The 57,671-nt window shown below is 41.3% G+C and carries 45 protein-coding genes (1 of these 45 running past the window's edge); 36 read left to right on the top strand and 9 right to left on the bottom strand.

Features of this window, described 5'->3' with window-relative positions; genetic code table 11:
- A protein-coding gene (gene hxpB, locus L2735_RS17090) for a hexitol phosphatase HxpB (RefSeq protein ID WP_248985857.1) crosses the window boundary here: on the bottom strand, positions 1-488 show its 5' portion. Its footprint begins 172 nt before the window's first position; the window shows 488 of its 660 coding nt (coding positions 1-488); the start codon lies at positions 486-488; its stop codon lies beyond the left edge, outside the window.
- A gap of 455 nt (positions 489-943) precedes the next feature.
- On the opposite strand from hxpB, the gene acnB reads away from it, so the two are divergent.
- Together acnB and L2735_RS17080 are read left to right on the top strand one after the other, a co-directional pair.
- On the top strand, positions 944-3,541 hold the full coding sequence (gene acnB, locus L2735_RS17085) for a bifunctional aconitate hydratase 2/2-methylisocitrate dehydratase (protein ID WP_248985856.1): 2,598 nt from the start codon (positions 944-946) through the stop codon (positions 3,539-3,541).
- Positions 3,542-4,272: 731 nt separating this feature from the next.
- Complete coding sequence (locus tag L2735_RS17080; protein WP_248985855.1) at positions 4,273-4,941, top strand: hypothetical protein; 669 nt, start codon at positions 4,273-4,275, stop codon at positions 4,939-4,941.
- A 452-nt stretch (positions 4,942-5,393) separates the two neighbouring features.
- Here L2735_RS17080 and ggt read toward each other — a convergent pair whose 3' ends face one another.
- The 7 genes from ggt to priA form a co-directional block, all read right to left on the bottom strand.
- Positions 5,394-7,151: a gamma-glutamyltransferase gene (gene ggt / locus L2735_RS17075; RefSeq protein WP_248985854.1), complete on the bottom strand. Its 1,758-nt coding sequence runs from the start codon at positions 7,149-7,151 to the stop codon at positions 5,394-5,396.
- Positions 7,152-7,401: 250 nt separating this feature from the next.
- Entirely contained in the window at positions 7,402-7,782 is a 381-nt protein-coding gene (locus tag L2735_RS17070; protein ID WP_283104686.1) for a gamma-butyrobetaine hydroxylase family protein, read from the bottom strand.
- Between the two features lie 195 nt (positions 7,783-7,977).
- The gene (gene hslU / locus L2735_RS17065) at positions 7,978-9,303 is read right to left on the bottom strand and encodes an ATP-dependent protease ATPase subunit HslU (RefSeq protein WP_248985853.1); all 1,326 of its coding nucleotides are present in this window, start codon (positions 9,301-9,303) and stop codon (positions 7,978-7,980) included.
- A 21-nt stretch (positions 9,304-9,324) separates the two neighbouring features.
- Complete coding sequence (gene hslV, locus L2735_RS17060) at positions 9,325-9,849, bottom strand: ATP-dependent protease subunit HslV (protein WP_102527422.1); 525 nt, start codon at positions 9,847-9,849, stop codon at positions 9,325-9,327.
- A gap of 166 nt (positions 9,850-10,015) precedes the next feature.
- Positions 10,016-10,594, bottom strand: a complete 579-nt coding sequence (locus tag L2735_RS17055) for an SPOR domain-containing protein (protein ID WP_248985852.1) — start codon at positions 10,592-10,594, stop codon at positions 10,016-10,018.
- A gap of 1 nt (position 10,595) precedes the next feature.
- Positions 10,596-12,341 carry an arginine--tRNA ligase gene (argS, locus tag L2735_RS17050; RefSeq protein WP_248985851.1) on the bottom strand — a complete coding sequence of 582 codons (1,746 nt, stop codon included), beginning with the start codon at positions 12,339-12,341 and terminating at the stop codon, positions 10,596-10,598.
- 154 nt (positions 12,342-12,495) lie between these two features.
- Positions 12,496-14,691: a primosomal protein N' gene (gene priA / locus L2735_RS17045; protein WP_248985850.1), complete on the bottom strand. Its 2,196-nt coding sequence runs from the start codon at positions 14,689-14,691 to the stop codon at positions 12,496-12,498.
- 77 nt (positions 14,692-14,768) lie between these two features.
- On the opposite strand from priA, the gene L2735_RS17040 reads away from it, so the two are divergent.
- The 34 genes from L2735_RS17040 (at position 14,769) to L2735_RS16875 (ending at position 56,805) form a co-directional block, all read left to right on the top strand.
- A complete protein-coding gene (locus tag L2735_RS17040; protein WP_248985849.1) occupies positions 14,769-15,599 on the top strand; it encodes a FimV/HubP family polar landmark protein in 831 nt (276 codons plus the stop codon).
- A gap of 125 nt (positions 15,600-15,724) precedes the next feature.
- Positions 15,725-15,937 carry a 50S ribosomal protein L31 gene (rpmE, locus tag L2735_RS17035; protein WP_248985848.1) on the top strand — a complete coding sequence of 71 codons (213 nt, stop codon included), beginning with the start codon at positions 15,725-15,727 and terminating at the stop codon, positions 15,935-15,937.
- A 430-nt stretch (positions 15,938-16,367) separates the two neighbouring features.
- Positions 16,368-17,615, top strand: a complete 1,248-nt coding sequence (locus L2735_RS17030) for a malic enzyme-like NAD(P)-binding protein (RefSeq protein WP_248985847.1) — start codon at positions 16,368-16,370, stop codon at positions 17,613-17,615.
- Between the two features lie 201 nt (positions 17,616-17,816).
- The gene (gene csrD / locus L2735_RS17025; protein WP_248985846.1) at positions 17,817-19,703 is read left to right on the top strand and encodes an RNase E specificity factor CsrD; all 1,887 of its coding nucleotides are present in this window, start codon (positions 17,817-17,819) and stop codon (positions 19,701-19,703) included.
- A gap of 408 nt (positions 19,704-20,111) precedes the next feature.
- Complete coding sequence (locus tag L2735_RS17020; protein WP_248985845.1) at positions 20,112-21,041, top strand: biogenesis protein MshI; 930 nt, start codon at positions 20,112-20,114, stop codon at positions 21,039-21,041.
- Positions 21,038-21,640: a fimbrial assembly protein gene (locus tag L2735_RS17015; RefSeq protein ID WP_248985844.1), complete on the top strand. Its 603-nt coding sequence runs from the start codon at positions 21,038-21,040 to the stop codon at positions 21,638-21,640. Before L2735_RS17020 ends, L2735_RS17015 begins: the two co-directional genes overlap by 4 nt.
- The gene (locus tag L2735_RS17010) at positions 21,637-22,287 is read left to right on the top strand and encodes an MSHA biogenesis protein MshJ (RefSeq protein ID WP_248985843.1); all 651 of its coding nucleotides are present in this window, start codon (positions 21,637-21,639) and stop codon (positions 22,285-22,287) included. Before L2735_RS17015 ends, L2735_RS17010 begins: the two co-directional genes overlap by 4 nt.
- Positions 22,274-22,609 (top strand): MSHA biogenesis protein MshK, encoded by a 336-nt coding sequence (locus L2735_RS17005; protein ID WP_428848328.1) that lies wholly within the window; start codon positions 22,274-22,276, stop codon positions 22,607-22,609. Before L2735_RS17010 ends, L2735_RS17005 begins: the two co-directional genes overlap by 14 nt.
- Positions 22,610-22,622: 13 nt before the next feature.
- Positions 22,623-24,299, top strand: coding sequence for a pilus (MSHA type) biogenesis protein MshL (mshL, locus tag L2735_RS17000; protein WP_248985842.1), 1,677 nt, complete (start codon positions 22,623-22,625; stop codon positions 24,297-24,299).
- 23 nt (positions 24,300-24,322) lie between these two features.
- Positions 24,323-25,267 carry an ExeA family protein gene (locus L2735_RS16995; RefSeq protein ID WP_248985841.1) on the top strand — a complete coding sequence of 315 codons (945 nt, stop codon included), beginning with the start codon at positions 24,323-24,325 and terminating at the stop codon, positions 25,265-25,267.
- The gene (locus L2735_RS16990) at positions 25,264-26,778 is read left to right on the top strand and encodes a tetratricopeptide repeat protein (protein ID WP_248985840.1); all 1,515 of its coding nucleotides are present in this window, start codon (positions 25,264-25,266) and stop codon (positions 26,776-26,778) included. Before L2735_RS16995 ends, L2735_RS16990 begins: the two co-directional genes overlap by 4 nt.
- Positions 26,775-28,523, top strand: a complete 1,749-nt coding sequence (locus L2735_RS16985) for a GspE/PulE family protein (protein ID WP_248985839.1) — start codon at positions 26,775-26,777, stop codon at positions 28,521-28,523. Before L2735_RS16990 ends, L2735_RS16985 begins: the two co-directional genes overlap by 4 nt.
- Before the next feature lie 2 nt (positions 28,524-28,525).
- Positions 28,526-29,740: a type II secretion system F family protein gene (locus L2735_RS16980; protein WP_248985838.1), complete on the top strand. Its 1,215-nt coding sequence runs from the start codon at positions 28,526-28,528 to the stop codon at positions 29,738-29,740.
- A gap of 109 nt (positions 29,741-29,849) precedes the next feature.
- Positions 29,850-30,374, top strand: a complete 525-nt coding sequence (locus L2735_RS16975) for an MSHA biogenesis protein MshF (protein WP_248985837.1) — start codon at positions 29,850-29,852, stop codon at positions 30,372-30,374.
- 136 nt (positions 30,375-30,510) lie between these two features.
- The gene (locus L2735_RS16970) at positions 30,511-31,116 is read left to right on the top strand and encodes a prepilin-type N-terminal cleavage/methylation domain-containing protein (protein ID WP_248985836.1); all 606 of its coding nucleotides are present in this window, start codon (positions 30,511-30,513) and stop codon (positions 31,114-31,116) included.
- A 157-nt stretch (positions 31,117-31,273) separates the two neighbouring features.
- On the top strand, positions 31,274-31,780 hold the full coding sequence (locus L2735_RS16965; protein WP_248985835.1) for a type II secretion system protein: 507 nt from the start codon (positions 31,274-31,276) through the stop codon (positions 31,778-31,780).
- 198 nt (positions 31,781-31,978) lie between these two features.
- Entirely contained in the window at positions 31,979-32,476 is a 498-nt protein-coding gene (locus tag L2735_RS16960; RefSeq protein WP_248985834.1) for a prepilin-type N-terminal cleavage/methylation domain-containing protein, read from the top strand.
- A 189-nt stretch (positions 32,477-32,665) separates the two neighbouring features.
- Entirely contained in the window at positions 32,666-33,163 is a 498-nt protein-coding gene (locus L2735_RS16955; RefSeq protein WP_248985833.1) for a type II secretion system protein, read from the top strand.
- Complete coding sequence (locus L2735_RS16950) at positions 33,153-33,716, top strand: type IV pilus modification PilV family protein (RefSeq protein ID WP_248985832.1); 564 nt, start codon at positions 33,153-33,155, stop codon at positions 33,714-33,716. Before L2735_RS16955 ends, L2735_RS16950 begins: the two co-directional genes overlap by 11 nt.
- Positions 33,716-34,561, top strand: coding sequence for a PilW family protein (locus L2735_RS16945; protein WP_248985831.1), 846 nt, complete (start codon positions 33,716-33,718; stop codon positions 34,559-34,561). The genes L2735_RS16950 and L2735_RS16945 overlap by 1 nt, the downstream gene beginning before the upstream one ends.
- Entirely contained in the window at positions 34,551-35,027 is a 477-nt protein-coding gene (locus tag L2735_RS16940) for an MSHA biogenesis protein MshP (protein WP_248985830.1), read from the top strand. The genes L2735_RS16945 and L2735_RS16940 overlap by 11 nt, the downstream gene beginning before the upstream one ends.
- Positions 35,028-35,031: 4 nt before the next feature.
- Entirely contained in the window at positions 35,032-39,666 is a 4,635-nt protein-coding gene (locus L2735_RS16935; protein ID WP_248985829.1) for a DUF6701 domain-containing protein, read from the top strand.
- A 549-nt stretch (positions 39,667-40,215) separates the two neighbouring features.
- Positions 40,216-41,265, top strand: a complete 1,050-nt coding sequence (locus tag L2735_RS16930) for a rod shape-determining protein (protein WP_055022908.1) — start codon at positions 40,216-40,218, stop codon at positions 41,263-41,265.
- Positions 41,266-41,327: 62 nt separating this feature from the next.
- Positions 41,328-42,233, top strand: a complete 906-nt coding sequence (mreC, locus tag L2735_RS16925; RefSeq protein WP_248985828.1) for a rod shape-determining protein MreC — start codon at positions 41,328-41,330, stop codon at positions 42,231-42,233.
- Positions 42,230-42,718, top strand: a complete 489-nt coding sequence (gene mreD, locus L2735_RS16920; RefSeq protein ID WP_248985827.1) for a rod shape-determining protein MreD — start codon at positions 42,230-42,232, stop codon at positions 42,716-42,718. Before mreC ends, mreD begins: the two co-directional genes overlap by 4 nt.
- Before the next feature lie 2 nt (positions 42,719-42,720).
- On the top strand, positions 42,721-43,314 hold the full coding sequence (locus L2735_RS16915; RefSeq protein ID WP_248985826.1) for a Maf family protein: 594 nt from the start codon (positions 42,721-42,723) through the stop codon (positions 43,312-43,314).
- Positions 43,315-43,411: 97 nt separating this feature from the next.
- Positions 43,412-44,902 carry a ribonuclease G gene (rng, locus tag L2735_RS16910; protein ID WP_248985825.1) on the top strand — a complete coding sequence of 497 codons (1,491 nt, stop codon included), beginning with the start codon at positions 43,412-43,414 and terminating at the stop codon, positions 44,900-44,902.
- Positions 44,902-49,365 (top strand): YhdP family protein, encoded by a 4,464-nt coding sequence (locus tag L2735_RS16905; RefSeq protein WP_248985824.1) that lies wholly within the window; start codon positions 44,902-44,904, stop codon positions 49,363-49,365. The genes rng and L2735_RS16905 overlap by 1 nt, the downstream gene beginning before the upstream one ends.
- Positions 49,289-50,125: a carbon-nitrogen hydrolase family protein gene (locus L2735_RS16900; RefSeq protein WP_248985823.1), complete on the top strand. Its 837-nt coding sequence runs from the start codon at positions 49,289-49,291 to the stop codon at positions 50,123-50,125. Before L2735_RS16905 ends, L2735_RS16900 begins: the two co-directional genes overlap by 77 nt.
- 133 nt (positions 50,126-50,258) lie before the next feature.
- Positions 50,259-51,707: a metalloprotease TldD gene (gene tldD / locus L2735_RS16895; protein ID WP_248985822.1), complete on the top strand. Its 1,449-nt coding sequence runs from the start codon at positions 50,259-50,261 to the stop codon at positions 51,705-51,707.
- A gap of 162 nt (positions 51,708-51,869) precedes the next feature.
- Entirely contained in the window at positions 51,870-53,372 is a 1,503-nt protein-coding gene (locus tag L2735_RS16890; RefSeq protein ID WP_248985821.1) for a TolC family protein, read from the top strand.
- Positions 53,362-54,336 carry an HlyD family secretion protein gene (locus tag L2735_RS16885; protein WP_248985820.1) on the top strand — a complete coding sequence of 325 codons (975 nt, stop codon included), beginning with the start codon at positions 53,362-53,364 and terminating at the stop codon, positions 54,334-54,336. Before L2735_RS16890 ends, L2735_RS16885 begins: the two co-directional genes overlap by 11 nt.
- Before the next feature lie 106 nt (positions 54,337-54,442).
- Complete coding sequence (locus L2735_RS16880; protein ID WP_248985819.1) at positions 54,443-55,663, top strand: ABC transporter permease; 1,221 nt, start codon at positions 54,443-54,445, stop codon at positions 55,661-55,663.
- Positions 55,660-56,805: an ABC transporter permease gene (locus tag L2735_RS16875; protein ID WP_248985818.1), complete on the top strand. Its 1,146-nt coding sequence runs from the start codon at positions 55,660-55,662 to the stop codon at positions 56,803-56,805. Before L2735_RS16880 ends, L2735_RS16875 begins: the two co-directional genes overlap by 4 nt.
- A 133-nt stretch (positions 56,806-56,938) precedes the next feature.
- Here L2735_RS16875 and L2735_RS16870 read toward each other — a convergent pair whose 3' ends face one another.
- Positions 56,939-57,439, bottom strand: coding sequence for a hypothetical protein (locus tag L2735_RS16870; RefSeq protein ID WP_248985817.1), 501 nt, complete (start codon positions 57,437-57,439; stop codon positions 56,939-56,941).
- Positions 57,440-57,671: the final 232 nt, after the last annotated feature.

Here is a 57,671-nt window from a genome sequence, read left to right as displayed (position 1 = left end):
GGTTGAACTCCAAGGGCATTGGCACAATTAAGGTACACTTCAGGGTGTGGTTTTCCGTATTTAAGATCTTCAGCAGACTCTATCGCCATAAAGTAGTCTTTAATACCGAGTTTACCCATTACTGCGGCAATTAAATCCGATGATGACGAGGTTGCTAAACCTATTTTAAGCTGCCGTTGCTGGCAAAGGTTCAGTGCATCAATCACCCCACGCATCGGTTGGCCTTCAGTTTCAATAAAGGTCACCACTTTATCAATAATCTGTTGAGCGACTTGTTGGTTATCATAATTTTGCCAAGGATGACGCTGATACCAATAGCTCACTAACACATCAATTCTTAAGCCAGTTGTGATCTCTGCATCCTCAATTGTTATCGGAACACCTAATTGATTGAGTACTTCCACTTCTGCTCGCTGCCAAGCGGGTTCAGTGTCGATGATAATGCCATCCATATCAAAAATGACCGCTTCTAATGCTGTAGAACTCATGGTGACCTCTTTCTAAGTGAATTGTTAGTAGTGAATAACTAGTCGGAAAACCTGAATAAGTACGCTTTGTGATGACATGAAGTGATACTTGTTCAAAGACTATGCAGAATCAGCAAAAAAAAAGCAAAAATTTATCAAATTTTGTTAATAAATTTTTATACTTAATTCAAATAAATGATATAACGTAAGATGCTGAATTTATTTAACTAAAATGCAGTTTAAAACTATTGTCTAATTTTATTTATTTAAAGCAGCAGTTAAATTGCACTTCGAGCGCAAATTTAGTACCGATTTCGTCTCCAATGGAGTGTGATCTAATTCATACTTTTGCAAACCTGTAGTATACTACGGGTCGGATTTCAAGCCCGAACCTGTGGAATGGTCATTTTTTATAAATTAATATGAAATGACGTTCAGTTTCGCTGTTAGGCGCAAAAACAAAGAGGAATGTTGCCGTGCTAGAAGCATATCGTAAACACGTCGCAGAACGTGCTGCAGAGGGTGTTGTCCCTAAGCCATTAGATGCACAACAAGTGGCTGAATTAGTGAAGTTAGTTGAGACTCCGCCTGCTGGTGAAGAGGCCGTAATTCTTGACTTATTAGAGAATCGTATTCCCCCAGGTGTTGATGAAGCTGCGTACGTAAAAGCGGCATTCTTAGATGCAGTAGCCAAAGGCGCTGTATCGTCACCAATCCTTTCAACTGAGCGTGCTACTGAACTACTTGGTACTATGCAAGGTGGTTACAACATTGAGCCGCTTATCGCTCAATTGGATAATGATGCACTTGCGCCAATCGCAGTGAAGGCATTATCAAATACCTTATTAATGTTTGACGCATACCACGATGTGGTCGAAAAAATGCAAGCAGGCAACGACTTTGCTAAGCAAATCGTTAACTCTTGGGCTGAGGCTGAGTGGTTCTTAAACCGTCCTAAGCTTGACGAAAAAGTCACATTAACCGTATTTAAAGTATCAGGCGAAACAAACACAGATGATTTGTCTCCTGCTCCTGATGCTTGGTCTCGTCCAGATATCCCATTACACGCGTTAGCTATGCTGAAAAACGCACGTGAAGGCATCGTGCCTGATGTGGCTGGCACTGTTGGCCCAATTAACGAAATCGAAGCACTAAAAGCTAAAGGCAATCCATTAGTTTACGTGGGTGACGTTGTTGGTACAGGTTCTTCACGTAAATCAGCGACTAACTCAGTGTTATGGTTCATGGGTGATGATATCCCTTATGTACCAAACAAGCGTGCTGGTGGTTTCTGTTTAGGTGGCAAAATTGCGCCTATCTTCTTCAACACCATGGAAGATGCTGGCGCATTGCCAATCGAGCTAGACGTTAGCAACATGGAAATGGGCGATGTTATCGACATTTACCCATACGAAGGCGTTGTTAAGCGTGGTGGCACTGATGAAGTCATCTCTACTTTCGAACTTAAAACAGAAGTACTGCTTGATGAAGTTCGTGCTGGTGGCCGTATTCCATTAATCATTGGCCGTGGTCTTACAGACCGTGCGCGTGAAACATTGGGCCTCGCGGTTTCAGATGTATTTGTGCGTCCACAAGACGTTGCTGCATCTAACAAAGGTTATACGCTTGCACAAAAAATGGTCGGTAAAGCATGTGGCGTAACAGGTGTTCGTCCTGGCCAGTATTGTGAGCCTAAGATGACCTCTGTTGGCTCGCAAGATACTACCGGTCCTATGACCCGTGATGAACTTAAAGATTTAGCATGTTTAGGCTTCAGCGCTGACTTGACTATGCAGTCTTTCTGTCACACTGCTGCATATCCAAAACCGATTGATGTGAACACGCATCAAACATTGCCAGATTTCATCATGAATCGTGGTGGTGTTGCACTTCGTCCAGGTGACGGGGTAATTCACTCTTGGTTAAACCGTATGCTACTACCTGATACTGTTGGTACTGGTGGTGATTCACATACGCGTTTCCCAATTGGTATTTCATTCCCTGCAGGTTCTGGTTTAGTGGCATTCGCTGCAGCAACAGGTGTTATGCCTCTTGATATGCCAGAGTCAATTTTGGTTCGCTTTAAAGGTGAAATGCAACCAGGTATCACGTTACGTGACCTTGTTCATTCAATTCCATTAAAAGCAATTGAAATGGGTCTGTTAACGGTTGAGAAGAAAGGCAAAATCAATGCATTCTCAGGCCGTGTATTAGAAATTGAAGGTCTTGAGCAACTTAAAGTTGAGCAAGCATTCGAATTATCTGATGCTTCAGCTGAGCGTAGTGCTGCAGGTTGTACTATTAAGCTTGATAAAGAGCCTATCATCGAATATTTAACATCAAACATCGTGATGTTGAAGTGGATGATCTCTGAAGGCTATGGCGATCGTCGTACCATTGAACGTCGTATTAAAGGCATGGAAGAGTGGATTGCTAACCCAGATCTTATGGATGCTGATAGCGATGCAGAATATGCTGAAGTTATCGAAATCGATTTAGCTGACATTAAAGAGCCAATTCTTTGTGCACCGAACGATCCAGATGATGCGGTATTACTATCATCAGTGGTTGATACTAAAATTGACGAAGTCTTCGTTGGTTCTTGTATGACTAACATCGGCCACTTCCGTGCAACCGGTAAGATGCTAGATAAATTCGCCAAGACTTTACCTACACGTTTGTGGATTGCACCACCAACTAAGATGGATAGAGATCAGCTAACTGAAGAAGGCTACTATGCCATTTTCGGTCGTGTGGGTGCGCGTATTGAGATCCCAGGTTGTTCACTGTGTATGGGTAACCAAGCACGTGTGGCTGAAAACTCAACAGTTGTTTCAACATCAACACGTAACTTCCCGAACCGTTTAGGTACTGGTGCTAACGTATACTTAGCTTCTGCTGAGTTAGCGGCTGTTGCTGCACTGTTAGGTCGACTGCCGTCTCCAGCTGAGTACCAAGAATATGCGAAAGAGTTAGATGCAACAGCAGCTGACACTTACCGTTACTTGAACTTTGATGAGATTGAGTCTTACACGAAGAAAGCTGACAGCGTGATTTTCCAAGCTGCAGTATAATCTTTTAAAAAGATGACTGATGTTTAAAAGCGTAAACTGAAAAATGCCAGCTATTTAGCTGGCATTTTTGTATCTGCTGCTTAATAGGCATATTTAATTGTCAATAATGTAATAGCAGTCAGTATAAGAATATGATCATTCTTACTGGTTAAAATCGCTTATAACTTCGTTAGAAATTTTGTAAGTAGAGCAACTAGCTGCAATTCCTGCCTTGTTCTAAGCGATTTTTCCTACGCAATATCTGATCACTTATTTATCCCGATTGGTATTAATAGTCATTAAAGTAATTCCAATCAGCATTAGAATATGATCATTTTTACTGATTTAAATCGCTTATAGCTTAGTTATAAATTTTGTAGGTAGAGCAACTAGCTAGCTGTCATTCCTGCCTTGTTCTAAGCGATTTTTCCAACGCAATATATGATCACTTATTTATCCCGCTTGGTATAAAAGAATAAATATCCATTTGTTGATGAAATAAACAACAAACTCTAGTCCTTTTAACTGAGCAAGGGGAAGTTACACCTGTTATATGCCTAATGTAGAAGTGTGAGTTTGAATACAAATTCATTACCTAGTCAATGTTTTAGCAAGCATAATTTAACATTAAATCAGTTTATTTGTAGAAGATTAGAGAAGGGAAATTACATACTTTCAATGGTATAGAATAATAATATAATATTTTAAGGATGAATATTTTTATGAAATAAAAAAGTAAAATAGAGAGTTATATGCCATTAAATCAATATTATATTCACAATATGAGTTTATTTTTTCGTACTGTGATGTTAAATCCAACTAATGCCTCATTATCACCTGCCATTAATGAAAGAAAAGCGACCGAGAGCTTAGCTGTTAATGCGTTGATAGCCACATACCTTGGACTATTCACGTTATTTATGTGGGTAGAGCAATTCAGAATGCCCTACGTTGACATGGATATGGTTGAGTTATATTGGGAAATGTTCAAGGCAGCGCCATTTTCAGAAGCTGAAACAAGTATGAGAGAGGTGTTTTTTCGTGAAATAGAGAGGGTTTATATTTGGCAATGGGCGGTTTTTATTTTACTGCCAGTGTTCACGTCAGGTATATTCTTATTTGCCCGCTCTAAACTTAAAAGACTGCCTATGCATGAAGCCGCTGATGGTGGAAAACTGACCACCTTAGGCCGAGTTTTGTCCTTGTTTATTCAAAGTAGTTCCCATCTATTTATGTTGTTTGTTATTGGCTATAGCTTTTTTGCGACTTCAGCTTTTTCACAGTGGTTAATAGATGGTGCAAAAGGCAGTTTTGATTTCAACACACTCAGTTTATTCTTTCCGATTGGCGCTTTAGTGTTGGTATGGCAATTTATTCGTCCTTTTGCCACTTTTTATGTGATCACTATTCATAAGAAGTAGTAATCGTATATTGTGCTAATGTATTCCTTTCGGAAAGTGTACTCAAATATTGAGCTGACTTGAGAGCCACTGTTAATGTATAACCCTGTCATCACGCAAGGTTATATACCCAAACAACTTGAAGATACGTGTTTCAGAGCTTCACCGTGTTTTCAATACTAGGCGCGTTAATGCGGTAATGTAGGTACCTTATAAATTAGCGCAACAACGTAGTGGGAACACGGTGAAACTCCCTGAGGGCAAGTTTTACACGCGTTTATGCTGCGTTATTGATTTTGAAAAGGGAATAACCATTACCCGCAATCAATGCCTTTCCTAAACGCGTGTAAATTCTTGCTGAAATCGAGCATCTTCAGGTTGTTTGGGTATACATTAATTCGATTGGCATTAGTTCAGTGTCAATTTATCGATTGTAATGTTCCAAACCTATCGCTTCGATACCTAAAAAATCGTTACTTCCCCATTGAACTTGATGCTCGTCGGCGATCGCTTGCGCCTATAACTTGGTTATCTTTAATCTCAATAGCATTTAAGCCACTTACCATTGGCAGTACATGAACTGGGTAACCATAGTCGATAAATTCAGGTACGAGCATTTCTGCAAAGGTCTTCTTTTCAACCAGCAAACCTGTCGAGTTTTGTGATTTTGTACGGTCTATTTTTGTGCCATATTGGATGTTAGGTAAATCGATGGCGTCTTGGGCTGGTAAATCCCAGTCTAGGATCCCCACTAATGTTTTTAAAACATAACCTGGAATTTGACCGCTACCCGGTGAGCCAATCACTAGACGAAGCTGAGCTTGGCTATCTAGCACCATTAACGGTGTTGTGGCTGAACGTGGTCTTTTTCCTGGTGCTATCGCATTTTGAGCAGATTTACCGTCAACCATAGGCGTATGAGTAAAATTATCCATTTGTGCGTTAAGAATTAACCCGTCTACCATGACGCCTGAACCCATTCCTGTTCCTACTGTGCTGGTCATGGCGATGGCATTGCCTTGACTGTCGACAATGGAAATATGGCCAGTATCGCGGCCCTCTAATGAAGAGTCACTCGGTGGAACATGAGCCATTAGTTTTCCTGCAGATGGTTGCTCAACCATCACACCTGTTTCAGGAATAAGTTTTCTGCGCTTGTCGATATAGCTCTTATTAAGCAGTTGCTGGCTGGGAACATCAACATAGTCAGGGTCTCCCGCATAGGCAACACGATCAGCTTGAGTAATACGCATTGCCTCGGTCATTAATCGCCACGGCTCTGCATCAGTGGATTTCATTTTTGACAGTTGATACGGAGCAAGCAATTCAAGCGATTGCGCCACCATAGTGCCGCCTGAAGAGGGATAACCAAATGACACTATCTGATTGCCATGATATTGAGTTTTCACAATATCACGCTGCTTTATTTGATAGTTGTTGAAGTCAGCCATTGACAGCTTTGGCTGATTATCATCAAGTCGTTGATTGACCGTTTGCACAATTCGCTCACCTAACTCGCCTTGATATAAGTAATCGTCACCTTGTTTAGCTATTTGCTTTAAGGTTTGAGCCAGTGCAGGATTCTTCATTAAACTGCCTGTTGGTTTAATGATACCAGCGTCCCAATATAGTGCTTTTATCTCAGGGTCTCGTTGTAAACGAGTTTGCTCTCTTACAACAATATCATGGGTATAGCTGTTCATTGCATAGCCGTGGATCGCTAACTCAATTGCAGGCTGTATCAATTGGTTCCAAGGGAGCTGACCGTGCTGTTGGTGTACTTGGTAAAGTAACTTGAGTGTTCCTGGAATTGCCACTGAGCGTGGGCCTAAGACTTTATTGTTATCGATAGCGCCGTTTTTTGACATAAACATATCGGCAGTGGCGCTGGCTGGTGCGGTTTCTCGCCCATCAAAAGCATGAAACTGTTTTGCTTGGTTATTAAAATACAATGCAAATGTGCCTCCACCTATACCTGTCATATCAGGTTCCACCACTGTCATGACCATTTGCATAGCGACCATAGCATCAATGGCATTACCTTTTTGTTCAAGGACTTGGTAACCCGCATTGGAGACATATGGATTGGTGGCGCTAACCATAAAGGATTTACCAGTAGTGGTTGGCTGAATAGGTAACGAATTTGCTTTTACAATAGTAGTAAAAAAGCAGAATAAACTGACAATAAATAATGATAAACGCATAGTCTGACTTGTGTTTAAATGGTTCATTATTATTCCATAGTGATTTAATGAATGCTGTGTAAATTTAAGTTTGGTTCAGTAATTATACAGCCTCTATAATAAGTCGTTATGGTGATGTTATTGCGGGTTCTAATCATGCTATCAGGTCGTAATTTCGACGCGCGGAGGTTGTTTATGGCAATGCTTTTTTGAGTAGCTGAGGTGGTATTTGAGCCTTAAATCTATTATTGATAGCAATAATTGATAGAAATAAGGCTTATCGGTAGAGTGTTAATGCTTAAGAGTACTTGATATTCATATCAATCAAAGGCTCACGCGAGCCTTTTTCAGCACGTAAGCGGGCTAAATAACGTTCCCAAATTTCAACTTGATGCGCGCCAAATTCATGTAATAATTTCCAAGAGAACAGGCCTGTATCATGGCCGTCATCAAAAATGATTTTTACTGCATAGTTACCTACTGGCTCAATCGCTTTAATGTTCACTGCTTTTTTGTGGGTCACTAAGATTGGATTGCCATGGCGCTGCACTTCTGCTGATGGAGAGTTAACGCGCAGCATTTCACAGGTAATATTAAACACGTCACCGTTATCGAATGTCACTTCAAGTAACTTAGATTTACGCTTTAATTTAAGGTTAGTCACATTGGGTGAACTCATAACGATTACTCTCTTATAGTGATACTTTATCTGAAAATTAGCTTTAATTGGTTAGTGATAGAACAATAAAAAAGGTGGTCACTCTGGGAGCTAACCACCTTTTAAAGTAGTCATCCTATATTAGCTAATGTTAACTAAAAACAAGATGACTAAGTTAGTGATAAGTCACAATTGACGGATATCACTGCTTGCTGCTTATAAAATAAAGCGGCTTAAGTCTTCATCTTCAACTAGTGTGTCTAAATGATCTGTTACGTAAGCTTCGTCAATCACAAATGTGCTGCCTGACTTTTCAGAAGCATCATATGAAATTTCTTCCATGAGCTTTTCCATCACAGTATGTAGACGACGTGCACCGATGTTTTCTGTGGTCTCGTTGACCTGCCAAGCGGCATGGGCAATTTTTTCGATACCTGATTCAGCAAACTCAACTTTAACACCTTCAGTCCCCATTAAGGCAACGTATTGCTCTGTTAATGACGCATGAGGCTCAGTTAAGATGCGTTTAAAGTCATCAGCACTTAATGCGCTTAGCTCTACACGAATTGGCAAACGACCTTGAAGCTCAGGGATTAAATCAGACGGCTTAGACATTTGGAATGCGCCAGATGCAATAAACAAAATATGGTCAGTTTTAACCATGCCGTGCTTGGTTGTGACAGTGCAACCTTCAATTAATGGCAGCAAATCACGTTGAACACCTTCACGAGATACATCAGGGCCAGAGCTTTCGCCGCGCTTACAGATTTTGTCAATTTCATCTAAGAACACAATACCATTTTGTTCGACCAAATCGATGGCTTGTTCTTTTAGATCTTCTTGATTAACTAACTTTGCCGCTTCTTCTTCAATTAACAGCTTGAAAGCTTCTTTAATCTTAACCTTCTTACGGTTCTCTTTGGTTTGACCCAAGTTTTGGAACATGCTTTGAAGTTGGTTAGTCATTTCTTCCATGCCTGGAGGGGCCATGATTTCAGCGCTAACTTGAGGTGCTGCTAAATCGATATCGATTTCTTTGTCATCTAGCTGACCTTCACGTAGCTTTTTACGGAAGATTTGACGAGTATTTGAATCGTCTTTTTGCTCAGTATTCCAGTCGTCTTTTGGCTTAGGCAATAACACATCAAGGATACGTTCTTCAGCCATTTCTTCAGCGCGATGACGACCTTTCTTCATTTGCTGTTCACGAGTCATTTTGATAGCAGAGTCAGTTAAATCACGAATGATTTGTTCAACCTCTTTTCCGACATAACCGACTTCGGTGAACTTAGTCGCTTCAACTTTAATGAATGGCGCATTAGCAAGCTTGGCTAAACGGCGGGCAATTTCAGTTTTACCGACACCTGTTGGGCCAATCATCAAAATATTCTTAGGGGTCACTTCTTGGCGAAAAGACGGCTCAAGTTGCATACGACGCCAGCGGTTACGCAGAGCAACAGCGACAGAACGTTTAGCATTTTTTTGACCAATGATGTGCGAGTCCAATTCATGGACAATCTCGCGTGGGGTCATTTCAGACATAAATAATTCCTTACGTTCTAATTAGTAGTCGATTTGCTCAACCGTTTTATGTTGGTTGGTGTATACGCAAATATCACCGGCGATGGTTAGCGATTTTTCAGCTATTTCACGAGCGCTTAAATCAGTATTTTGTAATAGGGCCAGTGCTGAAGCATGGGCAAAGTTGCCGCCCGAACCAATAGCAATCAAGTCATGCTCTGGCTGAACCACATCACCGTTACCAGTAATGATTAATGATTCTTTGGTGTCAGCAACAATCAGCATGGCTTCAAGGTTGCGCAGCATTTTGTCAGTACGCCAATCTTTAGCAAGTTCAACGGCTGATTTTAGTAAGTGGCCTTGGTGCATTTCGAGCTTGGTTTCAAAACGCTCAAAAAGAGTAAATGCATCGGCAGTGCCGCCAGCAAATCCGGCGATCACTTTATTTTGGTATAAGCGACGCACTTTACGTGCATTGCCTTTCATGACGGTATTGCCGAGGGAAACTTGGCCATCACCTGCGATGACAACTTGATTATTACGGCGAACAGAAACGATAGTAGTCACGGTATATCCTCTTAACGACGGCAGCAGTGAAAAAGGAGTTTGCTGCTGGTTGATACATCAGATATGGGGATGCTAATTGGGAATTCAAGGGACAAAAAAGGCGCTTACCTTGGTAAGCGCCTTTTTAAAGCAAACATTGCCTAATTAGCCATTATCTAAATAAAGTTTAATCTTGCCACAGCCAGATTTGGCAACCATTGATACCATTACGTTGCAGCTTATGACGGGTTCGCTCAGCATCGCGTTTCGATTCAAACGGGCCTAAAATCACTTTATGCCATGTACCACTCGAGCCTTTAGTGGCACGTACTTGTGCTTCAAGTCCTTGGAAAGCAATCATGGCTTTCATTTCGTTTGCTTGGTCTTCTTTTCTAAAAGAAGCACATTGCATTTGATAAGGGCCGCGAGACTTTAACGCGTCTTCAGGGACATCAATATCAATGCTTTTGTTTTCAAGCTCATCCAAATATGTCCATTCTTCCGTTGGCTTAGGCGGCAGCGCATTTGGATCTTTATTAACAGGCTGAGCTTTAGGCTTTTCAAGGGTTTCTACTGCAGGCGTTGATTGCTCAACGGCGTCATCAGAGCTTCCACTGATAAACCATAAAAAGTAACCAAATCCTGCAACAAGCAGAATAATCACAAACGTCGACAAGTAGCGATTAGCAGGCTTGGGTTGCGCCTTTTTACCTCTTGTCGGACGTTTTTTAGGACTAGGCTTTTTATTAGCGTAATCTCGGCTCATATTACATACGCTCTAAAGTTTCGATACCTAACAGCGATAAACCTGTTTTTAAGGTCTTGGCAGTGAGGTGCGATAATAATAAGCGACTTTGTTTTTGCTCTTCTGTTTCGGCAGCAAGTACTGGGCAAGCTTCATAAAAGCTTGAGAATTCACTGGCTAGCTCATAAACATAAGTACACATTACGTGTGGTAAGCCTTTTTCTGTCATGCGCGTTAGCACTTCACCAAACTGGGCAAGCTTAGTGCCCAGTTCTTTTTCTTTGTCGTGCTCAAGTACAATTTTTGCTTGGCTTAGATCAACGTCTTCAGCACGTTTGAAAATACCTGCAATACGCGTGTAGGCGTATAATAAATAAGGCGCGGTATTGCCTTCAAAACTCAACATTTGCTCGAAGCTAAAGATGTAATCGCTGCTACGGTTTTTTGATAAGTCAGCGTATTTCACTGAACTGATACTGACCACACGTGCAATTTCTAACAAGGTTGCTTCATCCATGTCAGGATTTTTGCTACGTACCAGTTCGATTGCGCGGGTATTAGCTTCATCAAGTAAGTCGACTAATTTAACCACACCGCCACTACGAGTCTTAAATGGACGGCCATCGGCGCCATTCATTGTGCCAAAACCTGTGTGCTCAAGAGACATTTCTTCACGCACAAAGCCTGCTGTTTTCGCTAGGCTGAACACTTGTTGAAAATGCAGCGCTTGACGTAAATCGACAAAATATAAAACGCGATCGGCTTTTAATACGTTTGAACGGTAACGCATTGCAGCTAAGTCAGATGTGGCATATAGGTAGCCGCCATCTGCCTTTTGGATAATAACCGGTAATGGTTCGCCTTCTTTAGTGCGGAATTCTTCTTGGAATACCACTTTAGCGCCATTACTTTCACTCAATAGGCCTTTAGCATCTAAATCTTTAACGACTTGCGCTAAGTCGTCGTTGTATGCACTTTCACCGTGAACATCTGCACGGGTTAAACTCACACCTAAGCGCTGATAAACATCATGACAGTGTTGTAGCGAGATATCGTTAAATTCTTGCCATAATTTATTGCAGTACTCATCACCTGATTGCAGTGAAACCACTAAGTTACGTGAACGTGTAGCAAACTCTTCTGATTCGTCGAAGCGAACTTTCGCTGCGCGATAGAAGGTTTCTAAATCTGATAATTCAAGTTCAGCTTGCTCGCCATTGGCAGCGCGTAGCTCTTCCATGTAAGCCAGTAACATGCCGAATTGGGTGCCCCAGTCGCCAACATGGTTTTGACGAATAACGTCATGGCCTAAAAACTCAAGTGCGCGGACGACACTGTCACCAATAATGGTTGAACGTAAATGACCTACGTGCATTTCTTTGGCAAGGTTTGGTGAAGAGTAATCCACCACGATGGTTTGCTTAGCCGGTAAAGTCACGCCTAAGGTATCGTCGTTTAGGGCATCTTGTAATTGATTTGCTAGGGCGTTTTCATCAATAAAGAAGTTAATAAAGCCTGGTCCTGCGATTTCGACTTTAGCAACATGGCTAGAAGCAGGTAGGTTATCAATGATCAGCTGAGCAATATCACGCGGATTCTTTTTAGCCACTTTAGTCAGCATCATTGCCAAGTTAGTCGCAAGATCACCATGACTTTTATCTTTAGTTCGCTCTACTTGAATGCGAGCCTGAAAATCAGCTGGGACAATGCCTTGTTGCTTAAAAGAGTCGACGGTTTGTTCTAGTAAAGATGCAATATGTGATTTCATGGGCGTTTATTAGCACTGACTTAAAGTAAAAGAATGGGGTAACCGACTATTTTAGCCGCTATTGGTATGCAAATGCTATCTCGATTAAGTAATAAATCGAGATTTTTTTGATTTGAAATAAATAGCAGCATAATGAATTTATGCTGCAACAAGATTACATCAGATCTTGCGGATCTCTATCGATGCTCCATCGGCAACGCTTGCTTTCATTTAGTGCTTCAATTTGCGGTAAAATTTGCTCAAATTCTTGTTGTAAGCGTTGACGATTTTTGGCTTGAAATATCAACTGACGTCGGTATTTACCTGCTTTACGATCTAAGGGCGCAGGCATTGGTCCAATAACCTCAAAGTCTTTATCTTGAGGTAAAAGGTTAGCCACTTGCTGTAAGAAGTTGTCTGCATCTTCAGCTAAATGTGCATCTGCTCTTATTAGCACCATATGCCATGCTGGCGGAAGTAAGGCTTGTTGACGTTCCTCTAGTTGAGCTCTGGCGAACTTGCCATAACCGTTTTTCAGCAGATCATGCAGTATAGGATTTTCGCTTTGGTGAGTTTGCAGCAAGACTTTACCGGGCTTGTCGGCGCGGCCAGCACGACCTGACACTTGAGTGTAAAGCTGAGCAAAGCGTTCTGGCGCTCTAAAGTCTGCGCTAAACAATGCACCATCTACATCCATTAAGCCGACCAAGGTGACATCAGGAAAATGATGCCCTTTGGCAAGCATTTGGGTGCCCACTAAAATTTTATACTCACCTTTTAAAATGCTATTGAGCTGTTTTTCCAGCGAGCCTTTTTTACGCGTCGTGTCACGATCGATTCTGACCACAGGGTATTGAGGGAACTCTTGCTCAAGGGCTTGAGCAAGTTGCTCTGTGCCAGTGCCATGTCCCATCAACATAGTACTGCCACATGAGTGACATTGATGGGGGATAGCATATTGATTGCCGCAATGGTGACAACAGATTTCGTTTAAGCCTTGATGAACGGTAAAAAAGGCATCACAGCGATCACATTCATGTAAATGGCCACATTCATGGCATAAAAGGGCTGGGGAAAATCCACGACGGTTAAGAAAAAGTAGTACCTGATTACCTGCATCAAGGTGCATACGCATTTCATTTATCATTGACGCTGACATGCCAGACTTTAGCGGCTGTGAGCGAATATCAATAATGCCTTGTTTGACTTTTTCAGCGGCGCCAGCACGTTCTGCGAGTTCTAAATGAGTGTAGCGTCCTGAAATGGCATTTTGTAGGGTTTCAAGAGAGGGTGTTGCCGAGCCTAAAATAACTTGCACTTTTTCTAAATTTCCACGCATTACCGCCAAATCACGGGCGTGATAGCGAACACCTTCTTGTTGTTTAAAGCTGCTGTCATGTTCTTCATCTAAAATAATCAGCCCAGGATAGGCCATTGGCGTAAATAAAGCTGAGCGGGTGCCGATAATAATGGCAGCTTCACCGCATCTCGCTTGTCGCCAGGCTTCAAGGCGCTGATTGTCGGTGAGCGCGGAATGAATAACAGCTATATTGACGTCAAAGCGACGCTTAAAACGGTTAATCGTCTGCGGAGTCAGACCAATCTCAGGCACGAGAATAAGCGCCTGTTTACCTTGCTTTAATATCGTTTCTAAAATCGACAAATAAACTTCAGTTTTTCCTGAGCCAGTGATACCTTCAAGTAAGCTGCAATGAAAGCCTTGTTGTTGATTTAACACTGAAACTGCCACCGCTTGTTGCTTATTGAGCTTTAACGGTGTTTCAGTCATGTTAAGCTGGTCACGCCAACTTAAGTCCGTGTCATTGATGACTTGCTGGCGTTCAATCCAGCCTTTATCTTCTAAGGCTTTTAGCGCGACTTTGCTAAGTTCTTGAGTGGTAAAGTCGTCTTGACTGATTGATGATTGTTGTAATAATTCGAACAGCTTTTTTTGCGCTGGAGCACGTTTAAGTACACTGATGTCGACTTGTTTTCCCGCATCATTAAGAGCGAAAAAAGTGACAGTTTGAGGTTGTGCGCTTAATCCTTTACGTAGCGCTACAGGCAAGGCCTGACTGAGCATTTGGCCTTGGCTAGCAAAGTAATAGCGTGCTGCCCATAAGGTGAGTTTATAAAGGGCCTCTGGCAATAAAGGTTTGCTATCTAGCAGTTCTGAAAATGGTTTTATTTTATCGGCTGGAACGTCGCATTCTTGTTTAATGGCGGTGATTAAGCCTACAAGTTGTTGTCTACCAAAAGGTACTTTTACCCGAAGTCCAAGCTGTATTTGTGATACGTTGGATTCAGGAACTTGGTAACTAAAGGTTTGCCGCATAGGAACGGGTAGAGCAACCTCAACAAACACAGGCATAATTCATCATCATTAACAATTGAGAGGGTCTAGTTTACTAGAGCCAGAACATAAAGAAATAGGATAAGAGAAAATTGATGTCAAAAGGAATATTCAATAAAGCTGTATTGGCACTATCACTTTTTTTATTTTCATTTGTGGCTCAAGCTGCACTGAGCCATATCAGTATTAACAGTCGTCAGTTTGAAGTAGGGCAACACCCCCAAATTAAGCTGAATATCGTGGCCGGTAAAAACGACTTTTCTCGAATTAGCTTCCACCTTCGCCAAACTAATGGTTCGAAAGAAATCATGGAAGAATTGATGGTTCAGCCCATCAGTGGCTATATGTTATTTGCGATTGGTGTTGATAATGTAACCGATCCAAACGCTAAATTAATTGTCAGTGAGTATAAAGGTAATAGTTGGCACCAGTATGCAGTGTTGCCCGTATTTGATTCCCCTTTTATTAAAATTACCAACAAAACCGAAGTTAGAATCGATACCCGTAATCAGCCTAAAAAAGTGGCACCTGAGCCATATAAAGGTAAAGCACTTGCCCAATCAGAATCTGCTATAAAAGTAAAAAATAATACTTCTGAGGGGTCTAGCGTATCAAGTTTCAGTTCAGAAAGAACAGCGTCATCTACGCCTATTGTGAGTGATGACTGCGTTATCGAACGAAGCGCCACAGAGACCTTATGGCGTATTGCTTCCCGCTACTATAAACAATGGGATACCAATGTTTATGGCGCTATGTTGGCGATTTATGATGCTAATCCTAAGGCTTTTTCAAAGCAGAAAATTCATCTAATTAGGCAGGATGTGACCTTAAGTTGTCCATCACAAACACAGTTAAATCAATACGTAAGCAAAGCTGAAGATAAATTAACTTTTGAAGTGTTACAGCAACAGCACAGAGCAAATTAATTTTCACTTGTTTGAGGTGGACAGATACTGTACTATTGCGCGCCTTAACGCTATTGTTATGAACGCATGTGGTGCTCAACTTCGGGTTGGGAGAGCGACATGGCCTGCTATTGAAGGTAATCCAAATGAAAACAGGTATCCACCCAGACTACGCTGAAATTACTGCAACTTGTACTTGTGGTAACGTAATTAAAGTAAACTCTACTGTAGGTAAAAACTTACATTTAGACGTATGTGGTGCATGTCACCCGTTCTACACTGGTACTCAAAAAGTTGTTGACACCGGTGGTCGTATCGACAAATTCAACAAGCGCTTTGGTGCACTTGGTAAGAAGTAATTGCTACTGCAATTATTTTAAGAAAAAGACGCCTTCGGCGTCTTTTTTTGTTTTAGGTCTAAATTCCCTCAAAAAAATTTATTTTTTTAGTTATAAATTATGTAGTGCCGCTTAGGTTAATAATATTGTTATTTAGGCAAACTATTTGTAAGTTTATGAAGCAAATTCCGCTTTTTTATGTCAAATCTTGTTATTTTTCTACATTTTTAAGTCTTTGATTCTTATTATGATGATTTATTTAAGCTGGATAAACTGTAACTTGATCAAATTTCAGGGATTAAAGATAACTTTTGTTAAATTTTCATTTATACTGCCTGCCAAAGCGCATAACAGCTCATTCTGACCTTAGTTCAGCGATCTGAATTCTTGTGTGTTTTAACTGAATTTAACTTTATTTCGCCGTATAAATTGCCTCATTCAGGAATATAAAATGTCTGATTTCCGCCAGCAAGCTCTCGATTACCATGAATTTCCAATTGCAGGAAAAACTGCAGTTAGCCTAACTAAACCAGCTCAAACGAGTCATGATTTGTCGCTGGCTTATAGTCCTGGTGTTGCTGAGCCGGTAAGAGAAATTGCGGCGAACCCAGATGACGCTTATCGTTATACTAACAAAGGTAATACTGTTGCAGTTATCTCAAACGGTACTGCTATTTTAGGTTTGGGTAACTTAGGCCCATTGGCATCAAAACCTGTTATGGAAGGTAAGGCGTTATTGTTTAAGCGCTTTGCAAATATCGATTCAACAGACATTGAAGTAAAGCACAGAACCACTGCAGATTTTATTAATACGGTTGAATCAATAGCTGATACTTTTGGTGGGATTAACCTTGAAGATATCAAGGCTCCAGAGTGTTTTGAAATTGAGCGTGAATTGATTGCTCGTTGTAATGTACCGGTATTTCACGATGATCAACACGGTACTGCCATTGTAACAACTGCTGGCATGATCAACGCCTTAGAAATTCAAGGTAAGAAAATCGAAGATGCTGTCTTTGTTTGCCTTGGCGCAGGCGCAGCTGCTATCGCTTGTATGACCATGATGGTGAAATGTGGCGCGCAACGCGAAAATGTATACATGTTAGATAGACAAGGTGTTATTCATACTCGTCGTGAAGACATTAATGAATATAAAGCTTTGTTTGCCAATAATACTGATAAGCGCACATTACAAGATGTGATTAAAGATGCGGATGCATTTTTAGGTTTATCAGGGGCTGACTTATTAACAGCTGAAGATATTGCATTAATGGCGCCAAACCCTGTTATTTTTGCTTGTTCAAATCCAGATCCTGAAATTAAGCCTGAACTTGCTCACGCAACGCGAAGCGATTTGATTATGGGCACAGGCCGTAGTGATTACCCGAACCAAGTGAACAATGTACTTTGTTTTCCATTTATCTTTAGAGGTGCATTAGATGTCCGCGCTTCTGAAATTAATGATGAAATGAAAATTGCAGCGGTTAAAGCACTTGCGGCTATTGCCAAAGAGCCTGTACCTGCAGAAGTATTAGCTGCATACCCTGACGTTAAATCTATGAGTTTTGGTGCCGAATATGTGCTGCCTAAGCCTATGGACCCACGCTTATTGAAAAATATCGCTAGCGCGGTATCTCAAGCAGCTATCGATTCTGGTGTCGCGGTACTAAAGACGGTACCAAAAGAATATAATCTATAAGCATTTTTTTAGCTTTATTAGTGAGATATTGTTGAATGAAAGGGCGTAAGCCCTTTTTTTGTATCTAATATAAAGTCAGAGTCGATATGGTTTGCGTTTTGTTGACTGCTCCTGAATAATCAAATTTAGTTGAGTAGGCGTTATAGCTAGTTAAATGTATGATCTTTTAAAATTGAGTCGCGCAGTAGCAGGACGCTGATAATGAAAATAACCAAGATTTTGACTAAAAAATTGACCAGTTTTTGGTTGTTATCGCTGACCGCGGTCGGGGCGATTTTTTTGATCGGCGCTTTGGTTAGTTTTATTCAACTGACATATAAGTTTCAGCAGCAAAAAGTGACCCAGCTAGAGTCTATGCTGGTGGAGCATTACCAATCAGATAGCCATTGGGATTTACATGCTTGGTTGCCCCCCATCTTAATAGCGTATAATGCCAACGCGTTTAAATTAACTCAAGGTGATGAGATATTATTTGAATATTACTCTCCGACACCACAAAAAAGCTCTACGATATACAAGCATACAATTGACCCTAACTCCGACATTGCGCTCGAACTTAAACTGCCTCAGCCTTATTTACTCCACCAAATAGGCTGGTATGAATACCTGATTCTATTGGTATCTTTAGGCGCTTTAGGCTTATTTGTGCGTTATGGTCTGAGATGGTTTACCCATGAGTTGGATGGTATAGAACAAATTGCGCTGCGCAGTAGACTCGTTCTTGAAGGTGAGCATGCACAAGCGTTAAGCTCCCCAGGAACGGGGCGCCCCCGACTGATTAATCGAGCCATAACAAGGTTATTAGAGCAATTACAAGATGCTCAAAAAGAACGTGGACGTTTCGATCAGTTTATCCGCTCAAAAACCTTTTTAGATCCCAGCACTCGGATCGGCAACCGCATTTTCTTTGAGAATAGACTTGAAGCGCTCACTCACCATAACAGTATGATTGCCCACGGTGCTGCGATGTTGATTAATTTTGATGACTTAGACTTATTGCAACAGCAAGAGGGTGATGAGGTCATTAATGAGCAATTAAATGACTTAGTACAAGCCATCAGTAAGCTATTACTGGACTTTGAAGATGCCGTTTTTGCGCGTTATGATTTTAATCAGTTCGCGATTATTGTGCCGCAAGTATCGTTAGCTGAAGCGGATAGTTTAGCCAACAAACTGCTTAAATTAGGTATTAGCCAGCTACAAAATCAATCAGACACTCAAGATAATTATGTGCACCTTGGCGCCGCCTTTTATAAAGCGGGTGATATGCAAGAACAAGTGCTAGAAGAAGTTAGAATGGCGCTAAAAGCTGCGCAGTTACAGCGAACCAATAATTGGTTTATGTATGATAAAGGCGCGGTAGATAAAGAAATTGCCAAAGGCTCAGTACGTTGGAGAAGCTTTTTAGAAAACACGCTAGTAAATCGCCGCTTTGTCGCAATAACAGAAAATGTTATCGACAGTGATGGTCAAGCTTGTCATAAGGAAGTGTTTAGCAGAGCTATCGATAATCAAGGTAATGAGATCAGAGCCACTTTGTTTATCCCAATGGCAAATAAGTGTGGCTTAATGCCTCAGATAGAAAGGCAGCTGATTGAAACTGTGTTATTTGAGTTAATGGCCAATAACCAAGAAAGTTTTAGCATCAACTTAAGTTATGACTCATTAACCAGTCGTGCTTTCATGCGTTGGCTAAGAACCACTTTGATGGAGCAGCGTCCGCTGGCATCTCGGCTTATTTTTGAAGTCTCTGAAGACATTGTTGTTAAGCACCAACAAGACTTAGTTGAAAATTTGAATTTGCTTCGCAAAATAGGAGCAAGGTTGTGTGTCGACCATGTTGGCCTTCAAGTTGTTGGCACGCATTATATTCAAGAATGCCATTTCGACTTAGTGAAATTACACCGATCTATTATTCACCAAATCCACCTTAAGTCTGAAAATCAGCTTTTTATTCGTAGCTTAATCGGTGGTTTATATCGCGCTGAAGTTCAGGTATTTGCTGAAGGTGTCGCCTGTTTCGAAGAGTGGCAAACTCTGAAAATTCTTGGTGTGAGCGCGGCTCAAGGCGATTTTTTTAACCAATAGCGATTCCTACCAATTAAATCTGCACATAAAACTCATTCACTGACTTGGTACAAGTTTTGTATTAATCATTTAACGCGTCAAATATACAATTTAATAACCAAGAGTGTTAATAAGTTGTGAGTTTGTTGCTGGTGTGAATCTTGAGAATTAGGAAATAACATTCTATCTTAAGTGTATACACTTTCTTTGATGTTATTTTTCTATAAAATTAAGTGATTAGCGGTTAATATGTCATAGGATATTTTTTTGACAAGCTTTTAACCATTAACTGTTCTTTATGTTACATGGTTGTTGGTGTATACCGTTTGAACAAGCTTGTATTGTTAAGTTTTTAGCGTGCACCTTTTTATTATTTTATCAGTTTATATATATCGTTTCTTAGCTGATTATCAAGGCACAGGTTTTTGAATGAATAATGGTTTTCTAAGTAAGTTAACATTCTGGCGCCAAACCCAAACTTCTACAGTACTTGGGTTGTACATCAGTGCTGATTCGATTTCTGTGTTCCAAGACGAAGTGCAAGAAACCGATAAGCAAGATTCTGATCTTGAACATCAAAGCCAAGTAAACTCCAAATTATCGGGAGTAACTAAAAAAATTGCCTTTAATGGCGAAAATTGGTCAGAAGCATTTGCTGAGATAAAAGACACCTTTGGTCATGCAAAATTACAAATTGTATTGGGCGAATCATTTTATCAACTGATTGTGGCCGATAAACCCAACGTAGAGGCCAATGAGTTAAATCAAGCCCTGTTGTGGTCAGTGAAAGATTTGGCGACTGAGCCAGTGACCAATATCCAATTGGATTATTTTGAATCATCGCTGACAAGCACTGGAAAAATTAACGTCGTTGTTGCTAATAAAATGCAGCTATCTACTTTAGCCCAAGCTTGTGAATTACATGGCCACACTATTGCGGGTATTAGCATTGAAGAGTTGGCGATGCCGCTTTTATTTGATGATGCAGCAACCCATATGGTGGTGAGCCATGTGCCAGAACATGATTTACTCCTAACGGTAGTCAAGCAGGGTGAGTTGTTAATGCAGCGCCGAGTAAGAGGCTTTGCTCAAATCGACCAAGCTAGCGCTGCAGATCTTCAGTACGGCTTAGCTGACAACTTGAGTTTAGAAATTCAACGCTCTATGGATTACTTCGAAAGCCAATTAAGGCAAGCTCCAGTGGGTTCTATCGACTTACTTATCGATGGAGAGTCTAAAGCATTAGTGCCATTAGTGGCACAAAACTTCAATCAGAAGGTCAGTACCACAGATCATAGTAATGTCACTGAGCACTTATCTATGATGGCCTACAAAGCATTAACTGGAGGTGAAGCATGATAAAAACCACAGTTAATTTATATAGTGCTGACTTGTTACCTGCAAAATTACGCCTGTCGTTTGAGAGAATGATGATGATGGTGGCAGGATTGGTTTTCATCAGTCTCTTTAGCTGGGCAATTGGTTATTGGTTGGTCTCAGGCCTTGAAGCTGATGTGGCGAAAGTATCAGCTCAAAAATCACAATTAGATGAACAAAAAATCCAGCTTGAACAACAAATCGCTAATCGCGTGCCTGATCCTGAATTGGTTGCTAGGGTTGAACTAGAGCAGCAACGTTTAGATTTAAAGAAGCTGTTATCCACCGAATTAAATCAGCGAGATAATGTCATTAGTCGTGGTTATTCAAACCTGTTGACTGATTTAGCCAGCGTTTCAGATGGTTCGGTATGGCTTAGCCGTATTGCCGTTAATGAACAACGTTTTGAGTTTGAAGGCTTTGGTGCTAAACCGCAAAGTATCCCCAAATGGGTCGAAGCGTTAAAACACACTGATACTCTCAAAGGTTATGCGTTCGCAACGATGACAATGGATCGCGGAGAATCACAACCGTTAGCATTTAAGCTATCCAGTGCTCCAGAAGTGGAGGCTAAGCAATGAAACAAGTTTGGCAACAATTAGAATCTAAATTTAATGTATTAAGCCAGCGTGAGCGGGTATTGATTTGCGTGGCTGCCTTGGTGCTTATTGGCATGATAGTTTATTTACCCGTTGAGAGCGTGTTTAAAGAAAGACAAAAACTTTCAAGACAGCTGGCACAAATCGACAATGAGAATAATGTTTCTAGCCAACAAATTGAATTATATCAGCAACGCTTAGCGCTAGATCCTAATGTCGATTATCGAAATCGTTTAGCGCATATTGAACAGCAGGCTCAAGTGATTGATGCGGATTTAGATGCGCAAATGGTTTCAATGGTTCCAGCAAGCTACATGCCGACAGTTTTAACTAATTTGCTAGGAAATGTGCAAGGCGTGAACTTACTCTCTTTTGGTTCAATCGCTCCAACACCGCTTTTACAGGTGGGAGATGAGCATAAAATGAATCTCTACAGCCACGGTATTAAGCTGACCTTGGAAGGCAGTTACTTTTCGATTTTAAAATTTGTAGAGTCAATTGAAGCAATGCCAGATAAGTTGTACTGGAAACGCTTAAATTATCATGTCGATAAGCACCCAAATGCGACCGTTGAGCTAGAGCTTTATACCTTGAGTATTAATAAGGAGTTTATCAGTGTTGCAGAATAAACCGATTTTTATACTCACGATATTAAGCTTAGTATGCACTACTTTTCTAAGTACTAGCTTTCTAAGCCATGCCAAAGCGTTAAGAGACCCTACTTTACCAGGCCAAGGCTATGTAACCGTCACTTCTAATGCAGAAAGGGCAGGCTCCTTAGTACTTAATAGCATTGTGAACAGCGCCAAGCCCCATGCCGTTATTAATAACAAAATCTTATTCGTTGGCGACCGCATTGATGGGATAAGAGTTGAATACATTGGAAAAAGCTATGTTAATTTGTCAGGCGGACGAAAACTTAAGCTTTTTCAATCGATAACAGAGCGATAGGACAAAAATAAAAATGAATTTGATAAAATACGCCACCCCTCTGCTATCTCTTTGTTTGCTTGGTTGTCAAACCACGGATAGACCTGATCCTACGACGTCTAAAGCAGAGTTAACCCAATCGTTAGCTGAGGCACAAGCTGCACAAAATATTGTGCCGCCGCCAGCGCAAATGCCTGAAGAGGTTCAGCGTGAATTGAATGGCTCAAGTCTGTTAGGAGGCGCGAGCCCTGTTCTACCAAAAGAGCGACGTTTTGATGTTTCGGCTAATGATGTCGATGCAAAAGTCTTTTTCCCAAGCTTAGTGCAAGGCACACCATTAAGTGTGGCTGTTCATCCTGATGTAACTGGCACCATTTCTATTTCACTCAATGGCGTGACTTTGTCTGAAGTGATTAAGGTTGTTGAAGATATTTATGGCTACGAAGTGAGTCGGGAAGGGCGCATTTTACGAATATTCCCTTCGGGCATGCGCACTGAAACATACCCTTTAAATTACCTATACATGGAACGTGAAGGCTTGTCGCTGACTTCTGTAAGCTCAGGTCGGATTTCAGATAATAATGATAATTCAAATTCGAATTCAAACTCGAATAATAATTCTTCCAATAATAGCTCTAGCAGTAGTAATAACTCTAACAGCAGTAATAACGATAGCTCTGATAATACTAACGGCACCTTTATCCGCTCCACCACCAAAACTAATTTTTGGGGTGAGCTAGAAAAAACCTTAGTTTCTATCATTGGTAGTTCTGGTGGCGGTCGCCAAGTGGTGGTTACACCGCAAGCTGGATTAGTGACGGTAAGAGCTTATCCGGATGAGCTGCGCCAAGTGAGCACATTTTTAAATAAAGCTGAGACTCACCTACAACGCCAAGTGATTTTAGAAGCCAAAATTTTAGAAGTCACATTATCTGATGGCTATCAGCAAGGTATTCAGTGGGATAACGTTTTAGGCCATGCGGGTAGCACGGATATTAATTTCGGTACATCGCCAGGATCTGGGTTAAGCGATCAAATTACGAATGTGATTGGTGGCGTCACTTCTATTAGCTTAACGGGTACAGACTTTAGCACCATGATTAGTTTGCTGGATACTCAGGGTGATGTTGATGTTCTTTCTAGTCCCCGTGTCACAGCATCAAATAACCAAAAAGCAGTCATTAAGGTCGGTAACGACGAGTACTTCGTTACTGATGTATCTTCTACAACGGTTGCGGGAACAACACCTGTGACGACGCCAGAAGTTGAATTAACGCCTTTCTTTTCAGGTATTGCATTAGATGTTACCCCGCAAATCGATGCTGAAGGAAATGTGCTACTCCATGTTCACCCATCGGTTATTGATGTTTCGGAGCAAGTTAAAGAAATTAAAATCAGTGGCTCAACCCTAGAGTTACCTTTGGCTCAGAGTGAGATCCGTGAATCAGACACTGTGATTAAAGCCTCTTCAGGTGATGTTGTTGTCATTGGTGGCTTGATGAAGAGTGAGAATATTGAAGCTATTTCAAAAGTGCCATTGCTTGGCGATATTCCATTTCTAGGTGAAGCGTTTACTAATCGTAGTAAATCGACTGTGAAGACTGAATTAATCATCATGCTAAAACCAACGGTGGTGGGCGCTGATACTTGGAGTAATGAATTGCAGCGCTCTAAAGATTTATTAGATCGTTGGTATCCTGAGCAGGAGTAACGGCTAACACCGTTAATAGTGCTATGTACCAACAGCATTTTGGTTTAAATCAATTACCGTTTACGTTAACCCCAAATACGCAATTCTTTTTTGGGTTAACGCCTCATGTTGAGGCCTTGCAGGTACTACAAATCGCCATAGAAAATGGCGAGGGTTTTATCAAAGTGACTGGTGAAGTCGGAACAGGAAAAACCCTGATTTGCCGAAAGTTATTAAATGAATTACCCGATAATTATCAGTGTGCTTATGTTCCAAATCCGTATTTAAGCCCAGAAGAGTTACGTTGGGCACTGGCTACTGAATTAGGCATTACGTTACAAGAAAACCTAAATCAACAGCAATTAACGGGTCTTATCCAGAATCGATTATTGGAACTCAATAGCCAAGGGCTGAAAGTGATTTTAGTGTTAGATGAAGCTCAGGCTTTGCCTAATGAGAGCCTAGAAACATTGAGGCTGTTTACTAATTTAGAGACCGAAAGTGCCAAGCTCATTCAGGTAGTGCTATTTGGCCAGCCAGAACTGGATAAGCGACTGCAAGATAAATCATTAAGGCAGTTAAAACAGAGAATTACCTTTAGCTATCGTTTAAGGCCTTTACTGTGGGATGAAATTCAAGCCTATATTAATTACCGTTTATCTATTGCGGGATATCAAGGCGAGGCATTATTCACAGACAAAGATATAAAGCTGGTATCAACAGCGGCGAGAGGGATCCCTCGTTTGGTCAATGTGATTGTCAATAAAGCCTTATTGTTATGTTTCGCTGAAGGCGGCAATAAGGTGCTAACTAAGCATTGCAAAGCGGCCATTGTTGATACTGAAGATGCTAAGTCATTAATAGTTAAAGACCAAAATAGAAGGTTATTTATTTCACTCATCATAGGTTTATCAATTTTATGCGCTTCACTGGTAACGCTACTTGTTATCGATGTTGACTGGTTATCGATGTTAAGAGAGTCAATATGAGCGTTATTAATAAAGTATTAAAAGACCTTGATAAGCAGAAACAGTCGACAGACAGTAACGTAGGCGAGTCTAGTTCAGGTTTTGTCAAACCCGAAGTGCAGTTTACTAGCCAATTGAATACAGATGGTTCGGAAGAGTCATCGTCCCGAAAAGGGATGTATATGTCGATTGCGATGCTAACTGCCGTGGCTATTTTCGGGTTTATGTTTTATCGCCAAGGCGTTCAAATACAAAATTTGCAGCCATTGGCTGAAGCGAAACAAACTCAAGCTCAGACTCAAAATCAGGCTCAGACTCAAACAATAGCGGCAAATGAGACGAGTAAATTAACTGAAGTTCAAGATAATGAACTTAAAAGCGGTGATATCAATGATGTAGAAGTCGCTAAAGCTCAGAGTGAAGGCTCTGCATATCAGAGTGCTTCACGTGAGAGTGTTACAAATGAAGTGACCGAGGCTTCAACAATTGCTCTAGCTAAAGCCAAAGAAGTAATTTTAGCTTCAGAGGGAGCAAATATTTCAACTACCTCTAATGCTGATGAGTTTGCAAGCAATAGCTCAACAAGCAGTAATACAGGTATTTCGCCTAATAGTGATAATACTTCAGCTGCGCAGTCTGTCTCAGCAGAGTTACAAGAGCCAAAGGGGGTTGTTAAAGTTGACTCTAAAATGGCTTCTATCACTGAGGTAAATTCGTTAAGGCCTTCGAAGGTCAACAATGGCACTTCTAACGTGCAAGTTAGGTTTTCACAAAATACACGAACGTCTTCGATTGTTGATGATGTGAAAACCAATGTAAACACTGGTGAATCTGATAAAAAGTTAGCTCAACTTAAACAGGTTAACACCACCAATAGAGCAGAGTTAAGCGCAAGTAATAGCACTAGTAAAAGCACTAAAGGTGTTATGGCGGTAAAAGAAGTCATACTGACAGATGCACAACTTGCACAAAAGAAATTTGATATTGCAGAAGTGGCTGAGCAGCAGCAAAAGATTGATAGAGCTGTTAAATATTACTACGAAGCATTAGTGCTTGATCCTTCAATGCATCAAGCAAGAAAGCAACTGGCTTCCTTGTATTACGCGCTCAACAATTTGGGCCGAGCTGAGCAAATTTTAGCGCAAGGAGTTGCTCAATTTCCTGAAGAAGTTGAATTAGCCATTTTAAAAGCCAAAGTTGAGAACGCATCTTTTAGCCCAATGAAAGCACTGACGACTTTAGAAGGGATTAGTGATGGCAGCGATTGGAAAAGAGATAAGTGGATTCTACAAAGTGACATCGCACAAAAAAATGGTCGCTTTGAACTCGCTGAATCTGCATATCGCTCGCTAATATCGATAGAACCTTCGCAAGCCCGTTGGTGGATGGGGTTAGCTTATGCGTTAGATTCACAACAACAATATTCGCAAGCTGCGGATGCTTATCAAAAAGCTTTGTCTTATCGGGGACTATCAACTGGCGCTATGACATATATTGAACAACGATTGATTCAACTAGGAGGTAGCCAATGAAACCTAAATTAAAAATGCGATTAGGCGACCTTCTCGTTCAAGAACACATTATTACTGATGATCAGTTAACCCAAGCACTTTCTGAGCAACGTAACTCAGGTAAAAAGCTGGGGCGTACCTTAATTGATTTGAATTGTATCACTGAAGACCAGTTACTTAAGTTCTTGTCACAACAGTTAAATTTACCGTATCTAGATATTAGTCGTCTGTCGATCCCCTCAGAAGTTGTTAATCTGATCCCTGAAGTGCAAGCAAGGCGTTATCGTGCTTTGGTGGTTGAGGCGACGTCCGATACTGTGACATTGGCAATGAGTGATCCCGCTGATTTACAAGCTATCGATAATTTAGAAGTGTTTATCGCACCTAAAAAAATCACCATTGCAGTCACCCCTGAGCAGCAGCTATTAGATGCGTTCGATAATCTATATCGCCGTACGGGTGAAATTGCCAAAATCGCTGGTGAGTTGGAAGAGGAATATGCAGCTGATGATATGTTCGATTTGGCGAGCATCACTGACAGCGACAGCGATAATGAAACGACGGTCGTAAAACTACTGCAATCAATTTTTGAAGACGCGGTGCAAATGCGCGCATCGGATATTCATATTGAACCAGGTGAAAAAGTACTGCGAATACGTCAACGTATTGATGGTCAACTGCACGAGAATACTCTCGATGAAGTTAACATTGCATCAGCGTTAGTATTACGTTTAAAGCTGATGGCCGGTTTGGATATTTCTGAAAAACGTATGCCTCAAGATGGTCGTTTTCATATCGAAATCAAAGGCCATAAAATTGATATTCGTATGTCAACAATGCCTATTTATCATGGTGAATCGGTTGTAATGCGTTTGCTGGATCAATCAGCTGGTTTGTTGACGCTGAATGAAACGGGTATGCCAGATCATATCTTGCAACGGATCCGTAAGCAGATTAAGCGACCTCACGGTATGCTGTTGGTGACAGGACCAACAGGTAGCGGTAAAACCACTACCTTGTACGGCATTTTGAGTGAACTTAATAAACCAGATACCAAAATTATTACTGTAGAGGATCCGGTTGAATACCAATTGCCTCGAATTAACCAAGTTCAAGTTAACCATAAAATTGGTTTAAATTTCTCGAATGTTCTGCGTACCACTTTACGACAAGATCCCGATATCATCATGGTCGGTGAGATGCGTGACCAAGAGACGGTCGAAATCGGTCTTCGAGGCGCATTAACCGGTCACTTTGTATTATCAACACTGCATACCAATGATGCTATTACTAGTGCGTTGCGATTACTCGATATGGGGGCTGCCAGTTACCTTGTTGCCAGTGCTCTTCGAGTGATTATTGCACAAAGGCTTGTAAGGCGAGTTTGTCCTAATTGTATGACTCACCATCAACCTAGTGCAGCTGAACTAGCTTGGATTAACTCAACGGCTAAAAAAGATTTTGCTGCGGCAACGTATAAAATAGGCACAGGCTGTCAAAGTTGTAATGGTTCGGGGTACCGTGGCCGTATTGGTATTTTTGAGATCCTAGAACTAGATGATGACATGGTTGATGCAATGCGAACCGGAAACCCGCAGGATTTCGCCCATGCCGCTAAAAAGAGCCCGACATTTGTTCCTTTGGCTGATTCTGCTTTTGAATATTTATATAATGGTATGACGACCATTGAAGAGGTTGCCAAGTTAGTTGAAGATGTCAGTGAGCTTCCAAGCGATATACCTAATGATATTGGGAATGGGGTGTAATTATGCCGACTTACCAGTATCGAGGTCGAAATAATCAAGGCGCTGCAGTTGAAGCGTTTATTGAATCTGCTAATGAAAGCAGCGCAGCTGATGCGTTGATGTCTCGTGGCATTATTCCTCTCGAGCTGCGTGAAGTTAAGCAATCTCAACCCTTTAAAATGGGCAGTATATTCGCCAGTAAAGTGTCATTAGAAGAGCTACAAATTTTCACTCGACAAATGTACTCTCTAACACGTTCTGGTATCCCTATTTTAAGAGCGATTGCAGGCCTTGCTGAAACAACTCACTCCCAACGTATGAAAGATGCTTTGAATGATATTTCAGAGCAATTAACTTCAGGCCGACCTTTGTCTTCAGCAATGAATCAACATCAAGACGTGTTTGATTCTTTGTTTATCTCTATGGTTCATGTAGGCGAGAATACCGGTAAATTAGAAGACGCATTTATTCAGCTTTCTGGCTATATCGAGCGCGAACAGGAAACTCGCCGTCGAATTAAGTCTGCAATGCGTTACCCAATATTTGTACTTATCGCAATCACCATTGCCATGGTTATTTTGAATATCATGGTGATCCCTAAGTTTGCCGATATGTTCTCCCGTTTTGGTGCTGATTTACCTTGGGCCACTAAAATATTAATGGCGACATCTAGCTTATTTGTCAATTACTGGCATGTCATGCTAGTCGCTCTAGTGGGAACGATTGTTGGCATACGTTACTGGCATCATACTGAAAAAGGCGAGCGGCAATGGGATAAGTGGAAGTTACACATTCCTGCTGTGGGTTCAATTATCGAGCGCTCTACTTTATCTCGTTACTGTCGAAGCTTTTCGATGATGTTAGGCGCAGGTGTGCCTATGACCCAAGCACTCAGTTTAGTTGCTGATGCAGTAGATAATAGTTATATGCATGACCGAATTGTCGCTATGAGGCGCGGTATTGAATCAGGTGAATCAATGCTTCGGGTGTCTAATCAAAGCGGTTTGTTTACTCCATTAGTGCTGCAAATGGTTGCAGTGGGCGAGGAAACTGGACAGATAGATCAATTGCTTAATGATGCTGCTGATTTTTATGAAGGCGAAGTTGATTATGACTTAAAAAACTTAACCGCCAAATTAGAGCCGATTTTAATTGGGTTTGTCGCGTGTATTGTTCTCATCCTAGCATTGGGTATTTACTTACCTATGTGGGATATGCTCAATGTTGTAAAAGGTTAAGGGGAACTTGCATGTCGAGCGACTTATCCATACCGTCATTTAAGAAGTCTTTAAAGGTGTTATTAAAAAAGTTGCAGTTTGCAATAAAAAATAGTGAGTTGGTTGCATAATGCGAAAGCAACAGAAATCAGAAAGCGATCTTCTTAAGACTTATGCTCGTATTATTTCGCTTACTTTGGTCATTGTTATTATGGGCGTTATTGGGACAAAGCATTTTTCAAGTGTCGATAGTATAGGGACCAAAAGTTTAGAGCTTGAGCACAGCAGGTTGTTATATGTTTTGGCTATGGTGAAGAGCCAGTGGCTTAGTCAAGGCAGGCCAAATTCTTTAAAGTTGAGCTGGGAAAATATTGGTGTTGGTTCAGCAAATAAACAGCTTGGCGCTGATAGTATCCGCGCCAGCAAAAATATTATCAAGATGTCTGATAAAGGTTGGCCACAGTTAAGTGATGAGTCAGAAGAAGGCTGTAAAGAGTTATGGCAGCATTTAATGGCAAGTAATTTGCATGATATTAAAGCTGAGGTTTTTTATCAAAATGAGACAAAAATTTGTCGTTTTGCAACTGAGCAAAGTGGCAGTATTAGTTATCAAACCTCATCTGGAAGAGTGATTTTTTTTGATAGTGATCGCTAATATTTAGCTATTACAAATGTTTAAATGTAGAAATGGTGCTAAAATTTATTTACATGATAGCTTTAGCTAGGTAACAATAGCCTTACGGCTGTAATTTTAGTTTGACAAGTGTAGGTCGCAACTTAGGTATTTTATTATGAAATTAAAACAACAAGGCTTCTCGTTAATCGAATTAGTGATTGTTATTGTTATTCTTGGTTTATTAGCTGCGACAGCTATTCCTCGTTTTTTGAATGTCACTGAAGATGCACAAAATGCCAGTGTCGATGGTGTTTCTGGTGGCTTGGCAACTGCTGTTGGCTTCGTTAGAGCGCAGTGGGAAGTTGACGGTCGTCGCAATACATCGGTGATTTTAGATGGGACAGTGGTTTCTTTAGACACGCGATTTGGTTTTCCTACTGGCACCAGCAATACCGATGTGACTGCAATGACTAACGAAACTTGTCAGGAAGTATTCGACAATGTTTTGCAAAGTGCACCGCGGAATGTAATTTTTAATGAAGACGCTCGAGATCAGCGATATACGGTTAGAGTGCAAAATGGGGTAGGTGGAACATCTACTTCAATCGACGGCACTTCAGTTTCTGGCATCGATCTTTGTGTCTATCATCAAGTTGCGTCGCTCACATTAAATCAAAATAGCGGTGTACCATCTCCAGCTCCTGACTTAACTACTACAGGTGCTAAGGGTGTGACATATAATCCAGGAACAGGACAAGTGCTTAGTTTTAGTAATGACTAATCACTAATTACAAGAGCAAGTCGCAATATAGCGACGCGTTAAGATTTAAATCGAATTACCACAAAATATGGAATATTGAGTGGGCATTGTAATAAACAAATAAATGAACTGAAGTACAACATTCACATATTTTTGATTTTAATTAAGGGTCGACATTATGCAAATCAAACAAAAGCAACAAGGTTTTACATTAATTGAGTTAGTAGTGGTAATCATCATTTTAGGTATTTTAGCTGTGACTGCAGCACCTAAATTTATCAATCTACAAGGCGATGCGCGTGTATCTGCGTTAAATGGGTTAAAGGCTGCGATTCAAGGGGCGAATACGTTAGTTTACTCTAAAGCAGCACTAGCAGGCTTAGAAAAAACGGCAGATGAAACAGTAACAATAAGTGGAACAGGAGCAACAGCAATAACTGTAACTACTGATTTCGGTTATTTAACAGAGGATATTCTAGCCGATTTTCAAAACGCATTAGAAGTAAGTATCTCAGAAGGTGATGACCCTAGCGACACTTCAATAACTACTGATTGGATTTTTGATTCTGCTTCAGGTAGTTTTTGGCAAGCAGGAGCACCATCAACTTGTTTCTTTACATATGGTGCAGCTACGGCGACCACTGTTCCTACATTTACAGCAATACCTGATGCTTCAGCTTGCTAGTAATCAATATTAATATAAGCCCGCTAATAGCGGGCTTTTTTATGCTTAAACATCAGTTATTAAAGTCTTTTGTGCCCTTGATAACACTCTGTGATTAACTGTTGGTGATAAAATTGTAGCGATAAATGAATAAACTCATGAGCAAATTGTTCATTAGAAGTGAGTTGAAGTTGTTCTATTTTAATTAAAGGTTTTCAAATGCAAAAGCAACAAGGTTTTACACTGATTGAGTTAGTCGTGGTAATCATTATTTTAGGTATTTTAGCGGTTACCGCAGCACCTAAATTTATCAACCTTCAAGGTGATGCCAGAGTATCAACATTGCAAGGCGCAAAAACAGCCATTCAAAGTGCAAATAGTTTAGTGTATTCAAAAGCTGCGCTTGCAGGTGCTGAGAAAGGTGATGATGATGGTGAAGCTACTGTCGACATTGGAACTGGAACATTATTGAATATTGTTTATGGCTATACTGCTGGTGATGCTGGCGATGTAATCAACGCAGTTGATATGTCGACAGATGATTGGGATATTACAGGTACTGGTGGTACTGTGAAGATCCAGCAAAAAGATGCCCCAACAAATTGCTATATAGAATACACAGAAGCACAAACCGAGGGTGGTTTACCTACTTTTGCAAGTGGAATTTCTGACGGTGGAACTGGATTCCTTCCTATGCCTGCAGCTTCTGATTGCTAAATTGATCTATAGTCAAAAAAGGTCTGCTTGCAGGCCTTTTTTATTATCTGAAATAAAAAGATAACTAGAAAATATAACCAACATTGACGTTTACACGATTGTATTTTTAGTAAAGGATATCAAGACGTTTGTGTTATATTTTGCCATACTGTGTATAGGGAAATGTAACAAAAGGCATTCACGATTCAGATGCGGCTAAATAAGCTTTATAAATACTCTTTGGGGTTTTCGCTCATTGAGCTTGTCACTACAATTTTAATTGTGGGGATTATTGCCGTGTTTGTATTGCCTAAATTATTACCTGAATCAAGTTATAGCGCCTATACCCTCAGAAATGAATTCATCAGTGAGCTTCGACAAGTTCAAATAAAGGCCTTAAATAATAGTGACCGCTGTTACCGCATCAGCGTTTCTTCTGATGGATATCAACTCACCACCTATAGCCATAATATCAATAACGCTTTTGCAGGCTGTATTAATGCTCAACTTATTAGAACAGATACTAAACAAGACTTTAGTGGCGGCGCTATTATTGAGCTAGCCAGTAATGGCAGTACAAGTTTTAGCTTGGATTTTGATAATTTAGGCCGCTCAACCCTTGGCTGCAGTGGCACTTGTTTTGTAATAAATGCGGATGAAACCTTAACTATTGCTATGGAATCTGAGGGTTATGTTCATGCATTGTAACTCTCGCAAGCCTCAACCGATTTTTAGTGTATATTCGCTAAAACTACCTCAATCTGGTTTTACTCTCATTGAACTTGTTATTGGCATGCTGGTATTGAGCATTGCGATAGTGATGCTTACTTCTATGTTGTTACCTCAAGCCGATCGCGCTGTTGAAACCTTATCGCGGGTGCGCTCTGCTGAATTAGCACATTCAGTAATGAATGAAATTTGGGGTAAGCGCTATGATGAAAATACTAATTCTAACGGCGGTATTCCTGCTTGTAATTCAACAGCGCCTAGTAATATAGGAAAAAGCTGTACCGAAACAGATGATCTTGGTGATGATGATGAAAACCGAAATGACTTTAACGATGTTGATGATTACCATGGTTTATCTATTAACAGTTATATGCTTGATTCCAATCAAACTTATGCTGAAGTGTATTTAGGTTATCAAATGTTGGTAACCGTTGAGTATTTAAATGGTCAAGCTCAAAAACTCATTACTATTGATGTTACAACACCTTCAAATGAAGTTATTACTTACCAAGCGGTAAGGAGTAACTATTAATGGTTCTTAATCATCGTGTGCAACAAGTTGGCTTTACTCTCGTTGAGATGGTCACCGTGATTCTCATTCTGGGGATCTTGGTGGTAGGGGTGAGTAGTTTTGTTATTTTTGGTACGCGCATTTTCGTCGAATCAAGCTCAATAGATCAGGTTCTCGGCCAAAGCCGGTTTGCGATGGAGCGTATGACGCGGGATATTCGCAACTCTGTACCAAATAGCGTAAGACTTCACACTGATAGTGGTGGCAGTTTTCAATGTATTGAAATGCTACCAATTGAAGCGAGCAGTAGTTATTTAACATTGCCTATTTACCCGAATGCAGCCGCTTTAACGGGAACTGTGGTAGACAATAATATTAGTATTGCAAGTGGGCTATTTGCCATTGTTTATCCGTTAGCAAATGAAAGTATTAGTGGTGTTAATGATGTTTATCAAGCGTCGCGAAACAAGCGTTTCGAGGTGCAATCTGCCTCTTCATCGGCAAATAGAATAACCCTCACTTTCACTAACTCAGTCCAATTTGCAGAGCAGTCTCCCATTAAAAGAATTTATTTCGCCGCTGAGCCAGTAAGCTATTGTTTTGAGCGTATTGCAGGCACAACTGAAGTTAATTTAAATCGTTATTCGAATTATGGTTACATAGTGAGTCAACCAGCCCCTAGTGACATGGGCACGAGTGTATTAATGGCTGAAAATATAACTAACTCTATATTGGCTGAACCTGCGATTAAAGTAACTGAACAAAATTTAATGACTAATTCAATTGTGCATCTTGAGCCTCGCTTTAGTGTTAACGGTGAAACCTTTAAATATCAACATCAAGTGCAGGTGACCAATGTTCCTTAATCACCCGCTATCTAGCAAGAAACAGATACAAGTACCGAGATTGCGTTACCAAAAAGGTAGCGCTTTAGTGATTGCCGTGTTTGTGTTGATTGTGATGTTTTTATTAGCTGGAACCCTCATTAAAATGCTCGAAGACGGAGACGAGTCCGTCAACGTTGAAGTATGGGGGGCTAGGGCTTTGTTTAGTGCCAATAGTGCTGCTGATGCTGAGTTAGCAAAATTATTTCCGTTGTCAGGTGCTGTAGGTGTATGTAGCGCTAATTCGACTTGGACTCCGCCAAGCTCTGTTGGCTTTCATGGTTGCAGCGTTGCAGTGACATGTAATGCTATAACTGTAGATGGAATAACTCAGTATCAAATCACCAGTAATGCGGTATGCGAGACAGGCGACTGTGCAGGTAATGCTGCCACAACCAATTGCTTAAGAGTGAATCGCCAAGTGGAGGTAGAAGCACGTGGGGATTAATACAATGCAATCAACTATCAAGCTAATAGCGTTAGGTTTGTTATTAATTACTCCATTCACTCATGTGAAAGCAGATTGGAGTAATACCTTCATTGAAGGCGTAAATAACATAGATGATCAGGGTAGTATCAACTTAAATACTTCTTTTATTTATAACGCACCGACTAACGGACAATTACCTACTTTTAATTACGTTCAAGGTGGTAACTCTGGGGCGAAGTTGTGTGTGCCTTCAAATGATAATGCTAAAAACTGTAAAGAAGGTAATTTCGTTGCTTCATTACCTGTTGGTAGGCTAGATTTCTCTCAATGTGAATCAGATAGTACAGATGATTTTGGCCCTCCATCATGGGAGGAGAAAACTATTGAGATCCCAGAGGGTGAATATCAGAATATTACTGTTGATGGCGGCAGTGATCGAACAGTTGAGTTTACTTCTGAAAATGCTGAAGGTATTTATAAAATAAAATCTTTGAGTGCGAATTCAGGGAATATTATTTTTGCGCCTGGCCAGTATTGGATTGAATCTCTCTATATAAATAATGGTGTAAATGTTACCTTTCCTACGGATGGGATAGTTAGCTTATTTATAAAGTCTGACTATACCCATATTAATAAAACTTTTTCAGCAGATCCTGAAAGTTTACTTATTTATACGTATGGAAACTTTACATTAAATGGCAATACCAACTTAGAAGCCTATGTTGTTGCTGAAGGAAATGCGACACTAGATGGAGCGTCTGAACTTGTTGGTGGCATGACGGCCAACAATATATATTTAGAAGGAAATTCAGCTTTAACTTTTGACGGTCAATCTAGTCTAATTTCAGTGACTCCTAACTGCGATATAGCAACCAAGCCTGAACCTTTTCATATTCAATATGGTAAATCTACTTCTGGTAATGTTGAGTTTGATACCGCTTTCCCTGATGGCACAACACCGTTGATTTTCTTAATGCCCACTATTAATGAAAGTGATGCTAATAATGATGGGCCAGCTTCAGTATTTTTAACGGGAACACCTACAACAACTGGATTTAGTTGGTCACAAGAAGAGCCTGAGTCGCCCGCTAACCGTTATGTTCAATCGCAAGACATGTCTGAAATTCACTGGATAGCAGTTACTGCTGGTACACATGATCTGCCCAATGGTACTCAGCTTATTGCTGGGACTGCAGAAATTGATAATGCACTGATTGGCTCTAATAGCCCGTATGTTAATGTTGAATTACCCACTACGCAGAATGTAGTACTTAATCAATTACAGACACAAGTGAATGATTGTTGGTTTACGAGCCTTTCTCAATTTAATAATGCTGGTATTGGTTTAGCGATGGATACCTCTGAGGTGAGATCAAATAACACTAGATGTCAGCCTGGTAATTTAAATAATACTGAAATTCAGGCTGAAACTGTCGCTTATCTTAGCGTGGAATCTGGCAGTGGTTCGATGTTACTAAATGGCGAAAACTTTAAATATCATTTTGGTGAGGCGCAAACATTCACCAATGGTAATATTCAAAATTTGGCTTATCAATGTAATTACACTTCAGATCTAGAGGGCTTTACTAATCCGCCTATTTTTGTGGCTGGGAAAAATAGCCGACGTGGTGGTGATGGAGGCTGGTTAAGGCGTTGTCAATTAACCAATTCATTAGTAAGTATGGTCGTTGATGAAGATACCTATCGAGATAACGACCGAAGTCATATTTGGGAAAACTATAGTTTTATTGCACTTGAAAAAGAAGAACAGGTCTTAACCTGTTTTAATGATGATTTTCAGCGAAGTGATGTGGGTGACGACTGGGTCGTTTCAGAAAGTCGTGGTGGTTTTATACCTTCGATTGTCAATAATCGTCTCCGGATAACACAGGCTGCTGGAAATCAGGCAACCTCGTCAACATACCAACGGTTATTCCCAGCAGCAGATAACCTAGTGGTAATCGAGTTTGACCATTATGCCTATGGCGGTAGTGGCGCTGACGGTATCGCTTTTGTGTTGTCAGATGCATCAATTACTCCGCAGCCAGGATCTTATGGTGGTCCACTTGGTTATGGAGCACGTTCAAATGATGATGGTTTTGCTGGTGGCTGGTTAGGTTTCGGTATAGATGAATATGGTAACTTTTCTACTGAAGGCGGACCGGGAGGACCAGGTAGAAGGCAGCAGTCTGTTGCGGTTCGTGGTTCAGGTTCTGGTACCACAGGCTATAACTACTTACGTGGTACTTGTGATAATGGAACAACTAACCCTAACGGAGATTGTTTGTCGCCAACGGTAGATGATAATGAAAATGCAAATCACCGTTATCGTATAACCGTTGACTCTCAAGTTGCAGGGCAGTCAATTGTGAGTGTCGAACGTGACACGGGCTCGGGGTTTGTCACCTTAATTGACCCATTTGACGCAAGTGCTGAGCCTAATCAGTCAGCTGTTCCTGCTGACTTCCTTTTGTCGCTGACAGGCTCTACCGGTGGTGCGACAAATAATCATGAAATAGATAACGTTGAAATTTGTGCGCTTGATTCAAACCCTATTGGTGTTGTGATAGATCATTTCGAATTTACTCACACTGGTGCGGCGTTAACTTGTAACGCAGAGCCGATGACATTGACTGCTTGTGCAAACGCTGACTGCAGCCAAACTGTGCCTGACTTTGTGACGGCCACATTAAGCCCATCAACGATAGCAACTGGTGGTGGATGGGTCGGAGGTAATGTTGTCAGCTTTAGTGGCGGTAGTACCAATTTAGCACTAAGAAATAATACCGCTGGGCCAGTCACTGTCGATGTTACTGGCTCTACACCTGGTGCTAAACCTTTCAGTACAACCTTATGTAGTGTGGCTGGCAATACGCCAACAGCAGCCCAATGTACCCTTAACTTTGCTGACAGTGGTTTTATTTTTGATGTGCCCGATAAGCTAGCGAATAAACCTACTGGTGTCATTTCCATTTCTGCAGTAGAGAAAGATAGTGAAACTCTTGAATGTGTTCCTCAATTTGCTGATGTCACTAAAAGCGTTGGTTTTTGGAGTGATTATGTCTCTCCGGATCAGAGTAATGTGATATCAGGGCAGGCAGTATCCGTCACTGGAACAGGGGCTACTACAAATATCGGGACGAGTAATGGTGCGAGAACGTCGATTAATCTGGCGTTTAACAGTAACGGTATCGCAGAAATTGAAGTGAACTATCCTGATGCCGGAGAAGTGCAACTTAATGCGCAATACGATGGTACGGGAGACGAGGCTGGTTTAGTGATGGTTGGCGCTGATCCTTTTGTCAGCTTTCCTGTCGGATTGTGTGTCACTCCAGTAGATGTTAATGCTAGCTGTTCCACAGGCAATAGTACTTGTCCTGTTTATAAAAAAGCAGGCGAAGATTTTAATCTTGAGATTCAAGGGATGGCTTGGCAGTCAGATTCTGATACTGACTATTGTGACAATTTAAGCACGCCAAACTATGCACATGCTGGCATCATTTTAGGTAGTAATCTTGTATCGCCTAGTCCAGGTGAGCAAGGCACTCTCGGGCTAGATGATTACGATCATGTCGCGGCGGCAGATAATCAAAACACAGTCACTCAATCTATCAGTGAAGTCGGTGTTTTTGAATTTACCGCAAAAGCCCCTTCAAATTACTTAGGTTCCAGCTTTTACGAAATCCCGCTTGCAAGTTCGGGAAATGTTGGCCGCTTTATACCTGATAGATTTTTGATCAGTGATGTTAGTGTTTTGCCGGCATGTGGCATGTTTAATTATATGGATCAGCCCTTTTCGATGGCGATGAACATTAACGCGCTTAATATGGGTTCAGACGTTACTAAAAACTATCAAGGTAGCTTTGCTTATGCCACAGCGTTGTTGGTTGGGGAAAATGCTGGTGATGGCGATGATAAGCGCAATCGCATGAGCGCATTACCTGTCTCTGCTGGTTCTTGGTCAGCAGGTGTGGCGACTATTGATAATAGCTATATGGCGACTCTGAGTCGCACAACTGCCCCAAATCAAGATGGCCCCTTTGAGGATTTTGATATTGGGGTGATAGTTGTAGATAACGATGGTGATACTCTTAATCCTGAGGGCTATAGCTTCGTTGCTGACCCTGATATGAATGCGGCTACTTCTGGCACATGCGGCACTAATTGTGATGCGAAACGAATATCTAACCAACGCTTTCGTCATGGTCGAGTATTAATGGATAATACTTATGGTGCTGAGAGTGACACATTGCAAATGCCGACTCGTGCTGAGTATTGGAATGGGACTGCTTGGACGCTAAATATCGATGACAGCTGTACTGTAGTCACACCAGCATTAGCCAGCCAAGTTGATAATGTGGCGCTTGGTTACCAGTTTGAGCCAGCCTTAATCACAGGACAGGCCATCGAGAGAACAGGGCAAACAACAAGTTTCTCAAACGGTGAGTTTACCTTATTGTGGAATGCCATTATTACGGGTACTGCCAATGATTATCGTGGACAAGTGACAGCGCCCCTGGATGTGCCTGATTGGCTTCAATGGTATTGGAATTGGGAAAATGCATCTTCAATTACCTTGTATGACCCAAGAGCAAGTGCTTATTTTGGGCGTTATCGTGGTCATGACCGCATCATATATTGGCGTGAAAAACGATAAACAGCTTTGATAATCTATATACCCAAACAACTTGAATATACGTGTTTCAGAGCTTCACCGTGTTTTCAATACTAGGCGCGTTAATGCGGTAATGTAGGTACCTTATAAATTAGCGCAACAACGTAGTGGGAACACGGTGAAACTCCCTGAGGGCAAGTTTTACACGCGTTTATGCTGCGTTATTGATTTTGAAAAGGGAATAACCATTACCCGCAATCAATGCCTTGCCTAAACGCGTGTAAATTCTTGCTGAAATCGAGCATCTTCAGGTTGTTTGGGTATAGGTAACGTTAGCACTCGTTTTTATTGAAGCATAGCTTATCGGTGAATATTTCAGGTTTGGCTAATTAATATTTAGTGCAGAAAACATGTTGTTTTTTTAGTCTATATTTTGTTGTTTTAATGCGCTTTGGATTTAATTGGCCATTTATGTAAAAAAAACACCTAGATTAGCGATTGTTAACCTGTTCGGTCTTGTGGAAACTGAGCGGCATTGATAAAGTTACCTGATTTTTCTTTCTTCTGACGTTACAGAATACAGGCTAGAACATGTTCAAAAAGCTGCGTGGAGTTTTTTCAAACGACCTATCGATCGATTTAGGTACGGCAAATACATTAATTTACGTTCGTGACGAAGGTATCGTGCTTAACGAACCATCGGTTGTCGCCATTCGTGGCGAGCGTGGTAGCAGCGGACAAAAATCAGTAGCTGCTGTAGGTACAGACGCAAAGCAAATGCTAGGTCGTACTCCTGGTAATATCCAAGCTATTCGTCCAATGAAAGACGGTGTTATTGCCGACTTCTATGTGACAGAAAAAATGTTACAGCATTTCATTAAGCAAGTGCATAACAATAGCTTTTTCCGTCCTAGCCCTCGGGTTTTAGTGTGTGTACCGGTTGGTGCTACACAAGTTGAACGTCGTGCTATTCGTGAATCTGCCATGGGTGCAGGTGCTCGCGAAGTTTATCTAATTGAAGAGCCAATGGCTGCGGCGATTGGTGCAGGCTTACCTGTATCTGAGGCAACCGGTTCAATGGTTGTTGATATCGGTGGTGGTACTACTGAAGTTGCTATTATCTCGCTAAATGGAGTGGTGTATTCATCATCTGTGCGTATTGGTGGTGATAAGTTTGATGATGCTATTATCAATTACGTTCGCCGTAACTACGGTAGTTTGATTGGTGAAGCAACTGCAGAGCGCATTAAGCATACTATCGGCACAGCTTATCCTGGCGATGAAGTACTTGAAATCGAAGTACGTGGTCGTAACTTAGCTGAAGGTGTACCAAGAAGCTTTACGCTAAACAGCAATGAGATCCTTGAAGCGCTTCAAGAGCCTTTATCTGGCATTGTTAGCGCGGTGATGGTTGCATTAGAGCAGTCTCCACCAGAGCTCGCATCTGACATTTCAGAGCGCGGTATGGTACTGACAGGTGGTGGTGCATTACTTCGTGATTTAGATCGTTTATTAATGCAAGAAACTGGTATTCCAGTCATGGTTGCTGATGATCCATTAACGTGTGTTGCTCGAGGCGGTGGTAAAGCCCTTGAGATGATCGACATGCATGGTGGCGACTTATTCTCTGAAGAGAACTAAAGAGCGAAATAAGGCGGTGTTGATTCTAAATATACTATTTAGAATTTCATCGCCTATAAATTATGAAACCCATTTTTGTTCGTGGTATATCGCAACAATTTAGATTAACACTGGCAATTTTTTTGTCGGTGGTATTGCTTATCGCTAATGATCGCCTCGACCCTATTCGTCAGTCTATTTCTTCCGTTTTAAGCCCCTTACAATATTTAGCTAACGTCCCTGGTTTATTACTGGATTGGTCGGCAGACTCTATTGCCACTCGTAATATGTTGGCAATGCAAAACAAAGAGTTATTGCGCCAACAGCTAATGATGTCAGAACGTTTACAACGCTTTGAACATTTAAGACAAGAGAACGAACGTTTAAGGGCATTACTGGGTTCGCCTGTGCATATGGATGCCCGCAAAGTCGTGGCAGAAGTCATGGAAGTGGCAAGTGATCCATTCAGACATTATGTAGTATTAAACCATGGCGCTCGTACAGGTGTGTTTGTCGGTCAGTCAGTGGTGGATGCACAAGGTGTGGTTGGTCAAGTCATTGAGGTCAGTGAGCTCACCAGCCGCGTTTTACTCGTCACCGATCCCACTCACGGTATTCCTGTTCGTATTACTCGAAATGATGTTCGCGCTATGGCGCAAGGTACAGGCGATATAGACGAAATTGAATTACGTCATGTGGCCAAAAGTACGGATATTGTTGTTGGTGATTTATTGGTTACATCTGGCTTAGGGCAACGTTTCCCTGAAGGTTACCCTGTGGCAAGGGTGATGAAAATCTCTCGCGATGCAGGGCAAGCTTATTCAGTCATTTCCGCCCAGCCTCTTGCTGCTCTAGATCGCATTCGTTATGTATTATTGATCTGGCCTGATGATGGAGTGGATGATTTGCCTGCTTCTAATATCACTGAAACTTCTGAAGTTGATGGTGAGACAAGTCAAACTGAATCACAAGACGAGGTAAGCCAATGAGTGCGCATATCGCCAATGGCCGCTTTGTCGTATTAGTGACAATTTTTATTGGGATGATGTTTCAAATCATGCCGCTGCCTAAAATCGTTGAAGCATGGCGACCTGATTGGTTGCTTATGGTAATGATTTACTGGGCAATGGCGCTGCCACACCGCTATAGCATTTTAACTGCTTGGGTTTTGGGTGTTTTATTGGATGTATTACTCGGGGCTACCTTAGGAATACGGTCATTGGCTTTCTCTATAGTCATTTATGTGATTGTGATGCAATCACAGCGATTGCGTAACTTTACTCGTTGGCAGCAGTCAATTTTAGTGGCTATTTTTATTTGCCTGTATCACTTCATCATTTATTGGGTTGAATTTGTCGTCAATGGTGTCGCATTTGACTGGTCGATGTTCTTACCCGCAGTTTCCAGTATTTTCATGTGGTGGTGGGTATTTTGGGTACTTCGCAATATTCGCCGCAGTTATAAGGTACGTTAAGTATGGGCTGGGTTCTCGCTTCAACTTCTCCAAGACGCAAAGCGTTATTTGCTCAAGTCGGTTTTTCTGAAAGTCAGTTTTCATTTAAACAAGTGGCACCCGATATAGACGAGTCTCATTTAGCGGGTGAATCAGCAGCTGAGTTTGTGGTGCGTTTAGCCATTGAAAAAGCCCAAGTAGGCTTAAGCTTATGCACTGATGAAACTAACCCTAAAGTGCTTGGATCCGATACGATCGTGGTATTAGGTGAGCAGATTTTAGGAAAGCCTAAAGATAAGCAAGATGCGCAGCGAATTTTAGCAGAGCTATCAGGTCAAACTCATCAAGTGATGACCGCAGTCGCCGTAACCAACGGTACTAAGACCTTAACGAGACTGTGTCAGACAGAAGTGACTTTTTGTCACCTAACACCAGAAACAATTAATGCCTATATCGACACGCAAGAACCTATGGATAAAGCTGGAGCCTATGGTATTCAGGGCTTAGGCGGGTGCTTTGTTAAGTCGATAAAGGGTAGTTATTCAGCGGTAGTCGGATTACCTCTTGTTGAGACGCGCGAATTACTACATGAAATGAATCATATTGAATTAACTTAATTTTTCGTTAGCGGACATGTGAATTTACGACCTTGCATCACTTTTGTGCACGTCAGTAAAGCATTATCCTTGCAGCGGGGCGTTAAACAGGTGGCTTATGCAAACAAAAGCACAGCGTAAAAAAGGATCTGAATTACTGATTAACGTCACACCAACTGAAGCAAGGGTAGCGCTTGTTGAGCATGGTGTATTGCAAGAGGTTCACATTGAGCGCCGCATGAAACGCGGTCTTGTTGGTAATATCTATAAAGGTAAAATCAGCCGTGTTCTTCCTGGTATGCAAGCGGCGTTTGTCGATATTGGCCTAGAAAAAGCCGCATTCTTACATGCTTCAGATATTGTACCGCACACTGAGTGTGTTGCCGATGTTGAAAAGGGTAACTTTGTTGTACGTGATATTGCTGAGCTTGTTCGTCAAGGTCAAGACATCATGGTGCAAGTGGTTAAAGATCCTCTTGGCACCAAAGGCGCTCGTTTAACCACTGATATTACCTTACCTTCCCGCTATCTCGTGTTCATGCCTGGCTCTAGCCATGTGGGTGTATCCCAGCGTATCGAAGAAGAGTCTGAACGCAGCCGTTTAAAGAAAATTACCGAGCCCTATGTCGACGAAGATGGTGGTTTCATTATCCGAACCGCTGCAGAAGGTGTTGGTGATGATGAGCTTGCTCAGGATGCTGCATTTTTAAGGCGGGTCTGGGCTAAAGTCAGCGAACGTAGAAAACGAAAAGGTGCAACTCTGTTATATCAAGATTTAGCGCTGCAAGTGCGAATTATTCGTGATTTTGTTGGTACTGAACTTGATCATATTCAGGTGGATTCTCGTCGAACCTTTGCTGAAATTGAAGGCTTTGCACAAGAGTTTATGCCTGAAATTGCAGAGAAAATTGAACACTATGCTGGTCCATCACCCATTTTTGAACTTTATGATGTTGAGAACGAAATTCAACGCGCGTTAGGCCGTAAAGTTGAACTTAAATCTGGTGGTTATCTGATTATTGATCAAACAGAAGCGATGACGACTGTTGATATTAATACCGGTGCATTTGTTGGTCACCGTAATCTAGCTGAAACCATATTTAATACTAACTTAGAAGCCACCCAAGCGATCGCCAGACAACTAAGGTTGCGCAACTTAGGCGGCATTATCATTATCGACTTTATCGATATGATGAATGAAGACCATAAAAAGCGTGTGCTAGATAGTCTAAACTTAGCATTAGCAACAGACAGAGTGAAAACCAGTGTCAGTGGTTTTTCTGGTCTAGGCTTAGTAGAAATGACCCGTAAACGTACTCGTGAAAGTCTTGAGCATGTTGTGTGTGGCGAGTGTCCAGCTTGTAATGGCACAGGCTCAATGAAAACCGTAGAGACGGTTTCATATGAAATATTTAGAGAGATTATTCGTTTAAATCGCGCCTACGCTGCCGATGAGTTTTTATTGTATTGCTCACCTGCAGTTTATAAGAGTTTAAGCACTGAAGAAGGCCATTTGTTAGCAGAGTTAGAAGTTTATATTGGTAAGCAAATCCGCCTACAAAATGAAACTTTATATACTCAAAATAAGTATGACGTGGTGATGGTGTAGTGCCTAAGAGTAAAACCGTTAAAGTTTGTCGTTTTTTGTTCCAAACCGTAGCCGTAGTATTAGTACTATTTGCGCTAGCGGTCAGTCTCATCCGCGGTTTACTGCCACAGCTGCCTGAAGCTCGTTATGAAGTGATAGATTATTTACATGAGCAATATCAGGTTGAAGTGCAAATTGGCAAACTTTCGGCAGAGTGGCAAGCTTTCGGGCCCGCGTTAACCGTCAATAACCTCGTTATCCCTCCTCAGCAAAATTTACCTGTGACCATTATCGCAAGTCAGGTTCATTTTAAGCTCGATTTCTGGCAAACCTTATTGACCTTATCGCCAAAAATTGAAACGGTTAAATTCGACGGTATTCATGTTGCCCTCAATGTTGACGAACTTTCTACTTCTAGCTCCGAGCCTGCAAGTAGTACAAATGTAGACTGGTTATATGCATTACTGTTAGAGCAGTTAGAGTATTTTTCTATTAGTGACGGCACGCTGCAACTGCTAAGTTCAAATCATGATTTTAGACCGATTTTTATCAGTAACTTTATTTGGCATAATCGCCCTGAATTACATCAAGGCAAAGGCTTTTTGCACCTTGATTCAGAAACTTCAGCAAAAGAGTTGTTGGCATTAAGAGTAGATTTAGAGGGTAGTGGCTATAATCCAGATGAGTTAGTGGGGCAGATATACCTATCTGCGGAGTCACTAGATTTAGGTGAATGGGCTTCAAGGCAGCACGATCCGTTATTGAAACTAGACAACATTGAATTTGAAGGTGTAGTGAATCTTAAAGCTTGGTTGGGTATTGAGTATCGAACCATTAATACTGGGTTATTAACGTTTGAACCTAGTTGGCTACAATGGAATACATTAGGTGAAAATCAGATATTTGAGATTAATGGTGGCGCATTAAAATGGCAACCCAATGATAATGGTTGGCAAATTAGCAGCCATGATTTAGATTTTTCCACCAATGGCGTGTCGTGGCCTGAACTTAATTTATCTCTCAAAACAAATTACAGCGATTTGTCGGTTAGCATCAATGAAATAGCGCCTGAAGTATTAACGCCCTTATTGCCGCTTATCCCTAAAATGGGTGAAAAAGGGGTCGAAAAATGGCGGGCGTTATCACCTCAAGGCGTCATTGGGCCTCTGCAACTGTTAAAAGAGCAAGGCAAACCGGTGCTATTGAAAACAGCAGTTAAACAGCTGCAATGGTCGGCTACGGATAATATTCCTGGTACAAGTCCAATAGATTTTAATTTGTCTTGGGCTAATGGCTTACTGAATGCTGAATTTCCAGAACAAGATTATGAGTTAGATTTTCAGGGTGGTTTCGAAGCACCTCTAGCGCTTAAAGGCGATGCATTTCAAGTCCAATACAGCATCGAAAAGTCTCGTTTAACCTTACCTAATGTGCACTTTAATAATCCCGATATCGATATTGCAGCTTCAATGCAATTGGATATGGAGCAAGATGCTCATCTTGCCTTAAGCGCCAATGTTGCCATTGCAGATGTTGTTAATGCGGGTAGATACTTCCCACTGCATACGATGAGTGACAATTTGGTGAGCTATTTGAATAATTCGTTACTCAAAGGCGAGATCCCAGATGCCAATATTGTCTGGCATGGACAGCTTAATCAATTTCCTTATCAAGATAATTCAGGGGTTTTTCAGGCCGGTTTTAACCTCAACGATGGTGCTTTCTTATTTCAGCCAGACTGGCCAGCGGTTGATGACTTGAGTCTATATGCTTTATTCGAAAATGCGGCAATGGACATCGTAGTCAATAAAGGCAACCTTTTATCCGTTTCTGCAGACGGCGCGCATGTTTATATTCCATTTATGGGTAAAGAAACAACCTTAAGAGTTGAAGCAAAGGTAGGGGCCGATGCGGATGATGCCAAAGACGTTATTGATAATTCACCACTTAAAAACTCTATTAGCCCTACGCTAAATGTAGTGCAGATATCCGGCGATATTGTCAGTGAATTAGATTTAACTATTCCTCTGTATGAAGGTGGCAAATCTGACAATAAAGGCGTTATTACTTTTAATGATAATGCGGTATATGTCAGTACACCGGGGTTAAACCTTGAAAAAGTGACAGGGAATGTTGAATTTAATAATGCTGAGGTCAGTGGCGAGCAGATCAATGCCAATCTGTTTGAGCAACCACTGACATTTGACTTTGCTACTGAGCCGACAAATACCGGTGATTTAGCGCTGACTGTCGATCTAGCTGGTCAGTGGGATTTAGGCACATTACCTGACTATATCGATAATCCATTAAGCGAATACTATTCTGGCGACATGGCTTGGGATGGTGCGGTGACGATGATATTTGACCCCACTGGTTACCGCCTGCAAGTTCAAGTTAACTCTGATTTAGTTGGAACTACGTTATCATTACCTGCACCATTTACAAAAGAGTTTGAGCAGTCCAAGGCCTTAAGGGCAGAATTAGTCGGTGATAATAAGCAATCGTCTTTAAGCATTAAATTAGGAAAAGATGCAGAATTTTGGGGTGGTTTTAATGAAGATACTGGCGAGCACCTCGACCATTACGATTTATTATTAGGCCGTCATTTTAAGTTGGGTGACCAACTAGTCAAAGATCAGGGGCATATTCAAATCGATTTGCCTGAAGCTGAATTGACTCAATGGTTGCCTATCATTAGTAAATTTACTGATAAAGTAAATTCAAGTATTGATGCGCTTCCTGAAAAGAACGAAAAAGATAATAATGCTACGGCGCCAGCTGACATGATTATGGCTGAACAAGAGCCTAGTGTTATCACAAACGAATCTACTAAAAATAAAGTTGAGATAGCTAAAGAGTCTGAAGCTTTAATTGATAAAACGGCGAAAGAAGCTGTAACAGAGGTTATTGCTGCAAATCTTGATGATGCAACAAACGATAGGGTGAGCTTTTTCCCGCCATTAACCTTAATTGATGCACGTATTGGCTCGTTAAATATTCTCAGCCAAGAATTTGAAGACCTAACTTTTACAGCCAAACCATTAGAACATGTTTGGCGCTTTGATATTGCCTCTGAACAACTTGACGGTCATATTGATTTTTACCCAAGCTGGCGTGAGCAAGGGCTCAAAATTGTAGCCAGTAAATTACATTTAGCACCTAAAGTTAAAGCGCCTGAAGAAGCAGAATACTCACCAGATAACTTATTGGATAACTTACCGCCATTAGCTGTGGATGTAGATGATTTTGGCCTATATGACACACGACTTGGTCATTTGGTACTTCAAGGTATTCCTTATGAAAATGGCTATCGTTTTCAAACCTTAACGATGACGAGGCCTATTGTTAGCTTGCAAGCATCGGGAGACTGGACTTTTGCCGAAGGTAAAAACCTGACCAAGTTTGACGTCGATATTAAGGCCAGTAAATTTGATGCTTTATCTGAGGCATTAGGCATTAACCCGGGTCTTAAAGACGCGCCTGTGGATATGGTGGGTGAGTTCTCATGGGAAGGTGCGCCTTATGCGTTTTCTTTAGAAACCCTAAACGGCAAACTACGTTTTGATTTGGGTAAAGGTTATTTATCAGAGATTAGTGACAAGGGGGCACGAATATTTTCACTGTTCAGTTTAGATTCTTTAGTGAGAAAGCTGTCGCTTGATTTCTCTGATGTGTTTGGCAAAGGGCTTTATTTTGACTCCTTTGGCGGCTCATTGGATATTGATAATGGTGTAGTGAAAACAACAGATACTGAAATGGATGCAATTGCGGGCAACATGAAGGTGCGTGGTTATACTGATTTAACCACTCAAAGCTTAAATTATGACATTCGCTTTATACCTCAGTTAGCATCCAGTGTGCCGACGGTAGTCTTACTGAGTACCAGTGCATGGACCTTAGGTTTAGGCGCTTTTGCATTAACTAAGGTGTTAGAACCCGTCATTGAGGTGATATCTGAAATTCGATTCCGCTTAGGCGGCACCATGACAGATCCTCAATTAGATGAATTAGAGCGTAAAAGTAAAGAAATTGAAATTCCTGAATCAATTCTGCCACGTACTGAGCAACCTGTAGAAGAGACAGATGCTGCAACTCAAGTGACAAGTACTGCAACTCAAATGACAATTGCAGGTATTACAACTGCTGACGAAACAGCAATTGATACAGAACACGATACGCAAGCCAATACAGAAACAAGCACGCCAAACGAAGCGCAAGTTAAAGAAGTTCTCAAAGAAAACATTGAACAGACTATCGAAGCGAAAGATGAAACTAATCATTCGATAAAGCTTGATGCAGAAACGACCACGGCTATTACTACAAGCTCAAGCTCAAACTCTAACGTCATATCTTTTATTGATTATAAGCAGGGTGCTCGCTTTAAATCTTTAAGCCAAGGAGGCAGCCATGCAAATCAGTTTACTGCAATGTCAGAGCAGCAAGGATGTAGCAGCCAATCTGGCATTTATCGACTCTCAGCTTAAGGTACTTACAAGAGTTGAAGGCGAGCCCCAATTGGTGGTTTTACCTGAATGTTGCTTGATGTTTGGTGGTCATGAACAGCAGCAATTGGCGATAGCAAGTGACGACAATAATAGTGAGCTTAAGCATTCATTAGCCAAATTAGCCAAGCAATACCAAGTTTATATGGTCGCTGGTACTATTCCTATTTCAGCGGAAGACGGTCGAGTATATAGCCGCAGTTATCTATTTGATGATACGGGTGATACCTTAGGTAGTTATGATAAGTTACACTTATTTGATGTCGAGGTAGCTGACAATACTCAGTCATATCGAGAAAGTGATACTTTTTGTCCAGGTGAACGTATTACAGTAGTGAACACGCCGTTTGGTAATATCGGTTTAGCCGTTTGTTATGATATTCGTTTTCCTGAGTTATTTCGTGCCCTGCGCCTTGCTGGAGCTGACTTCATCGCTTTACCGTCAGCGTTTACTAAAGTGACGGGAGAAGCTCACTGGCAAACCTTGATTCAGGCTAGGGCGATAGAAACTCAGTGCTATTTTTTAGCGGCAGATCAATGGGGCCAGCATAACCAAGGTAGTCGTGAAACATGGGGACAAAGCATGATTGTTGATCCATGGGGCAGAGTCATCGCAGAACGTAAAACCGGCTTGGGTTGGGTTCAAAGCAAAATTGAATTAACAGAGCTTAAGAAAATCAGACAACAAATTCCAGTGGTGCAACATAACCGATTTGCGGCACCAGATTTGATAAATAACTAGAAACGCTAAACATGAGAGTTGGCGTTAAATTAGCACTGATACAAATACAAATACAAATTATCGATAATCACAGTATCAAGACTGTGGTTGATTAGCATCATTTTAAAAGCCAAAAGGCTTAAAGAGAGAATTAATGCCATTTCTAGCTCAAGTAGAACAAAGTTTATTACAAGATGGATTAACGTTAGATGGTCTGCAAGATTATCTTAAGGTTATCCACCAACATAATATTGATTTTTCAGACTTGTACTTTCAAGGTAGCCGCCACGAAACATGGGCACTTGAAGATGGCATTATTAAAGAAGGTAGCTTCCATATCGAACGTGGTGTGGGTGTAAGAGCCATCACTGGTGAGAAAACCGGTTTTGCTTATGCAGATGAAATCACTCCTGCAGCGCTACAATCTGCGGCAGAAGCTGCGAGAGGAATTGCATTAGCGGGTCAGCAACATAAGGTTCACGCATTTAAGCGTCATAAAACCCACGGCTTATATAGCAGTGCAGATCCCATTGCGGCAATGGAAGAAGCGCCGAAAATTAATCTACTAAAACAGACTGATGCTTATATTCGCAGTCTTGATAGTCGTATTATTCAAGTGGTTGTGAGCTTATCGGGCGTCCATGAAGAGATCTTAGTTGCCGCCAGTGATGGCACGCTAGCTGCTGATATTCGTCCATTAGTGCGTTTCAACTGTAGCGTCATTTTAGAAGATAATGGTAAACGAGAACGCGGTAGCGCAGGTGGCGGTGGACGTCATGATTACAGTGTATTTCTTGCCACCGATGGTGCTGGCTTACCTGTTTGTTTTGAGTTTGCCCGTGAAGCAGTTCGCCAAGCACAAGTTAATGTAAACGCGATTGATGCGCCAGCAGGTGAAATGCCAGTGGTATTAGGTAATGGCTGGCCAGGCGTATTATTACATGAAGCGGTTGGACATGGTCTAGAAGGCGACTTTAACCGTAAAGGCAGCAGTGCATTTAGTGGTAAAGTCGGCCAACAAGTAGCGTCGAAATTAGTAACCGTTGTCGATGACGGCACAATAGCAGATCGTCGTGGTTCATTGAGTATTGATGATGAGGGCGTACCGACTCAGAAAACGACCCTTATTGAAAATGGCATTTTGAAAGGTTACATGCAGGATAAGCTAAATGCTCGCTTGATGGGTGAAGCCACCACAGGTAATGGACGCCGTGAATCCTATGCTCATTTACCTATGCCTCGCATGACCAATACATACATGGAAGCGGGCACATCTACTCCAGAAGAAATGATTAAATCTGTCAAAAAAGGCATTTATGCACCAAACTTTGGTGGCGGCCAGGTGGATATTACCTCAGGAAAATTCGTGTTCTCCGCTTCAGAAGCTTATTTAATTGAAAACGGTGAAGTGACTGATGCTATTAAAGGGGCAACATTGATTGGTAACGGCCCTGAAGCCATGAGCCAAATCTCAATGGTAGGTAATGATCTCGCCCTAGATAAAGGGGTTGGTGTATGTGGTAAGGACGGCCAAAGTGTACCTGTTGGCGTAGGTCAGCCAACCTTGAAGCTAGACAGCTTGACAGTAGGCGGCACGGCTTAGCTTATGTAAAGGTGTCGTAATGGCACCTTTTATTTATGTGATGTTTATTTATGTGATGTTTATTTATGTGATATTGCTAATTAACTCTTGTATATTTGAAAAGTAAAACTAGTTATAATTCGCCACCAATAGAGTAATTACTCTACTTAAAGGATGAGGTTAATGAGGCATTTAGCTGTTTTCTATACGGGTATTTTGAACTTGATCATGCTTAATTTAAGCGTGTTAAGTTTTCGAACATTAAATTCATCAAGCTCTAAGCCAAGACGTTGCCTATTGCTGCCGTCCTTTCTCGCTCTTTGCTCAGTTACTCTTCCAAGTCACGCAGAACCTATTGCGTTTAATCAGGCGTGGCAGCAACTCTTAAGCGTCAGTGATAAGCTCAAAGCACACTCTCAAGAAGTGAGCCGTGCAGAAGCTGAAGAACGTGCTGGCGAAGATATGAATTTACCCTCATTAAATCTTGCTGGTAGTTATACTCGCTTACAAAAGCCCATCGAATTAGACTTGCGTGACCTTAATCCGTTAGCCGCGATCGATTCCGCTGGCTTGCCGCCTTTATTAGGCGAAGCATTAGCAGCTATTCCCGGTTCAATGTTTGTCACCCCTTTTACCGAGCAAGATATTTTCCGCGCAAGCCTTCAGGCGATGTGGCCGATTTATACCGGCGGTAAAATTACTGCTGCTCAAGGTATTCACGCTGCTCAGGTAGAAGAGAAAAAGCATGAATACTCACTGACAACCCGAGATTTGTTTACTCAGTTAGTTGATCGCTATTTTGCCGTTGCTGTGACCCAAACCTTAGTAGAGACCAATCAGCAGTTGGTGGACTCGCTTACTGAGCACGAGTCCCATGCGCAGAAATTAGAACGTGAAGGCCAAATCGCTAAAGTTGAACGACTCAATGCTCAAGTGGCTTTAGAAAATGCCAAAGTGAATCTTGGTAGTGCTAAGCGCCAACATGAAATGGCGCAAATTGCCTTATCCAGAATGCTGCAGCTAACTGATGCGAATCCGACCTCGGGTTTATTTAGCTTGCCGCAATCCCCTTCATTGCCGCGTTTAAGCCAGCTAACCTTAACTCAGCACCCTGCGCTTAAATTGCTTGAAGCTAAAGAAGCTCAGGCCAATGGCCTGATCCAACTAGAAAAAGGGCGGTATCTGCCTACAGTGTATTTATACGGTAATTACACCTTGTATGAAGACGACAGTTTATTTTCGCAAATCGAACCTGACTGGATGGTAGGTGTTGGAGTGAACGTACCGCTTTTTGCCCGAGACGGACGAAGTGGCAAAGTCGAAGCGGCACAAAGTGCGTTATTACAGGCTAAATATACCAAAGCTCAAACACAGCAAGATTTGAGTTTATTAGTTGATCAAAGTTATCGCCAACTGCAACAAGCGGACGAAGAAGTAAAAGCACTGAATGCATCTCTAGCATTAGCAACAGAAAATCTTCGCTTAAGAGAATTAGCATTTAACCAAGGGCTATCAACTTCAATTGATAGAGTGGATGCAGAATTAAAGCTGAGCGCAGTGAAAACCCAGCAGTTAGGCGCGCAGTATCGTTATGTACAAGCTTACGCAAGACTAATGGCTATTAGTGGTCAAGTGGACGAATTTATTGGTCGAACCCAATTACAGGAGCAGCAACATGCGGGCTAATCGAGTTATTGCCGTTATCGCAATTATTTTTCTACTAGGAATATTAGCCTACGGATTAAAATTAGCATTTGAACCAAAAGAGACTGTTTTACAAGGGCAAATTGAGGCTCGTGAATACAATATCTCGTCTAAGGTGCCGGGTAGAGTGGAGCAAATTATGGTTCGCCGTGGCGATAAAGTCGCTGTAGGCGACTTATTATTTGCGATTAACAGCCCAGAGTTAGATGCAAAACTAATGCAAGCTGAAGGCGGACGAGATGCCGCTAAAGCGATGCAACAAGAAGCGGACAATGGTGCGCGCCAGCAACAAGTCACAGCAGCAAAAGAGCAATGGTTAAAAGCCAAAGCTGCTACCGATTTAATGGAAACCACTTATCAACGAGTCGAAAATTTATTCGATGAAGGGGTGGTTGCCAGACAAAAACGTGATGAAGCTTTTACCCAGTGGAAAGCGGCGCAATATACCGAACAAGCTGCGCTAGCTATGTATCAAATGGCTGACGAAGGTGCTCGGGTCGAAACTAAAGCCGCAGCAGCTGGTAATGCTCGTATGGCTGAAGGTGCTGTAAAAGAAGTCAGCGCTATATTAGCTGACAGCCAAATGCGCTCGCCTAAAGTTGCCGAGGTGAGCGAAGTGTTATTGCAAGCTGGTGAGCTGGCTCCAAGTGGTTTCCCTGTGGTGAGTTTAATTGATATCTCTGATGCTTGGGCTGTAATGCAACTGCGTGAAGATCAATTAGCTGACTTCAAGCAAGGTCAGACTGTATCGCTAACCATTCCTGCGTTGAAAGTCACTGAAGACTTCACGATTGTTCATATTAGTGTCATGGGCAGCTTTGCTACTTGGCGCTCAACTGAAAGCGGTCATGACTTTGATATGCGCACTTTTCAAGTTGAACTTCGTCCAAATAGCCCTATTGCTGATTTAAGAGTGGGTATGTCTGTGCTGCTAAACGTAAAATAGCGATATCAGTTAGGTGAGTTATTAGGTTGCTTTTAGTCATTAATATGCATCTAGTTTTTAAGGTGCTTCTAGCGGTTAAGATGCCTCTAGTTGTTAAGGTATAAGAATGCGGGCTTTGCTAAATCAAGAACTTAAGTGTTTATGGAATTCACCTTGGCAATTGGCCTTGGTGACGTACATTCCGCTGGTCAGCATTTTGTGTTTGTGGTGGTTGTTTAGTGCGGGGTTGCCAAGACAGCTGCCTGTAGCAGTCGTAGATCAAGACAATAGCCAATTAACACGTGCATTAACTAGAAACTTAACCGCCAACTCTGTCATCAAGCCCATCGCATTTTCGCAATTATCAGATGCAGAAGCTGCGATGAAAAAAGCTGAAGTGTATGCTGTAGTGGTTTTTCCTCATCAATTTAAAAAGTCGTTATTAACCAGTGGTAGCCCAACCATAGATATTCGTTACAACAGTCAGTTTTTATTGGTAGGTAAGCTGCTCTCTAGCCAATTACAACTGAGTTTAGGTGCAGGGCTTATGGAAGTTGCTGGACTAAAACAGTTATTAAATGGGGTGAATAGCGCCTCGGTAGCAGTAAACCTGAGTCCTGTGACGAGTCAAACCACCGCACTATTTAATCGTAATAATAACTATGTTGGCTTTTTAGTGCCGCCAGTGTTAATTGCACTTTTACAGCTGTTAAGCATGATGGTATTTGTTAACTCGTTGAATGAATCATTGATTAAGAAAAAAGACAGTTATTTAATAGCTGATAATTTTTGGTCTCAAGTCGGTTGCAAAGTCTTGCTGTATACACCGATTATGTTACTTCATGGCTGTTTCATTCTGGTGTTGCTTTATGGTTATTTAGGCTTACCTATAGCTGGTTCAATGAGCCTTTTAGTTACTGCATTAGCTTTGATGTTATTAGCAATATGGCCATTAGTTATTTTGGTTTTTTTAGTGATGCGAGAGCCTGCGAGTAATATTAGTTTTGGTTCTGCTTTATTTGCCCCCGCTTTCGCTTTTATGGGCGTGACTTTTCCAGTTAATGATATGCCGTTGCTCGCACAATGGTGGCGTTTAATAATGCCTTCAAGCCACTATATTGATTCCCATATCAGTGTGATCAGTTATGGCGCAGACACACAGCAAGTCATGCTGCAGTTTTTATCTTATTGGTATTTCTTAGCCGTGGCTGTTATGGCTTGGGGCTTATATAAAATCCTATTCAATAAGCAACAAAAAGTTAATGGCTCGAAATCTGATAAATTATTTTTCAAACATAAAAGCTCTGCTAAGCCAAGTAATAACAATAACCCAGGGGCCTACTTATGACTTGGCTGCAATTATTATGGGCTGAACTTAAAGCGATTTTGGCGGAAAAGGACATAGTTCTGACTGTGTTTGGAGGGGTGCTTTTTTACTCAGTGCTATACCCGTTACCTTATCTAAATCAAGTGCCAACAGAGCAAATGGTAGTGGTCGTTGATCATGATAATTCATCATTAAGTCGGCAACTAGTCAGACATGCTGATGCGAGTCCTAAAATTAATATTGTGGCGCAAGTAGGTAGCATTACTGAAGCGCAACAATGGATTTCTGAATCCAATGCCCATGGCTTGCTGGTTATTCCAGAGGGTTTTAGACGAAACTTGTTATTAGGTAAAGGTGCGACATTAAGCTATGGCGGTGATGCGAGTTACTTCCTCATATATTCTGCCATTGCTGAAGGTCTAATTAGTGCTGGGATGGACGCCAGTAAGCAGGTGCAAATGGTGGGCCTATTAGCCCGAGGTCAAAACCCTAAGCAGGTCGAACAAAGTTTAAATTCAGTCAACATCAATAGTGTTCCCGTATTTAACCCAAGCTTGGGTTATACACCTTATGTGGTTCCAGGGCTGTTTTTGCTTATTTTACACCAAACATTGTTAATCGGTGCTGGGATTTTAGGGGCAGGACAATGGCGCAAAAAAGGCTACTGGAATGAGGTTTCACCTTTAGCGCTTATTAGTGCTCGGCTAACCGTGTTTTGTGTTATTTATGCTTTTTTATCAAGCTTTTATTTAGGCTATTGTTTTTATTGGTATGGCGTTAGCGTTCAAGCTTCCTTAGGGGAAGTCAGTCTATTTATGCTGCCATTCCTTTTATCAACATCTGCTTGTGGTATCGCGTTAAGCTGCTTGTTTGTTAAACGAGAGTTACCCACTCAAGTGCTATTGTTAGTGTCTATGCCGATTTTGTTTGTATCGGGTTTTGTGTGGCCATTAGCCTTAATTCCTGATCTATTAGTGCAAGTTTCTCAAGTTATTCCTGCTGTGCCTGCCATTTTAGGTATGCTGGAGTTAAACCAAATGGGAGCGGGTTGGATGACAGTTCTTCCGCAGTGGTTACAAATGTGGGCATTATTTGCTTTGTTTAGCTTATTGGCTTACATAGGCGTTAAGCGGAGGTTATCAACTCCTTTACTGAGAGAATAACTCGATTTTATCTGCCTATAAAATATCTGCCAATAAAATAGACATTGGCCTGGGTGGCTCAATGTCTATTGGCTTCTCAATATAATGAGGCTGTAAGATTAAGTTTTGCTGTCGCTGTTGATCGTCTTCCAAATTATAATGTTCCCGTTTCGGTGTTGTTAAGTTCAGTTTCTAAACGAAGCAAGTTTTGCTTGTAGATTGGCTCTTGGATTGCTTTTGCAGCTTGTCTGAAGTCCTCTAATGCGCCAACATTGTCATTCGCTAATACTTTCATCACGCCACGATTATTGTATGCATATGCGCGCATTTGCATTGATGGTAGTTTATCTGCATTTACTGCCATTTTTACCGCTTCAGTGCAGGCCTCTTCAGCGATATCAAACTTAGACATTTTAGTGTAACCAACACATAAGTTGAGGTGACGAGTATATGTGTCAATCGCAGATCTTCTTGCCGATTTCGTTAATGCAATGCCTTCATTTATATCACCTGATTGAATGGCATCGACGCCAGGCATATTTTCAATTAACACCATTTTATAACTGGTAGTTTCAACTGCAGCGGCCGAAACGTTAGCTGAACACGCCAATAATAGACTTGCTGCGATCGCAGTGGGAAGTTTAGAAGTTTTCATGTTTATATTCCTTTATAGGTAGTAGCGAGTCGCTACATGGCTAATTTAGGCAAAACAAATCTAGCTGACAAACGAGAATAATTGGATCGATAAGTGAGTTTTTTTCACTTATCGATAGTGGTTAGGGCGTGTATATGGTCTCCTCCAATATTGCAATATAAAAAATAGCGTTGTGACAGTGATAGGTTTGCGTTCGTATATCCGGCTTCATAATTGAAACGCTTGGGTTTCG

It is taken from the genome of Shewanella olleyana (assembly GCF_023283825.1).
GTDB lineage: Bacteria > Pseudomonadota > Gammaproteobacteria > Enterobacterales > Shewanellaceae > Shewanella > Shewanella olleyana.
The sequence above is the reverse complement of the archived record's forward strand: the minus strand, read 5'-3'. Positions and strand labels throughout refer to the sequence as shown.

What these genes read in the sequence shown, in the direction of transcription:
- L2735_RS17080 (WP_248985855.1), top strand. Translation starts at nt 4,273, where the DNA reads ATGCCATTAAATCAATATTATATTCACAATATGAGTTTATTTTTTCGT.
- ggt (WP_248985854.1), bottom strand. Translation starts at nt 7,151, where the DNA reads ATGAACCATTTAAACACAAGTCAGACTATGCGTTTATCATTATTTATT.
- L2735_RS17070 (WP_283104686.1), bottom strand. Translation starts at nt 7,782, where the DNA reads ATGAGTTCACCCAATGTGACTAACCTTAAATTAAAGCGTAAATCTAAG.
- hslU (WP_248985853.1), bottom strand. Translation starts at nt 9,303, where the DNA reads ATGTCTGAAATGACCCCACGCGAGATTGTCCATGAATTGGACTCGCAC.
- L2735_RS17055 (WP_248985852.1), bottom strand. Translation starts at nt 10,594, where the DNA reads ATGAGCCGAGATTACGCTAATAAAAAGCCTAGTCCTAAAAAACGTCCG.
- argS (WP_248985851.1), bottom strand. Translation starts at nt 12,341, where the DNA reads ATGAAATCACATATTGCATCTTTACTAGAACAAACCGTCGACTCTTTT.
- priA (WP_248985850.1), bottom strand. Translation starts at nt 14,691, where the DNA reads ATGCCTGTGTTTGTTGAGGTTGCTCTACCCGTTCCTATGCGGCAAACC.
- L2735_RS17040 (WP_248985849.1), top strand. Translation starts at nt 14,769, where the DNA reads ATGTCAAAAGGAATATTCAATAAAGCTGTATTGGCACTATCACTTTTT.
- rpmE (WP_248985848.1), top strand. Translation starts at nt 15,725, where the DNA reads ATGAAAACAGGTATCCACCCAGACTACGCTGAAATTACTGCAACTTGT.
- L2735_RS17030 (WP_248985847.1), top strand. Translation starts at nt 16,368, where the DNA reads ATGTCTGATTTCCGCCAGCAAGCTCTCGATTACCATGAATTTCCAATT.
- csrD (WP_248985846.1), top strand. Translation starts at nt 17,817, where the DNA reads ATGAAAATAACCAAGATTTTGACTAAAAAATTGACCAGTTTTTGGTTG.
- L2735_RS17020 (WP_248985845.1), top strand. Translation starts at nt 20,112, where the DNA reads ATGAATAATGGTTTTCTAAGTAAGTTAACATTCTGGCGCCAAACCCAA.
- L2735_RS17015 (WP_248985844.1), top strand. Translation starts at nt 21,038, where the DNA reads ATGATAAAAACCACAGTTAATTTATATAGTGCTGACTTGTTACCTGCA.
- L2735_RS17010 (WP_248985843.1), top strand. Translation starts at nt 21,637, where the DNA reads ATGAAACAAGTTTGGCAACAATTAGAATCTAAATTTAATGTATTAAGC.
- mshL (WP_248985842.1), top strand. Translation starts at nt 22,623, where the DNA reads ATGAATTTGATAAAATACGCCACCCCTCTGCTATCTCTTTGTTTGCTT.
- L2735_RS16995 (WP_248985841.1), top strand. Translation starts at nt 24,323, where the DNA reads ATGTACCAACAGCATTTTGGTTTAAATCAATTACCGTTTACGTTAACC.
- L2735_RS16990 (WP_248985840.1), top strand. Translation starts at nt 25,264, where the DNA reads ATGAGCGTTATTAATAAAGTATTAAAAGACCTTGATAAGCAGAAACAG.
- L2735_RS16985 (WP_248985839.1), top strand. Translation starts at nt 26,775, where the DNA reads ATGAAACCTAAATTAAAAATGCGATTAGGCGACCTTCTCGTTCAAGAA.
- L2735_RS16980 (WP_248985838.1), top strand. Translation starts at nt 28,526, where the DNA reads ATGCCGACTTACCAGTATCGAGGTCGAAATAATCAAGGCGCTGCAGTT.
- L2735_RS16975 (WP_248985837.1), top strand. Translation starts at nt 29,850, where the DNA reads ATGCGAAAGCAACAGAAATCAGAAAGCGATCTTCTTAAGACTTATGCT.
- L2735_RS16970 (WP_248985836.1), top strand. Translation starts at nt 30,511, where the DNA reads ATGAAATTAAAACAACAAGGCTTCTCGTTAATCGAATTAGTGATTGTT.
- L2735_RS16965 (WP_248985835.1), top strand. Translation starts at nt 31,274, where the DNA reads ATGCAAATCAAACAAAAGCAACAAGGTTTTACATTAATTGAGTTAGTA.
- L2735_RS16960 (WP_248985834.1), top strand. Translation starts at nt 31,979, where the DNA reads ATGCAAAAGCAACAAGGTTTTACACTGATTGAGTTAGTCGTGGTAATC.
- L2735_RS16955 (WP_248985833.1), top strand. Translation starts at nt 32,666, where the DNA reads ATGCGGCTAAATAAGCTTTATAAATACTCTTTGGGGTTTTCGCTCATT.
- L2735_RS16950 (WP_248985832.1), top strand. Translation starts at nt 33,153, where the DNA reads ATGCATTGTAACTCTCGCAAGCCTCAACCGATTTTTAGTGTATATTCG.
- L2735_RS16945 (WP_248985831.1), top strand. Translation starts at nt 33,716, where the DNA reads ATGGTTCTTAATCATCGTGTGCAACAAGTTGGCTTTACTCTCGTTGAG.
- L2735_RS16940 (WP_248985830.1), top strand. Translation starts at nt 34,551, where the DNA reads ATGTTCCTTAATCACCCGCTATCTAGCAAGAAACAGATACAAGTACCG.
- L2735_RS16935 (WP_248985829.1), top strand. Translation starts at nt 35,032, where the DNA reads ATGCAATCAACTATCAAGCTAATAGCGTTAGGTTTGTTATTAATTACT.
- L2735_RS16930 (WP_055022908.1), top strand. Translation starts at nt 40,216, where the DNA reads ATGTTCAAAAAGCTGCGTGGAGTTTTTTCAAACGACCTATCGATCGAT.
- mreC (WP_248985828.1), top strand. Translation starts at nt 41,328, where the DNA reads ATGAAACCCATTTTTGTTCGTGGTATATCGCAACAATTTAGATTAACA.
- mreD (WP_248985827.1), top strand. Translation starts at nt 42,230, where the DNA reads ATGAGTGCGCATATCGCCAATGGCCGCTTTGTCGTATTAGTGACAATT.
- L2735_RS16915 (WP_248985826.1), top strand. Translation starts at nt 42,721, where the DNA reads ATGGGCTGGGTTCTCGCTTCAACTTCTCCAAGACGCAAAGCGTTATTT.
- rng (WP_248985825.1), top strand. Translation starts at nt 43,412, where the DNA reads ATGCAAACAAAAGCACAGCGTAAAAAAGGATCTGAATTACTGATTAAC.
- L2735_RS16900 (WP_248985823.1), top strand. Translation starts at nt 49,289, where the DNA reads ATGCAAATCAGTTTACTGCAATGTCAGAGCAGCAAGGATGTAGCAGCC.
- tldD (WP_248985822.1), top strand. Translation starts at nt 50,259, where the DNA reads ATGCCATTTCTAGCTCAAGTAGAACAAAGTTTATTACAAGATGGATTA.
- L2735_RS16890 (WP_248985821.1), top strand. Translation starts at nt 51,870, where the DNA reads ATGAGGCATTTAGCTGTTTTCTATACGGGTATTTTGAACTTGATCATG.
- L2735_RS16885 (WP_248985820.1), top strand. Translation starts at nt 53,362, where the DNA reads ATGCGGGCTAATCGAGTTATTGCCGTTATCGCAATTATTTTTCTACTA.
- L2735_RS16880 (WP_248985819.1), top strand. Translation starts at nt 54,443, where the DNA reads ATGCGGGCTTTGCTAAATCAAGAACTTAAGTGTTTATGGAATTCACCT.
- L2735_RS16875 (WP_248985818.1), top strand. Translation starts at nt 55,660, where the DNA reads ATGACTTGGCTGCAATTATTATGGGCTGAACTTAAAGCGATTTTGGCG.
- L2735_RS16870 (WP_248985817.1), bottom strand. Translation starts at nt 57,439, where the DNA reads ATGAAAACTTCTAAACTTCCCACTGCGATCGCAGCAAGTCTATTATTG.